This window comes from Paenibacillus sp. MZ03-122A (assembly GCF_024213325.1).
GTDB classification, from domain to species: Bacteria; Bacillota; Bacilli; order Paenibacillales; family Paenibacillaceae; genus Paenibacillus; species Paenibacillus polymyxa_B.
In genome coordinates, this window is sequence record NZ_JANAVI010000005.1 from 1 (window position 1) to 57,671 (window position 57,671).

At 46.6% G+C, this 57,671-nt stretch carries 48 protein-coding genes, 1 rRNA gene, 1 pseudogene and 3 riboswitches (1 of these 53 running past the window's edge); of the genes and pseudogenes, 28 read left to right on the top strand and 22 right to left on the bottom strand.

Features of this window, described 5'->3' with window-relative positions; genetic code table 11:
- Positions 1-112, top strand: a 5S ribosomal RNA gene (gene rrf, locus NLX74_RS12190); the annotation flags it as partial.
- A gap of 178 nt (positions 113-290) precedes the next feature.
- Here rrf and NLX74_RS12195 read toward each other — a convergent pair.
- On the bottom strand, positions 291-449 hold the full coding sequence (locus tag NLX74_RS12195; RefSeq protein WP_165147892.1) for a hypothetical protein: 159 nt from the start codon (positions 447-449) through the stop codon (positions 291-293).
- Positions 450-743: 294 nt separating this feature from the next.
- Between NLX74_RS12195 and NLX74_RS12200 the strand changes: the two genes are divergently transcribed.
- From NLX74_RS12200 to NLX74_RS12220, 5 genes are all read left to right on the top strand, one after another.
- Positions 744-2,075 carry an extracellular solute-binding protein gene (locus tag NLX74_RS12200; RefSeq protein ID WP_254328882.1) on the top strand — a complete coding sequence of 444 codons (1,332 nt, stop codon included), beginning with the start codon at positions 744-746 and terminating at the stop codon, positions 2,073-2,075.
- Between the two features lie 228 nt (positions 2,076-2,303).
- Positions 2,304-3,194, top strand: a complete 891-nt coding sequence (locus NLX74_RS12205) for a carbohydrate ABC transporter permease (RefSeq protein ID WP_061832099.1) — start codon at positions 2,304-2,306, stop codon at positions 3,192-3,194.
- Positions 3,195-3,199: 5 nt separating this feature from the next.
- The gene (locus tag NLX74_RS12210) at positions 3,200-4,033 is read left to right on the top strand and encodes a carbohydrate ABC transporter permease (RefSeq protein ID WP_434784550.1); all 834 of its coding nucleotides are present in this window, start codon (positions 3,200-3,202) and stop codon (positions 4,031-4,033) included.
- Between the two features lie 30 nt (positions 4,034-4,063).
- On the top strand, positions 4,064-5,860 hold the full coding sequence (locus NLX74_RS12215) for a sensor histidine kinase (RefSeq protein ID WP_235307011.1): 1,797 nt from the start codon (positions 4,064-4,066) through the stop codon (positions 5,858-5,860).
- Positions 5,841-7,025, top strand: coding sequence for a response regulator (locus NLX74_RS12220; RefSeq protein WP_025723834.1), 1,185 nt, complete (start codon positions 5,841-5,843; stop codon positions 7,023-7,025). Before NLX74_RS12215 ends, NLX74_RS12220 begins: the two co-directional genes overlap by 20 nt.
- Before the next feature lie 72 nt (positions 7,026-7,097).
- Here the strand turns inward: NLX74_RS12220 and NLX74_RS12225 are convergent, their stop codons facing one another.
- Positions 7,098-8,003 (bottom strand): LysR family transcriptional regulator, encoded by a 906-nt coding sequence (locus tag NLX74_RS12225; protein ID WP_254328883.1) that lies wholly within the window; start codon positions 8,001-8,003, stop codon positions 7,098-7,100.
- A 162-nt stretch (positions 8,004-8,165) separates the two neighbouring features.
- Here NLX74_RS12225 and NLX74_RS12230 point away from each other — a divergent pair, with 162 nt between their 5' ends.
- From NLX74_RS12230 to NLX74_RS12250, 5 genes are all read left to right on the top strand, one after another.
- Positions 8,166-8,756, top strand: coding sequence for a flavin prenyltransferase UbiX (locus NLX74_RS12230; RefSeq protein WP_013369033.1), 591 nt, complete (start codon positions 8,166-8,168; stop codon positions 8,754-8,756).
- Positions 8,757-8,784: 28 nt separating this feature from the next.
- Positions 8,785-10,203, top strand: coding sequence for a non-oxidative hydroxyarylic acid decarboxylases subunit C (locus tag NLX74_RS12235; RefSeq protein WP_254328884.1), 1,419 nt, complete (start codon positions 8,785-8,787; stop codon positions 10,201-10,203).
- A gap of 41 nt (positions 10,204-10,244) precedes the next feature.
- Positions 10,245-10,469, top strand: a complete 225-nt coding sequence (locus NLX74_RS12240; RefSeq protein WP_028541239.1) for a non-oxidative hydroxyarylic acid decarboxylases subunit D — start codon at positions 10,245-10,247, stop codon at positions 10,467-10,469.
- 71 nt (positions 10,470-10,540) lie between these two features.
- Positions 10,541-11,002 (top strand): pyridoxamine 5'-phosphate oxidase family protein, encoded by a 462-nt coding sequence (locus NLX74_RS12245; RefSeq protein WP_254328885.1) that lies wholly within the window; start codon positions 10,541-10,543, stop codon positions 11,000-11,002.
- 316 nt (positions 11,003-11,318) lie between these two features.
- Positions 11,319-13,655 (top strand): Ig-like domain-containing protein, encoded by a 2,337-nt coding sequence (locus NLX74_RS12250; RefSeq protein ID WP_254328886.1) that lies wholly within the window; start codon positions 11,319-11,321, stop codon positions 13,653-13,655.
- A 70-nt stretch (positions 13,656-13,725) separates the two neighbouring features.
- On the opposite strand, the gene sdaAA is transcribed toward NLX74_RS12250, so the two are convergent.
- The gene (sdaAA, locus tag NLX74_RS12255) at positions 13,726-14,625 is read right to left on the bottom strand and encodes an L-serine ammonia-lyase, iron-sulfur-dependent, subunit alpha (protein WP_254328887.1); all 900 of its coding nucleotides are present in this window, start codon (positions 14,623-14,625) and stop codon (positions 13,726-13,728) included.
- Complete coding sequence (gene sdaAB, locus NLX74_RS12260) at positions 14,615-15,304, bottom strand: L-serine ammonia-lyase, iron-sulfur-dependent subunit beta (protein WP_039270247.1); 690 nt, start codon at positions 15,302-15,304, stop codon at positions 14,615-14,617. Before sdaAB ends, sdaAA begins: the two co-directional genes overlap by 11 nt.
- A gap of 211 nt (positions 15,305-15,515) precedes the next feature.
- Positions 15,516-15,631: riboswitch (glycine riboswitch) on the bottom strand.
- Between the two features lie 215 nt (positions 15,632-15,846).
- Here sdaAB and NLX74_RS12265 point away from each other — a divergent pair.
- The 8 genes and pseudogenes from NLX74_RS12265 to NLX74_RS12300 all read left to right on the top strand — a co-directional run bounded on the left by NLX74_RS12265 (position 15,847) and on the right by NLX74_RS12300 (position 24,509).
- Positions 15,847-17,463, top strand: coding sequence for a DUF6359 domain-containing protein (locus NLX74_RS12265; protein ID WP_254328888.1), 1,617 nt, complete (start codon positions 15,847-15,849; stop codon positions 17,461-17,463).
- Positions 17,464-17,787: 324 nt separating this feature from the next.
- Entirely contained in the window at positions 17,788-18,819 is a 1,032-nt protein-coding gene (locus tag NLX74_RS12270) for an ABC transporter ATP-binding protein (RefSeq protein ID WP_254328889.1), read from the top strand.
- Positions 18,797-19,723 (top strand): ABC transporter ATP-binding protein, encoded by a 927-nt coding sequence (locus NLX74_RS12275; protein WP_061831946.1) that lies wholly within the window; start codon positions 18,797-18,799, stop codon positions 19,721-19,723. The genes NLX74_RS12270 and NLX74_RS12275 overlap by 23 nt, the downstream gene beginning before the upstream one ends.
- A 13-nt stretch (positions 19,724-19,736) precedes the next feature.
- On the top strand, positions 19,737-20,705 hold the full coding sequence (gene opp4B, locus NLX74_RS12280) for an oligopeptide ABC transporter permease (RefSeq protein ID WP_061831945.1): 969 nt from the start codon (positions 19,737-19,739) through the stop codon (positions 20,703-20,705).
- A gap of 28 nt (positions 20,706-20,733) precedes the next feature.
- Positions 20,734-21,642 (top strand): ABC transporter permease, encoded by a 909-nt coding sequence (locus tag NLX74_RS12285; protein WP_013308435.1) that lies wholly within the window; start codon positions 20,734-20,736, stop codon positions 21,640-21,642.
- A 42-nt stretch (positions 21,643-21,684) separates the two neighbouring features.
- A complete protein-coding gene (opp4A, locus tag NLX74_RS12290) occupies positions 21,685-23,505 on the top strand; it encodes an oligopeptide ABC transporter substrate-binding protein (RefSeq protein WP_254328890.1) in 1,821 nt (606 codons plus the stop codon).
- Between the two features lie 65 nt (positions 23,506-23,570).
- Positions 23,571-23,747: pseudogene (locus NLX74_RS12295) on the top strand (LysR family transcriptional regulator); the annotation flags it as partial.
- A 6-nt stretch (positions 23,748-23,753) separates the two neighbouring features.
- Positions 23,754-24,509 carry a LysR family transcriptional regulator substrate-binding protein gene (locus NLX74_RS12300; RefSeq protein WP_254329109.1) on the top strand — a complete coding sequence of 252 codons (756 nt, stop codon included), beginning with the start codon at positions 23,754-23,756 and terminating at the stop codon, positions 24,507-24,509.
- A 27-nt stretch (positions 24,510-24,536) separates the two neighbouring features.
- Here the strand turns inward: NLX74_RS12300 and NLX74_RS12305 are convergent, their stop codons facing one another.
- The 4 genes from NLX74_RS12305 to NLX74_RS12320 form a co-directional block, all read right to left on the bottom strand.
- Entirely contained in the window at positions 24,537-25,187 is a 651-nt protein-coding gene (locus tag NLX74_RS12305) for an amino acid ABC transporter permease (protein ID WP_039270255.1), read from the bottom strand.
- Between the two features lie 14 nt (positions 25,188-25,201).
- Positions 25,202-25,861 carry an amino acid ABC transporter permease gene (locus NLX74_RS12310; protein WP_023986681.1) on the bottom strand — a complete coding sequence of 220 codons (660 nt, stop codon included), beginning with the start codon at positions 25,859-25,861 and terminating at the stop codon, positions 25,202-25,204.
- 71 nt (positions 25,862-25,932) lie between these two features.
- Positions 25,933-26,763 (bottom strand): transporter substrate-binding domain-containing protein, encoded by an 831-nt coding sequence (locus tag NLX74_RS12315; protein ID WP_039270256.1) that lies wholly within the window; start codon positions 26,761-26,763, stop codon positions 25,933-25,935.
- Between the two features lie 42 nt (positions 26,764-26,805).
- Entirely contained in the window at positions 26,806-27,543 is a 738-nt protein-coding gene (locus tag NLX74_RS12320) for an amino acid ABC transporter ATP-binding protein (RefSeq protein ID WP_029514673.1), read from the bottom strand.
- Between the two features lie 327 nt (positions 27,544-27,870).
- Here NLX74_RS12320 and NLX74_RS12325 point away from each other — a divergent pair, with 327 nt between their 5' ends.
- On the top strand, positions 27,871-28,335 hold the full coding sequence (locus tag NLX74_RS12325) for a cupin domain-containing protein (protein WP_039270262.1): 465 nt from the start codon (positions 27,871-27,873) through the stop codon (positions 28,333-28,335).
- 79 nt (positions 28,336-28,414) lie between these two features.
- Here NLX74_RS12325 and NLX74_RS12330 read toward each other — a convergent pair whose 3' ends face one another.
- The 5 genes from NLX74_RS12330 to NLX74_RS12350 all read right to left on the bottom strand — a co-directional run bounded on the left by NLX74_RS12330 (position 28,415) and on the right by NLX74_RS12350 (position 35,936).
- A complete protein-coding gene (locus NLX74_RS12330; RefSeq protein WP_254328891.1) occupies positions 28,415-29,116 on the bottom strand; it encodes a GGDEF domain-containing protein in 702 nt (233 codons plus the stop codon).
- A gap of 51 nt (positions 29,117-29,167) precedes the next feature.
- Entirely contained in the window at positions 29,168-29,827 is a 660-nt protein-coding gene (locus tag NLX74_RS12335) for a class D sortase (RefSeq protein WP_235307023.1), read from the bottom strand.
- Positions 29,828-29,933: 106 nt separating this feature from the next.
- A complete protein-coding gene (locus NLX74_RS12340; protein WP_254328892.1) occupies positions 29,934-33,563 on the bottom strand; it encodes a collagen binding domain-containing protein in 3,630 nt (1,209 codons plus the stop codon).
- Between the two features lie 369 nt (positions 33,564-33,932).
- Positions 33,933-34,742, bottom strand: a complete 810-nt coding sequence (locus NLX74_RS12345) for a transglutaminase-like domain-containing protein (protein ID WP_039270266.1) — start codon at positions 34,740-34,742, stop codon at positions 33,933-33,935.
- A 12-nt stretch (positions 34,743-34,754) separates the two neighbouring features.
- A riboswitch (cyclic di-GMP riboswitch) is annotated at positions 34,755-34,836 on the bottom strand.
- Positions 34,837-34,874: 38 nt separating this feature from the next.
- A riboswitch (cyclic di-GMP riboswitch) is annotated at positions 34,875-34,953 on the bottom strand.
- A gap of 107 nt (positions 34,954-35,060) precedes the next feature.
- Positions 35,061-35,936 (bottom strand): helix-turn-helix transcriptional regulator, encoded by an 876-nt coding sequence (locus NLX74_RS12350; protein WP_039270267.1) that lies wholly within the window; start codon positions 35,934-35,936, stop codon positions 35,061-35,063.
- Between the two features lie 536 nt (positions 35,937-36,472).
- Between NLX74_RS12350 and NLX74_RS12355 the strand changes: the two genes are divergently transcribed.
- Both NLX74_RS12355 and NLX74_RS12360 read left to right on the top strand, forming a co-directional pair.
- Complete coding sequence (locus NLX74_RS12355) at positions 36,473-37,729, top strand: DUF445 domain-containing protein (RefSeq protein ID WP_254328893.1); 1,257 nt, start codon at positions 36,473-36,475, stop codon at positions 37,727-37,729.
- Between the two features lie 146 nt (positions 37,730-37,875).
- Entirely contained in the window at positions 37,876-40,941 is a 3,066-nt protein-coding gene (locus NLX74_RS12360) for a hybrid sensor histidine kinase/response regulator (RefSeq protein ID WP_254328894.1), read from the top strand.
- 100 nt (positions 40,942-41,041) lie between these two features.
- On the opposite strand, the gene NLX74_RS12365 is transcribed toward NLX74_RS12360, so the two are convergent.
- Both NLX74_RS12365 and NLX74_RS12370 read right to left on the bottom strand, forming a co-directional pair.
- The gene (locus tag NLX74_RS12365) at positions 41,042-42,190 is read right to left on the bottom strand and encodes a response regulator (RefSeq protein WP_254328895.1); all 1,149 of its coding nucleotides are present in this window, start codon (positions 42,188-42,190) and stop codon (positions 41,042-41,044) included.
- 200 nt (positions 42,191-42,390) lie between these two features.
- Complete coding sequence (locus NLX74_RS12370; protein ID WP_254328896.1) at positions 42,391-43,065, bottom strand: NAD(P)H-dependent oxidoreductase; 675 nt, start codon at positions 43,063-43,065, stop codon at positions 42,391-42,393.
- 189 nt (positions 43,066-43,254) lie between these two features.
- Between NLX74_RS12370 and NLX74_RS12375 the strand changes: the two genes are divergently transcribed.
- Positions 43,255-43,638: a winged helix-turn-helix transcriptional regulator gene (locus NLX74_RS12375; protein WP_254328897.1), complete on the top strand. Its 384-nt coding sequence runs from the start codon at positions 43,255-43,257 to the stop codon at positions 43,636-43,638.
- Between the two features lie 81 nt (positions 43,639-43,719).
- Here the strand turns inward: NLX74_RS12375 and NLX74_RS12380 are convergent, their stop codons facing one another.
- From NLX74_RS12380 to NLX74_RS12400, 5 genes are all read right to left on the bottom strand, one after another.
- Entirely contained in the window at positions 43,720-44,967 is a 1,248-nt protein-coding gene (locus tag NLX74_RS12380) for a stalk domain-containing protein (RefSeq protein ID WP_254328898.1), read from the bottom strand.
- 238 nt (positions 44,968-45,205) lie between these two features.
- Entirely contained in the window at positions 45,206-45,955 is a 750-nt protein-coding gene (locus NLX74_RS12385; RefSeq protein WP_254328899.1) for a YcnI family copper-binding membrane protein, read from the bottom strand.
- A gap of 55 nt (positions 45,956-46,010) precedes the next feature.
- Positions 46,011-47,729, bottom strand: coding sequence for a copper resistance CopC/CopD family protein (locus NLX74_RS12390; protein WP_254328900.1), 1,719 nt, complete (start codon positions 47,727-47,729; stop codon positions 46,011-46,013).
- 253 nt (positions 47,730-47,982) lie between these two features.
- Entirely contained in the window at positions 47,983-49,833 is a 1,851-nt protein-coding gene (locus NLX74_RS12395; protein WP_254328901.1) for a bifunctional diguanylate cyclase/phosphohydrolase, read from the bottom strand.
- Positions 49,834-50,115: 282 nt separating this feature from the next.
- Positions 50,116-50,709, bottom strand: coding sequence for a DUF5317 domain-containing protein (locus NLX74_RS12400; RefSeq protein ID WP_103046731.1), 594 nt, complete (start codon positions 50,707-50,709; stop codon positions 50,116-50,118).
- Positions 50,710-50,910: 201 nt separating this feature from the next.
- On the opposite strand from NLX74_RS12400, the gene NLX74_RS12405 reads away from it, so the two are divergent.
- From NLX74_RS12405 to nfsA, 5 genes are all read left to right on the top strand, one after another.
- On the top strand, positions 50,911-52,140 hold the full coding sequence (locus tag NLX74_RS12405) for a multidrug effflux MFS transporter (RefSeq protein WP_254328902.1): 1,230 nt from the start codon (positions 50,911-50,913) through the stop codon (positions 52,138-52,140).
- Between the two features lie 116 nt (positions 52,141-52,256).
- Positions 52,257-52,607 carry a metal-sensitive transcriptional regulator gene (locus tag NLX74_RS12410; RefSeq protein ID WP_103046733.1) on the top strand — a complete coding sequence of 117 codons (351 nt, stop codon included), beginning with the start codon at positions 52,257-52,259 and terminating at the stop codon, positions 52,605-52,607.
- Positions 52,608-52,661: 54 nt separating this feature from the next.
- Positions 52,662-52,862: a copper ion binding protein gene (locus NLX74_RS12415; protein ID WP_013308457.1), complete on the top strand. Its 201-nt coding sequence runs from the start codon at positions 52,662-52,664 to the stop codon at positions 52,860-52,862.
- A gap of 112 nt (positions 52,863-52,974) precedes the next feature.
- Positions 52,975-55,431: a heavy metal translocating P-type ATPase gene (locus NLX74_RS12420; RefSeq protein ID WP_254326866.1), complete on the top strand. Its 2,457-nt coding sequence runs from the start codon at positions 52,975-52,977 to the stop codon at positions 55,429-55,431.
- A 290-nt stretch (positions 55,432-55,721) separates the two neighbouring features.
- Complete coding sequence (nfsA, locus tag NLX74_RS12425; protein WP_254328903.1) at positions 55,722-56,468, top strand: oxygen-insensitive NADPH nitroreductase; 747 nt, start codon at positions 55,722-55,724, stop codon at positions 56,466-56,468.
- Between the two features lie 148 nt (positions 56,469-56,616).
- Here nfsA and NLX74_RS12430 read toward each other — a convergent pair whose 3' ends face one another.
- Together NLX74_RS12430 and NLX74_RS12435 are read right to left on the bottom strand one after the other, a co-directional pair.
- Positions 56,617-57,489, bottom strand: coding sequence for a TatD family hydrolase (locus NLX74_RS12430; protein WP_254328904.1), 873 nt, complete (start codon positions 57,487-57,489; stop codon positions 56,617-56,619).
- A protein-coding gene (locus NLX74_RS12435; protein ID WP_235307039.1) for an ABC transporter ATP-binding protein crosses the window boundary here: on the bottom strand, positions 57,482-57,671 show its 3' portion. It continues 761 nt past the right edge of the window; the window shows 190 of its 951 coding nt (coding positions 762-951); the start codon falls outside the window, past its right edge; its stop codon occupies positions 57,482-57,484. The genes NLX74_RS12430 and NLX74_RS12435 overlap by 8 nt, the downstream gene beginning before the upstream one ends.

A 57,671-nucleotide genomic window follows, 5' to 3' on the forward strand; every position in this document is an offset into this window, starting at 1 on the left:
TGGCGATAGCGGAGGGGTTCCACACGTACCCATCCCGAACACGACCGTTAAGCCCTCCAGCGCCGATGGTACTTGGATCGCAGGGTCCTGGGAGAGTAGGACGTCGCCAAGCAATATAAAAGAGCACAGCCTTAACGGGCTGTGCTCTTTTTCCTATAACCGATTCATTTATCATTCACATGAAAGATCTTTCTCATGGATTCGGTCAAAAGTTTTATGATATCCTGGTTGTCCTTTGTATAGTGGTGCTTAGTTAGCATTTTTAACAAAGGACAGTATTAACTGGGGAGTTAATCTATTTCAACCTGTTCTGTCTGAAGGACACTCAAGGCTTGAAGTTTACGGGTAATTTCTTTTTGCCACTTGGTATCTCCGACTTGTACGGCAAGATTGAGAAGGTCCAAATAATCATCAATATGCAGGGAGGTTTTACTGAAAGTTTCTTTCACTGCGGTCCTGCCTCCTTTAAAGTCTATGTGTATTTATCATTTAATAATGATAATCATTATCAAAATATGATCTTATTCATATTATGCCTGTGTTCTAGATAAATTGCAAGTTATGATATGAATGAATTTTGAAGCACGCAAATGAGGGCTTGAAAAAACAAACCCTTCTCCTTAAGTTCACGCATTGTTCACGTCTTTTCTATGGAACATAATGAAAAGAACAAGCGGGCATTGAGTGTCCACCAATAAGGAGGGCAAATTGCGCAATGCTTCAACAAGAGGAGGAAAAAGACCATGAGCAGAACAAAAATGAAAGCGTTTGCCGTAGTGGTGGCGAGCGCCTTGGCATTGACGCTGGCAGCTTGTAATAACGGACAAAGCCCAAGTCCGGGAAATTCAGGAGAACCGAGCAGAGGCACCGCAACGAAAGATGTTACGATTACCTTTCAGAACATTAATCCTGATCCGAGCACCCCTTCGTACAAAATGATTAAGCAAATTGTAGGTCAATACGAGCAGGATCATCCTCATGTCAAAATTGAATTGGATTCGCTAAATACAGATCAACAAAAGCTTAAGCTGAAGACACAGGCAGCGGCGAAGGAAGTACCTGATATCACGATTGTAAACCCGGCTGCACAGATGAAGCCATTTGTAGATGCCGGGCTGCTGGCTCCATTAAACGATGTGGCTGATAAAGAGGGGTTAAAAGATACATTTCAGAATGGACTTCTTAATTACTATAGTTTCGACGATAAGCTCTACGCTTTTCCGGATGGCAACAATATAGAAGTGGTGTTTTACAATAAGGAACTGTTCAAGCAGGCGGGAATCCAGAAGTTGCCGACCACCTTTGACGAGCTGATTACGACGGTTAAAACGCTGAAGGCGAAGGGAATTACTCCGATTGCCATTGGGGAAAAGGATTCATGGACGGGGTCCCTCCTTTTTATGAACATTTTGTTGCGTACGAATGAAGGACCGAATTTTCTCAATGATGTACTGGACGGCAAAAAGACGTTTAACGACCCGGCTTTTGTGGAAGCGGTGGATGCATTTCAGGAGTTGGTGCAGTCAGGAGCTTTCCCGGATGGAGCTACTTCTATTGACTACAATGCAGGCGGTAATATTTTTAAAACAGGAAAAGCCGCGATGTATATCATGGGTACATGGGAAACGGGGTCAATTGATGCTTCTTCGGTAGCGGGTAAGGTAGGAGCGTTTCAATTCCCTACGGTGAATGGCAAGGGTGATGTGAATGAGTATGTAATTGCGCCGGGCAGCGCATTTGCGGTATCTGCGAACAGTGAGCATTTACAGGAAACGAAGGATTTTCTGCACTATTTTATTAAGGAGATGCCCAAAATTCAGTTTGATTTGAAAAATGCGATTGGCAGCGGTCAGAAAATGAAGGGTGATCTGAAGGAAGCGGGCTACTCCGAGTTAGCGATTAGTCTTAATGAGCTGTTCAAGAATGTAAAAGGGGGCGATCTCGCTTTTGATAATACGATGAATCCGGCTATTGCGCAGGCGCATCTGAGTAGCATTCAAAACCTGTTCGTGCAAAAGGAAGACTCTGCACAAGTTGCCAAGGAACATCAGAACACTTTTGAAGCGAATAAATAAGTGAGGATTTTGCAAAAATCCAATAAGCGACTCCCAATGAACAATATATAGATCAAATTGGCCTGGTTCGTCTAGATATTACACTTTGGAGCGACTGGCATTGAATTTTGCAAAATCCTGAAGTAGCAGGCACTAGGGAGGGGGCAGAATGCTTCTTCCCTGATTGGAAATCATGTAGGTTGCGCATCCTCAGAAGATGTTCAGAATCAACACAAAGGAGATTAGAGCATGAATGTACTAAAGGTGCCAGCACGTACCATTGCCGTTTTCGTGCTACCCTGCCTGTTGTTGTATACCTGTATGGTATTTGTTCCGATTCTGGTGTCGGTGTATTGTGGATTGCTGGATTGGAACGGAATTGCCGAGGCAAAGTTCGTGGGGCTGGCTAATTTTGAGCGGATTTTTACAGCAGATTCAGTATTCTGGCCATCCGTGAAACGGACTATGATGTTTGCTGTGTTTTCCATGCTGGAGATTCCGTTCTGTCTGCTGCTGGCGATCTTGCTTAATCGTTATGTGCGTAAGGCCAATACGCTGGTTACGATGTATTTTCTGCCGGTTATTCTATCGGTGGTCATTATCGGGCAGCTGTGGAAGACGATCTATAATCCGGCCTCGATGGGTGGAATGCTGAACGGTATTTTGATGGCGATTGGGCTGGAAAGCTGGACACGCTCATGGCTGACGGAACCGCAGATAGCGATGTACGCCCTCTATTTTGTATCGTTGTGGCAGTATTTTGGCTATCATTTGCTTATCCAGTTTACCGGAGTACAAAACATACCGAATGAGTTGTACGAAGCAGCCAAAATTGATGGAGCTGAAGGATTCAAAGCAGACCGCTATATTACGCTGCCGCTCATTGTACCTATTTTCAAGATATCAATTGTATTAGCATTTATCGGCTCCCTGCAATCGTTTGATTTGATATGGGTGATGACGGGTGGAGGACCAGCCCATGCGACGGATACTGTATCCACGTATATGTACAATATGTCCTTTTTATCGATGAAATACGGATATGGCAGCGCATTGGCTTCAATTCTCGTAGTGATTTGCTTGTCATTTACAATTGTGATAAATTTTGTTTTCAAACGAATCGAAAATAAGGTAAGCTAAAGGAGATGGAGCTGTTGAATGCCTTGAAAAAAACGGGAGTCTTTTCCTTATTGGCAATCTTAATTGTCACGCAGCTGTATCCACTCTTTTGGCTGCTGACCTATTCGTTGAAGACGAATGAAGAGATATTGAGCTCAAGCTTCTTTGCACTCCCTCAAGTGCCCCAGTGGCACAACTATCAGGAAGCCTATGAATCAGGGAGCTACTTGCGTTATTTAGGAAACAGTGTGCTGGTGACCGGGGTTACGATGATTTTCGTCATTTTATTAAGCTCGATGACTGCTTATGCGATTACACGTTTTCGTTGGCGCTTCGGGGCTGTTGTGCTGACTTTGTTTCTGATCGGGATGATGATCCCGATGCAAGCTACACTGCTGCCGCTGATGGTGATGTTTAAAAACGTCCATATTCTGAATACGTATTTCTCACTGATTTTACCCTACATTGCTTTTCAGACACCGATTGCGGTCTTCATCCTATCCGGCTTTATGCGGTCCATTCCCCACGAAATTGAAGAATCCGCTTACATTGACGGAGCAAGCATTTATCGTATTTTCCGCAGTGTAATCTTACCCATCTCGGTTCCGCCTATCATGACGGTATGTATTTTAACTTTCATTAACATCTGGAATGAATACATTATGGCTGCCACCTTTATCTCGTCCGAGAAGCTCAAAACTCTCCCTTTCGGCGTATATACGTTCGTCAGCCAGTATTCTGTGAACTACGGTAATATTGGTGCTTTTCTAGTCATGGGTGCCTTACCAGTCATTATTATTTATTTTGTTCTGTCCGAAAATATCACCAAGGGCATGGTTGCGGGAGCGGTTAAAGGATAGGCGGCCGATGCGAAAGGAGCGCACGGAGGTATGATGCGCCGTTTTCAATCCATTCAATACCGCTTGTTTGTTCTGTTCCTATTGAGCATGTCCGGCATTGTGCTGGCGGTCAGTCTATTATTTTACAACCGTACTACGGTGCAGTTCCATGATAAGGTCAGCGAGTTGGCGCGTAAAAATGTATCCCAGACGGCAGGCCTGTTCGAATTGCTACTCGGCAGCTATAACAGTCTCTCCAAATCGATCAGCAACAACATGGATTTGGTTCGTCTGTTGACGACGGATAGCAGTGATTTACCTGCTGTCAATTACATCAACGAACGTACGATTACGAATATTCTGGGCGCTATCTATTATTCGCGTGAGGATCTGATTGGCATCCATGTCATCACAGACACAGGCAAGGTATATAACTATGGCAATTATATGAATGTCATTGATACTCATTACGAACATACGGAATGGTATAAGGAAATTCGAAAGTCGGCGGGCAAAATTGCATGGCTGGGCGTGTATCCTCACTCTGTCATTGATCAGGTGGAAACCAGACCCGTGTTTGCGTTTGGACGGCAGCTCTATGATCTGGATGAACACAAGCCGATTGGTATTGTCCTGTTTGAGGCTGAGCCGCGTTCTGTTTTGTCCGCTCTCCACAATTTGCGGTTAGGCACCAATAGTCAGGTATATTTGTTGGGTCATGAAAACCGAATTGTGTCGGCTACTTCCTCTGATCCGCCACCGGATTTGCAAAATCTAGAGCAGCAGGTACCGGAGGAGGATGTTATTGTAAATCGAAGTAATGAAAGAGTTGTAATCGCTTCCAAGTTACCGTTTGCCGACTGGTCTGTGATTAGTGTGACACCCAGTGAGGATCTGAACGTGGAGCTGGTGCAAAATCAAAGGTACTTATTTATCGTGGCACCTATACTTATTATTGTGTCGGCGTTAATTGCATCCATCGTCTCCAGGAGCATTTCCCTTCCACTCAAGCGAGTCATTCGGGAAATGAAGCGGGTAGAGACAGGAAATTTCCGTCATACGGTAAACACCAAATCCTATGAAGAAATTAATCAGCTAGCTACCTCTTTTAACCATATGGTAAGACGGATTGCAGAGCTGATTGAGCTGGTGCGTATATCATCGGTCAGCGAAAAAAATGCGGAGCTGCACGCGCTACAGACGCAGGTCAATCCCCATTTTCTATATAATACGCTGGATATGATCTATTGGATGCTGGACGAAAAGGGACAGGATCAGCTCGGAGAGGTGGTCCTCTCCTTATCCCATATGTTCCGTTACAGCAGCCATTGGGAAGAGGGGGCCGATGTAAGCCTTCGTGAAGAAGTGGAGCAGGTTGGCCACTATCTCACCATTATCCAAGCCCGGCTGGAGGGCAGGGTATCTGTAGACATCAATATTGAAGAACGATGGATGGATATCCGCTTGCCGAAAATGACCTTACAGCCATTGATTGAGAATGCGGTGAAGCACGGATTGGAGCCTCTTCATGCGGATACAGGTGGCAAGCTACTTGTCAGAGCGGAGGAATATGGCGGTGTATTGAGCCTGCACATCATCGACAACGGTGCAGGGATGGAGTACGAACGATGGGAGGTGGTCCAGGTCGCTTTGGCAGAACCCGGCAAACAGACGGGCAGCGGGCAGGCGGGAGGCATCGGCCTGCAAAACCTAAATTTACGGCTACGGCACATGTTCGGAGAAGAGTACGGCCTACGGATCTCTAGCGTACCTGGGGCCGGAACAACAGTCACTGTAAGTGTGCCTCTGCCACAGAAGGAGGAGAAACATGAATATTCTGATAGCTGACGATGAAAATATGATTCGGCAGGGGATTCGGCGTACCATTGGCCAAGCTCTACCAACCTGCGGCATTCATCTCGCTGCTTCCACCGAGGAGGCAGCAGGCATTCTGGCGGAGCATCCTGTAGATATTGTATTAACTGATATCCTGATGCCCGGTATGGATGGTCTGGAATTCATGCGTATTTCTAAGCGAAAGCATCCTCATCTGCAGTGGGTTGTCATTTCGGCCCATTCCGACTTCCATTATGCACAAAGAGCAGTAAAGCTGGGTGCCAAAGACTACCTGTTAAAGCCGATTGGTAAAAGAAAGCTGCTGGAATGCATTGAAATACTGGCAGCCGAAGCGCTTGTGGCCTCGCAGCAGGCGAACGAGGGTAGGCTTCTCAAATCCAATATGGTTTATTTGCGTGAAGCCGTTTTCCAACGCTATGCCCTTGGACTGGACACGGGCAAGCTGGATATACAGCCTTTTGTCGAAAATTATCCGGAATTCCATCTCTTCATGGTTCGCATGGAACCTGATCACAAGCAGACGCATCTGGAGCATTTTATGATTGAAAATGTACTGTCCGAGCTCATTGAGGCAGGAGGCAGCGGCTTTGTCGTCAGTCTAGACCGCCATAGTCTGCTGGGCATTGCAAGGCTAAGGGATGAAGCAGAGGCCGCACGGCTAGAGACGTTGCTCGAATCCCATCTGAAGCGTTATGTGAAGGTTCCCCTACAAATTACACGTTCGGGTGTTCATCACAATTTTGCCTCCATACCTGAAGAGGTGGCGCGACTAAGACGTACACCAGAGGAGATTGCAGCCGCAGCAGCGGATACAGGAGAATGTCTGCGCAAAGGCATGCATACGGTAGATGTGGCATTGCAATACATTCGGGCTCACTTTACAGAGGAGCTGTCGCTGGAGAAGGTGGCTTCAATCGTATTTTTGAATCCGGTGTATTTCAGCCAGTTATTCAAGCAAAAGACGGGACAAGGCTACAAGGATTATGTCATTTGCCTGCGTATGGAGGAGGCGAAGCGGCTGCTCAGTGATCCTCATCTGCGGCTGGCTGATATTTCGGAGCGGATCGGCTATCAGGATATGCGGCATTTTACACAGGTATTCCGGCGCAAATGTGGAATGACTCCAACCGAGTATCGGCATCAAGGAGTCAAGTAAGGCGGTATCAACGACCGAATGAAGGAAGTTCATCCAGCATCAGACTGTTTCAGGAGTAGAGCGGTAGAGCATCTACTCGGGAACAGTCTTTTTCGTGTCTCCAGCTTGTAGCAGTTCAACAAATTTGCGAGCTGCATTGGATAAATAACGATCCTTGCGCCATACGACGGCAGGCTGTGTGAAGGGGAATGGCTCCTTAATGGAGAGTGTGCGAAATCTGTCCCCGTATTCTTGTCCCAAGCCAGCGTCTGGAATAATGGTAATTCCCATGCCTGTAGAAACGAGCGAGAGAATGGTCGATATTTCTGGACAGTCCAGTACGACGCGCGGAATAAGATGGTGTTCCTGAAATTTGCGGATGACGGTTTCGTATAGTCCGTGTCCTTCTGTTCGGCGTCCCAACAAGAGGTCATAGCTGGCAGCTTCCTGTAATGTAATTTCCCCACTGGGATGGCGATCTGCCCATTCACACGGAAGAAGCGCAACAAAAGAAACGCCCTCCAGTTCAATTGTATGGTACGATTTGTCATCTACCGGAAGCAGCAGCAGGGCCAGATCAACTTTATTTTGGTGTAACAGCTCTTCCAGATGATGTGTGTCTCCGTGTCCTATTTTAACGTATACCTCTGGATAAACCTGATGAAAGCGACTGAGTTGTTCAGTAATCAGAGACATACAGGCGGATGACGTGCCTATAGCAAGTGTGCCGGTTACTTTGTTTTCAAACTCCCCAATTTCTCTACAGGTGTCCTCCATTTCAGCCAACAATCGTTTGGCGCGTGTATACAGTGTATACCCGGCCTCGGTAACTTCCCACTTCTTTCCTTCACGGTAAATCAGCTTTACACCAAGCTCGTCCTCCATATTTTTGAGTTGTTGACTCAGTGGAGGCTGGGCCATGTTGAGCGTTCTGGCGGCCTTGGTGATTTGCCCTTCCTCCACGATGACGCAAAAGTAATGCAGATGCTTCAAGTCCATTGGGGGATTCCTCCTCATTTCTAAACAACGCTTCGATTTGAATACTTTTAAAGTATGCATTACATATATTATATATATTTTTCGTGTGCAGGGAACGGGCGTATAATTTTTGAAAGTAATGCATGGGTGAACATAAAACGATGGGATGGAAGGAGGGGACATATGAAGAAAATCATTGTAGGAATATCGGGAGCGACAGGGTCGATCTTTGGTATCCGTATATTGCAACAATTACGAGAGGCTGGGGTCCAAAGCCATCTGGTGCTATCCCCGTGGGCTATTGCGAACATCCCCTATGAGACAGGCTACACGGTGAAGGAAGTGGAGGCAATGGCGGATGCAGTTTACTCGTATAAGGATCAGGCTGCGCGTATTTCCAGCGGCTCCTTTCGAGTAGACGGCATGGTCGTCGCTCCTTGTAGCATGAAGACCCTTGCCTCCATTCGTATTGGTATGGCGGATAACCTGCTTACCCGATCAGCGGATGTGATACTGAAGGAGCGAAAGAAGCTGCTGCTCATGACTAGAGAAACACCATTAAGTAGTATCCATCTGGAAAATATGCTGGAGCTGTCACGTATGGGCGTGATGATCCTGCCGCCGATGCCTGCCTTTTATAATCATCCTGCAAGTATCGAGGAATTGGTGGATCATATTGTTTTTCGTGCATTGGATCAGTTCGGTATTGTCACAACCGCAGCCAAACGCTGGGATGGAATGAAGCAGAATGACTCCAGACTGCACCAGAATTGAGAAATCGAAAGACGAAGGAGAATGAATGATGGCCTATAAAGACTTTCGCGATTTTCTACACATCTTGGAAAAGGAGGGACAATTACTCACGATCAGCGATGAGGTAAAGCCGGAGCCGGACCTCGCAGCAGCTAACAGAGCATTAAACAATCTTGGAGATAAGACGCCTGCTCTCTTTTTCAACAACATCTATGGATATACGGATGCTCGTATTGCAATGAATGTGATGGGCTCCTGGCCCAATCATGCCCTCATGATGGGAATGCCCAAAAACACGCCGCTCAAGGAGCAGTTTTTTGAATTTGCCAGACGCTATGAACAATTTCCGGTGCCCGTGAAACGGGAAGAAACCGCACCCTTTCATGAAGTCGAGATTACAGAGGATATTAATTTGTTTGATATTTTGCCGTTGTTTCGTTTGAATCAGGGGGACGGAGGGTTTTATCTGGATAAAGCCATTCTAGTTTCACGCGATCTGGATGACCCGGACACCTACGGTAAGCAAAATGTCGGCCTATACCGGATGCAGGTGAAAGGCAAGAACCGTTTGGGCATCCAGCCTGTACCACAGCATGATATTGCGATCCATATCCGTCAGGCTGAGGAGCGCGGAGAAAATCTGAAGGTGGCTATTGCCCTCGGATGTGAGCCTGTGATTACAACGGCTGCTTCTACGCCGTTGCTGTACGATCAATCCGAATATGAGATGGCGGGCGCCATTCAGGGTGAGCCTTATCGTGTGGTCAAAGCGAAGGATGCAGATCTGGATCTGCCTTGGGGAGCCGAGGTCATTTTGGAAGGCGAAGTGTTAGCAGGTGAACGTGAGTATGAAGGTCCATTCGGTGAATTCACAGGTCACTATTCCGGCGGCCGCGCGATGCCAGTCATTCAGATTAATCGTGTATATCACCGCAAACAGCCTATCTTTGAGCATCTGTACATCGGGATGCCTTGGACGGAAACGGATTATATGATCGGTGTGAATACAAGTGTACCGTTGTTTCAGCAACTTAAGGATGCTTTTCCTAATGAAATCGTGGCTGTTAATGCCATGTATACGCATGGGCTGGTCGCTATTATTTCCACGAAAACCCGATATGGCGGCTTTGCAAAGGCTGTGGGAATGCGTGCGTTAACGACTCCGCATGGATTGGGGTATTGCAAGCTCGTGATTGTGGTGGATGAGGAGGTCGATCCGTTCAATCTGCCGCAGGTCATGTGGGCTTTATCCACCAAGCTTCATCCAAAGCATGATGCTGTCATTGTTCCTGGCTTGTCTATTTTACCGCTTGACCCCGGCTCTGATCCGGCAGGTATGACGCACAAAATGATATTGGATGCGACGACACCTGTAGCACCGGATATTAGAGGACATTACTCGCAGTCGCTCGATTCCCCGTTGGGTGTAGCAGAATGGGAGAAAAAGTTGAGCCAAATGCTTCTCTGAATATTTTTGAAAATAAAGAAAGATTAAAGGAGTGCTGACAGATGCATATTTGTCCCCGTTGTGAATCTAATCGTTCGGAGGTTGTTACCCGCTCGCCAGTTAAAGGCGCCTGGGAGGTTTTGTTGTGCCCTGTATGCCTGTTCACATGGCGGACCTCAGAACCGGATAGCATTACGGATCCAGCAAAGTATAAATCGGCGTTCAAGGTAAACCCCCAAGATATTCCGAATGCTGCTCATGTTCCTCCTATTCCAGAGCGGATATAGGGTCGTTCGTAAGTAGCCGTAAATTATGGTACTTTGAAGTTATAGGCCAAAAGTAAAGGGGAATATACTTCATGCAGACACCAAGGATCGGTAAGGAACTGTTTACGCTGCTAGACGGTAAGGAGCTGAAGGACAAGCAGCATGAAGCAATGATGCTGCTGACGGTCACGGAAGATCAGTGGCCGCACATAGCGATGATTAGTGTGGGCGAGGTTGTAGCGCGGGACGAGGGGAATTTGCGTCTGGCACTATGGCCGGGTACGACCACGACAGGCAACATGATCCGTACTGGGAAGGCGACGCTTGCGGTGTTCACCGGAGGGAAGGCGCATTATGTGCGGTTGTCGCTGGAACATCTGCCTGCTTTGCCCGGAGCCAAGCATGTACGTGAGCGATTTGCAGCGCATGTTTTCTCAGCCAGAGAAGATTCGGCCCAATATGCGGATATCTTGACAGGTGTCACGGTTCGTCTCAAGGAACCGGAATCGGTGATCCATCGTTGGAAGGAAACGGTGGCTGAGCTGTTAATGTAATACCATCTGATTACTCCGTCGTTTACATGCACCAACTGGCTCCTAATATGGAAGAATACCATCATTTAAGAGTTCGCGCAGCAGCATATAGCTGTTTGTAAATGCGAGATTGTGGATCTGTTGAGAAAACTCTTCACTATGGCTCTGAAGCTACACAAATTGTAATGTCTAATTTTTATCAGAAACGATCTAGTTAATAAGGACCAAATTTCCTTCGAAGCCTAAACTATTCTTTTCCATATGACGACATAAAACGTAGGTGTAAGGATTTTGCGAAATCCTTAATTTAAGTTTTGAAATGGGAGGGAATTAGATTTTGAAGAATAGATGGTCCGGTTTTCTGGCGTTGGTCATCCTGATTTCAAGTTTTACATCATATGCAGGATTTGCATCTGCTGCGGATGCGGTGCTTTCCAAGATTGTCCTTTCCTCTAACGAGGTAACTTTGCAGCAGGGAGATACGGCTGCGTTGACGGCTACTGCTGTTTTTAGCGATGGGACAACCTCGAATGTAACCGTAAGCACGGATTGGAAAAGTGATAATACAGCTATTGCTACTGTGTATAATGGTACAGTTTCGGCCAAGGCTGAAGGGGAAGCCACCGTGGTTGCGACCTATAAAGAGAAGGTGCAATCGGTTCAGGTACATGTAACGAAAAAGGTTAAGGCGCTGACATCCAGTGTACAAAGCCTGAACTTGCGTTCAAGCGGTACAGGACAGGTTGATTTGACAGCGACATACAGTGATAATACAACAGCTCAGGTTTCGGGTGATGCTACTTGGACCTCCGATAATCAAAAGGTAGCCACAGTAGTGAACGGATTGGTTACCGCTCAGGGAGCAGGTACAGCTAATATTAAGGCCGTATATGGTCAACAGACCGTAACCATTGCTGTGCAGGTGGAGCAGGTTAAACGCCTCGATGTCAGTTCATCAGAGGTTTCTCTTTTGTTGAAGGATACTGAGAAGGTTAAGCTTTCAGCGACGTTCCCGGATGGATCGGTACAGGACGTGACAGAGTCCGCTGAGTGGAGCACCAGCAATGCAGCTGTGGCGGATGTACTGAAAGGCACCATTACCGGCTATAGCGCGGGAAAGGCGACAATTACAGGTAAATATGGCACGATGTCCGCTACGATTTCGGTGGATGTCGATCAAACGAATAAGTTGAAAGCCAGTGAATCCAATATTTTTCTCCGTCTAGATGAATCTAAAAAAGTACAAGTTTCTGCCGTTTATCCGGATGGGACGGTAACGAATATCACAGATAAAGCTACTTGGACATCAAGCGATGAAAAAATTGCGACTGTGAATAAGGGAACGATTATGGCGATTGGAGCGGGTTCGGCTACGGTGACCGCTAAGTATGGAGATAAGACCGTTTCGATCAAGACAGATGTCGAAACCTCCAGATATCTGGATTTGAGTGAGGACAAGCTGAGCCTGAATGCCAAGGAATCCAAAAAGCTCAAGCTGACCGCAACGTATGTAACAGGTACGGAAGAAGATATCACAAGTAAGGCAGAGTGGAAGTCCAGCAATGAAGATATCGCTTTTGTCAGTGCGGGAGAAGTCACGGGTTATAAAACAGGTGAGGCTACGATCACCGCTTCTTATGGTGGCAAAACAGTTACAGCTACGGTATCCGTAAATGTACCCGGTGATCTGTCTCTGTCCTCCAAAACGGCAACGATTGATATTGATGAGGACTATACTGCAACTTTGACGGCTACTTATGCGGATGGACGTAAAGAAGATGTAACACAGGATGCAGAATGGACTTCAAGCGCAGAAGATATTGCCTCTGTGTCCAAAGGAACGATTACGGGTAAATCCGCTGGTAAAGCGGTTATTACAGCGACCTATAATGGCAAAAAACTGACGATTAACGTGCAAGTAGGCCTTGTAGACCGTCTGGAAACAGACTCGCGTGTAATTGCGCTTGGTGCTCAGGAAACGAAGCAACTGAAAGTAACAGGAGTTAAGAGTGGCGGTACAAAAACAGATGTAACTAAGGACGCCACCTGGACAACTAGCAATGTAAAAGTGGTTGAGGTTAGCGAAGGTTTGATTAAAGCGAATGGTAGCGGTAAGGCAACTGTGACTGCTTCATATGGCAAGCAAAACATTACGTTTACGGTAGAAGTGGACGTAGCGCAAAAGATTGAAGCGGATGCAATCGCGCTATCGCTCAAATCTGGAGATCAAAAAACCATCGCGATTGTGGTTAAATCGAGTGATGGTAAAGAAAAGGACGTTACGGCCCAAGCTGAATGGAAAACGTCTAATTATAAGGTAGCCACTGTTAAAAAGGGTCAGGTTACTGCGGTTAGCTACGGTAAAGCTAACATTCAGGCGAAGTTTGGCGGGAAGGTAATTAGTGTACCCGTGGATGTTGATACGCTTAAATACCTGCAAACAGACGAAGTTGCTTTGAATTTGAAGGCAGGACAGCTGGCTAAGGTTACGGCTACAGCCACGTATAAGGATGAGTCGGAGAAGGATGTTTCCAAACCGGCTGTCTGGTCCTCGTCCAGAATTATTGTTGCGACCGTCAAAGACGGTAACATTAAGGCACAGGGCAAGGGTAAAGCTGTAATTACTGTGAAATATGCAGGTAAAATGACGAAGGTACAGGTAACCGTTCAGTAAAAAAGAGAGCAAGCATACGTCCAAGGACGATAGGCTTGCTCTTTTATTTTAAGGAGGCACCGCTTATAAATTATGACTTATCTTTCTTGGTCGGTGTGTTGCGTGTAAGTGATTCGGTCAAACGCTTGCCAGTCGGCGTCTGGGCCAACCCGCCTTTGGCGGTCTCGCGGTGCTTCGACGGCATCTCACTGCCGACTTCAAGCATTACGTCAATGACTTCGTCAGACGGAATAGCGCTGCGCACACCCGCCAAAGCCATGTCCGCTGCGGCAAGCGCAGTCACGGCTCCCAGCCCGTTGCGCACGATGCACGGAATCTCCACGAGTCCGGCGACGGGGTCGCAAATCAGGCCGAGCGTGTTCTTAAGGGCGAGACCCACGGCGTGAACAGCCTGTTCAGGCGTACCACCGCGCAGCTCGACCATAGCGCCAGCGGCCATCCCGATAGCTGAGCCAATCTCAGCCTGACAGCCTCCCTCCGCGCCAGAAATGAAGGAGTTGTTGGCGATCACGTAGCCAATAGCACCAGCGGCGAATAGGCCGTGCACCATATGCTCATCATCCCAGCCGAACCGCTCCTGCGCACTGATAAATACACCAGGGATAACCCCACATGAGCCTGCGGTAGGCGTGGCGACAATGCGACCCATGGATGCATTAACCTCCGACACGGAGAGGGCATAAGCCATGGCGAGCGCGGAGGCATCACCGGAGCAAGTTTCCCCTGCCCGCAGATACTCGGCTAGGCGCTTGCCGTCCCCGCCCGTCAATCCACTGCGGGATACGGTGTCTTGTGTCTGTCCGCGATGAACGGCTTCCTTCATGACTTCATAATAATCAGACATTTGGCGGAAGATTTCTTCCTCCGTTGTATTCGTCTCTTGTACCTGTTCTTGAATCATCAAGCGGCCAATTGTGGTGGATTCTTCAGCGCATAAAGCGCTGATTTCATGCAGATGGCTAAACCGCATCGGATTCAGCTCCTTTTTTCAAATTAATCATCTTAATTTCATACATATGAGGTAAAGAACGCAGTTCCGCAATCAGTTCAGCTGGAGCAGAACTGTCCGTTTCAATGGCGGTGAGTGCTTCACCATCCCGGCCCTTGCGATCTACGTGCATATAGGCAATGTTAATGTGAGCCGCGCCCAGCGCTGAAGTTATCGCGCCCAATGTACCGGGCTTATCTGAGTGGAGAAGCACCAGCGTAGGCAGCTCCCCGGTCAGATTGACCCGGAATTCGTTCAGTTGCTGGACATGGATGCTGCCGCCGCCGATGGAGGAGCCCAACAGTGTGCGCTGATCCTCGCCCTTCCACAGCTCGAAACGGACAGTGTTCGGATGAGGGGCGGGGAGTCCGCTAACGGCGAATTCCACGGCCATCCCGGCTTGTTCGGCCCATTGCTCGGCATCGGGAATCCGGTGATCGTCCGTATCGTAATTAAGCAGTCCTGCGATGAGCGCCAGATCTGTACCATGTCCTTTATACGTATCGGCAAAGGAGCCGTATAATGTCATGCGGGCACGGTCAGGCTGCGCTCCGAGCCAGTGCCGGGCAACGCGTGCGAGTCGCACCGCGCCTGCGGTGTGTGAACTGGAAGGTCCGGTCATGGCCGGGCCGATAATAGAAAATACATCTTTGAAACGCATGGTGTGGCCCCCTGTATGTTCTAATACCATACTATATGGTATTTCCGCGTCTTTGCGCGGTTATGACGGTTCCTAATGCTGACGCACAATGTGAGCACAAAAAAGGACAGGATAAGGAAGTTTCCCTTATCTCTGTCCTCGTTACCTGAGAGTTTCGTGCGGTGTTCTTACCGCCTTACCCCTTGGGTGGCTTGCGCTCTCTCCAGAGTTGCGTCAGATGACGATACATGGACCTGAGAGATTATCCGCCAGCCGGGTGCTGGCGTCTTGCTCCTTCGGTGCCGCCAGAGTGTAGGCTCCCTGGACAGACTCTCCCGTCATCTTCATTCGCGTATACCGTTCTACATGTCTTTCTTAGGGTAATGTATGCTGTGCTCGGTGTCAATCACAGGGTTCAATTTTTACATAAACAGGTGCGTTTCCAATAAAAAAGATTAAAATTTACATAATTATGGATGAAATTAGGAAGGAATTAGAAGATTGGCGGCTAATCTGATAAAGGACAAGTACATTTATGGAAAACATAGGAGGGATATTGACGTATGGTAAAAGGCTTGCGGTTCACAGGTTCACGCTTAAAAGGGATGCTGCATCTAGCAGCAATCGTATCACTGCTGATCGGGATCTTCGTTCCATTCGGTCAGGTCAAGGCAGAGGGAGCATTGACAGTAGCCGAAGCACTTCAGGGCCAAAGTAGTGGAGGTACGGTGACGGTGGAAGGCTACATCGTCGGACATGCTACCGGATCGAAAACGGCTAACTTTTCTTCTCCGTTCGCGAATGATTTTAACGTACTGATTGCCGATCAGGCAAATGAACGTAATACGTCTAATCTATTGGATGTACAGCTGACTTCAGCGTACAGAGGGCAATTTGGGCTGTCAGGCCATCCTGAGCTAATCGGCAGCAAAATTCGTGTGACGGGTACACTCGGCGCCTACAATAATTTTGGTGGAGTGAAAAGCCCAAGCGCTGTTGAACTGGTGAGCGGAAGCGAGCCGGGGGAACCAGGTGAACCTGGCGAACCTGGCGAACCTGGCGAACCTGGCAACCCGGGTCAACCCGGTACTACATTGCCGGATGGAAAAGGCAAAAAGGTGCTGTTCGATAATACGCACGCACAGACTGCTGGAGCAGCAGATTGGGTCATTGAAGGCGCCTTCTCCGACTTTGCCAATGGACTGCGTAATGTAGGCTTTACGGTAGACCAATTGAATCGTCCCATTCCTTTTACTTATGGAGAGCAGGCCATAACATATGACAAGCTGCGCCAATATGATGTGTTCATTATTGGTGAAGCGAATGTTGCCTTTAAGGCATCCGAGCAGGCTGCCCTGTTGCAATACGTGAATACCGGGGGGAGCGTCTTCTTCATCTCCGATCATTATAATGCGGACCGTAACAAAAACCGTTGGGATTCCTCCGAGGTTATGAATGGCTACCGTCGTGGAGCCTATACTAATCCGGCCAAAGGCATGACAGCAGAAGAAGCAGCATCACCGGCGATGCAAGGATTAACAAGCTCCGATTGGCTGGCGACCAACTTTGGTGTTCGTTTCCGTTATAATGCGCTTGGTGACGTGAATGCTACTGACATTGTAGCCGCAGATCAATCTTTCGGCATTACCAAGGGTGTGCGCTCGATTGCAATGCATGCAGGATCTACGCTGGCTATTATTGATCCTACCAAGGCTAAAGGCATTGCTTATATCCCTTCAGGCACGAAAAAATGGGGGAATGCTGTAGACCAGGGAGTTTATAATGGCGGGGGCCGTGCAGAAGGGCCTTATGCCGCTATCTCCAAGGTAGGTCAAGGCAAGGCAGCGTTCATCGGTGATTCTTCCCCTGTAGAAGATGCTACACCGAAATATGTGCGTGAGGAAAACGGACAGTCGAAGAAGACATATGATGGTTTCGAGGAAGTGGATGATTCCACCTTTCTGGTGCAAACGGTCCAATGGCTTGCATGGAAGCAGGACTACACGAAATTGTCTGATGTGGCAGGTTTGACTCTGGATCAACCAACGAAGCTTCTGCCATTCGAGGAGCCTGCGGCTTCCACGGAACCGCAGGCTGAGCCTTGGTCTGCTCCAGCAGCAGGTTACAAATGGTACGATCCAAGAACGTTCAAGTCTGGCTCCTATGGAGCGGCTTCGTAATTATCGTGAGGAGCTCAATGTGAGCTGGTGCTAGTTAGTCGTTTGATCCCTGAGAGGGATCAGGCGACTTTTTTTGTGATGAAAATTAACCTGTGGTTGGTTATTTCATTACATTTTGTGCCAGAAAGGCCGCGCTACTGCTGGATCATTGATTTTTTAAATGATGTTGATAGCATAATCTTAATTGATATATCCATATACTGGTGATAGGATGTATTCAAATTATTCCGACAAAAACGGTATGTAATGTTCATGAGAGGTTTTAAACATCAAACATGGTGAGAATAAGCGGGACAAGACCATGGAGAATGGAGGAAGCGCGCATTGAATATCGAACCTGTGTTGGAAATTAAAGGATTATCCGTCTCTTTTCGCATCAAGGATCAATATCACCCCGCAGTCGACCATCTGGATCTGACGGTCAACCCCAATGAAGTGCTGGCTGTAGTCGGAGAATCTGGCTGTGGCAAAAGCGCGCTGGCGCTTTCTATCCCGCAACTGCATGACATGGAACGCACACGTGTAGAGGGAGAGGTCCTTTTTAAAGGCACGGACCTGAACCGTCTTTCTTCAGGGCAAATGAATAAAATCCGCGGAGCGGGCATTGGCATGATTTTTCAGGACCCGCTGACAGCACTCAACCCGTTGATGAGCATTGGCAAGCAGATTGAGGAAAATCTTGATTATCATACGTCACTATCTACGAAGCAAAAAAGGGAACGTGTGCTGGAGCTGCTGGAAAGTGTAGATATACCGAATCCTGTGCGTGTGTATGATCAGTATCCGCATGAACTGTCAGGAGGGATGCGGCAGCGTGTGATGATCGCGATTGCCATAGCTTGCCGACCTTCTCTTATTATTGCAGATGAACCAACTACTGCGCTCGATGTAACGATCCAATCGCAAATTCTCGACTTGCTCAAACAGCTTCAACAGGAGACTGAGAGCGGAATTATCCTGATTACGCACGATCTTGGTGTTGTGGCAGAAGTAGCCGACCGCGTGGTGGTCATGTATGCCGGAGAAATCGTGGAGAGCGCTGATGTTTTTGAATTATTCAGGCATCCACAGCATCCGTATACGCGTTCTTTGCTTGCTTCTATGCCGGGATCGCATACCAAGGGGGAATCACTGCATGTCATCGGCGGCATTGTTCCCTCATTACAAGATATCCCCCGCAATAGTTGCCGCTTTGCTCCGCGTATTCCTTGGATTCAGGAGAGAGTGCATGAAGACCATCCCCAACTAAAAGAAATTTCCCCTGGACATTGGGTCCGTTGTACATGTTATCAGCATTTTCATTTTGAAGACGAGGCAAAGGGGGAGGCTGCTCATGGCACTACTAGAGTTAAATGATCTGAGGGTCCACTATCCGGTGCGCGGTGGTTTCTTCCAGCGTGTTATCGATCAGGTGAAAGCAGTGGATGGCGTGTCGATCAGCATTGAGGCAGGCCAGACATACGGGCTGGTGGGAGAATCCGGCTGTGGAAAAACGACGACAGGCAGGACGATCATCGGTCTAAATAAGCTGACGAGCGGACGGCTTCTGTTTAAAGGAAAGGATCTTGCAGCTCTGAGCCGTAACAATCGTCATCCACTGCGTAGAGATATTCAGATGATTTTTCAGGACCCATACTCTTCGCTCAACCCGCGTAAGCGCGTATTGGATGTCATTGCTGAACCGCTGCGAAATTTTGAAAGGCTGAGCAGTGAGGAAGAACGAAGGAAAGTACAGACGTTGCTGGAAAAGGTCGGCTTGAATGCCGATGCAGCCTACAAATATCCGCATGAATTTTCCGGGGGGCAGCGGCAGCGGATCGGGATCGCGCGTGCGCTTACATTAAACCCCAAGCTGATCATTGCAGATGAGCCGGTGTCGGCGCTGGACGTTTCCGTGCAGGCACAAGTGCTTAATTTTATGAAGGATGTGCAGCGGGAGTTTAATTTAACGTATTTGTTCATTAGTCATGACCTAGGTATTATCCGCCATATGTGTGACCAAATCGGTATTATGTACCGGGGACGTCTAGTGGAGCAGGGGAGCGAGCAAGACATTTATGAGCGTCCACAGCATCTGTATACCCAGCGCCTCATTGCAACCATTCCCAATATTGATCCTACAAAACGACTGGAAAATGCCCAAAAAAGGCGAATGCTTTTATCCTCCTACAAAACAGAGCTACCCAAACATCTAGACGCGAGTGGAAAGCCGTTTGCACTAAAATCAGTAAGTCCATCCCATCAAGTCGCGCTACCATAAGGGGGGTACAGAAATGTGGAAATTTACACTGCGTCGGCTGCTGGTTATGATCCCTCAACTTTTTGCACTGAGCGTGCTTATATTTTTCCTAGCTAAGGCAATGCCGGGGGATGCCCTGACAGGACTTATTACTTCGACACCCAATCTCAATCCGGCCGCACTGGAAGAACAGCGACAAAAACTGGGGCTGAATGATCCGGTGTGGGTGCAGTATGGGAACTGGCTCGTCCAGCTGGCTCACGGGGATCTGGGCAAATCTTATGTACATAAAATTAGCGTTACCGATCTGATTGGCAGCCGTCTGGGGAACACGTTCTTTCTGGGCGTAGTAATTCTGGTTCTGACGTATCTGATCGCCATTCCGCTCGGCGTACTCAGCGGTCGTTATCAGCATAGTCTGCTGGACAAAACCGTAGTGGGCTATACCTATCTCAGCTTTGCGACACCTCTATTTATACTCGCGTTGTTGCTGCTGTACGTATTCGGATTCAGGCTCGGCTGGTTTCCAACCAGCGGCAGTGTGGATGTAGGCGTGGAGCCGGGGACATGGTCATATTACGTGAACAAGTCGTATCATCTCATTTTACCGGCGGTTACAGGCGCATTGCTCAGTACAACGGCTACGATTCAGTATCTGCGCAATGAGGTCATTGACACAAGACTGAAGGATTTTGTGAAAACAGCGCGTTCCAAAGGGGTACCCGAAGGTAAAATTTATTCCCGACATATTTTCAAAAACTCTCTATTGCCGATTGCTGCCTTTTTGGGCTATGACCTGACGGGAGTAATTGCAGGCAATATTTTTCTTGAATCTATTTTCGGTTATCCAGGGTTGGGCCAATTATTCCTCCAGTCCATCACTCAACGGGATTTTTCAGTCGTGAACGCGCTGGTCATGATCTCTGGCTTCTTGGCGCTATTAGGAACTCTTTTATCTGATGTCATCCTAAGCAAAGTCGATCCCCGCATTCGAATTGAATAGCGAACAAGTCTAGAGAAAGGGAGGGATTATGGTGTCTATACAGGTGGAAGAGGTCTTCACGCCGGAAATCATTCGTAAATCACCATCCAGTTGGTCTGTACTACGTCGTGAGCTGGTGCGTGACAAAATGTCCTTGGTTTCCATTGGCTTTGTAATTCTGTTCTTGATCTTTATATATGCCTCTGTCCTGTTTGTAAATCAGGATGTAGTCACGACGGTCGATTTGGGCGCGATCCGTGAAGCTCCAGGCTCAGTGCATTGGCTAGGGACAGATCGAGCGGGTAGGGATATTTTCGGTCAGCTGGTCATTGGAGCCCGCAATTCCTTCACCATCGGCTTTACGATTACATTGTTATCCGCCGCTATTGGCTTAACGTTAGGTTTGCTGGCTGGTTTTTATGGGGGACTGGTCGATAACATCATCATGCGAATCATTGATTTTATTCTGGTGCTTCCGTTTTTGATGCTGGTCATCGTGTTTGTCAGCATTGTACCCAAAAGCGGCATAGGGTCCTTTATTTTCATTATGACTGCCTTTTTATGGATTGGGAAAGCACGTCTGATCCGAGCCAAGGTGTTGTCGGAGCGCGAACTGGATTATGTGCAGGCTTCCAAAACCCTTGGCACACCCAATTGGAAAATCATCTGGTTTGGCGTGCTGCCCAATCTTAGCTCGGTCGTGATCGTCAACCTGACCCTCAGCCTCGCGGGGAATATCGGGATTGAGACCGGGCTTTCTTATCTCGGCTTTGGCTTACCGGAGTCTACTCCAAGCTTGGGTACACTGGTGAGTTATGCTAATGACCCGGATGTTTTGCAGAATAGCTGGTGGATGTGGTTGCCAGCCTCACTGCTTATTTTGGTGCTAATGCTGGCGATTAACTTTATTGGCCAGGCGCTCAAACGCGCCACGGATGCCAGACAACGATTGGGTTAACTGAAGTTCAAGGATAAGGACAATGACAAGGAGGGATTTACAATGGTTAAACACTGGAAAAAAGGAATTTTGCCTGTTCTATCTGCAATTTTGGTATTTTCACTGGCCGCATGCAGCGGTTCGCCTTCCGCTTCAAATGGAGGGAAATCGTCTGACGGTACAGGCGGCTCAAGGTCCGACAGCAAGCAGGTGAATGCCACAGCGCTAGCGAAGGCGGTCAAGAACGATAAGACGCCGATTAAGGGTGGCATCATCAATTATGCACTCGTGTCTGATACCCCTTTTGAAGGTATTCTGAATCCTGTATTTTATGAAGGCAATCCTGATTTTGAAGTCTTCCAGTTTTTCTACCCTTCTATGTTTTCGATTGACTCCAATCTAAATATTGACGGTAAAGGGGCGGCGACGATTTCCTTTTCCCCAGACAATAAGGCTGTGACTGTCAAAATTGATCCCAAGCTGAACTGGACGGATGGTAATCCCGTAACGGCAGAGGACTATGCTTTTTCCTATGAAGTGATCGGTCATAAAGACTACGAAGGCCCGCGTTATGATAGCTTTATGACCAACATTGTGGGCATGGAGGATTATCACGCGGGTAAGGCCAAAACCATTTCTGGCATCAAGGTGCTGAATGAGAAAGAGGTTACCATTCATTTCAAGGAACCTAATCCTTCGGTGAAATCGGGACTGTGGTCTACACCACTGGAGAAAAAGGTATTTCAGAATATTCCCGTGAAAGATATGGCCGGATCTGATCCTGTTCGTAAAAATCCGATTGGCTATGGGCCGTTCAAAATTAAATCTATGGTCACAGGTGAATCTGTGGAATTCGTCAAAAATGAAGATTATTTCCACGGTGAGCCCAAGTTGGATGGCCTTCATCTGAAGGTGGTGAACCCAAATGTCATTACCGAGGCGCTGAAAAGTGGAGAAGTTGACTGGGCCAGCTATCCAACCACCCGTTACAATGAGGCCAGCAATCCGAAAAATGTACAGTTTCTCGGTCAGGAGGAATTATCTTATAGCTATGTAGGCTTTAAGATGGGCAAATTCGATCAGGCCAAGAATCTAAATATCATGGACCCGAACGCCAAGCTGGCGAACAAGTCATTGCGTCTGGCCCTTGGCTATGCGCTGAATAATGAGCAGGTCGGCAAGCAGCTCTATCATGGACTTCGGATTCCAGCAACATCCCTGATTCCGCCTGCCTTTAAGGGATATCATGATATGAATGCAAAGGGCATCACGTATGACACGGACAAGGCGAAAAAGCTGCTGGACGAGGCAGGCTATGTGGACACCAATGGAGATGGATACCGTGAGGACCCTAAGGGCAAGGAACTGGTGCTCCATTATGCGGCAATGAGCGGAGATGCGACAGCTGAATCGCTGGCGAAGTTTTATTTGCAAAACTGGAAGGATGTCGGACTTCATGTCGAGCTGGTGGACGGTCGTCTGCTTGAGTTCAATTCTTTCTATGATCGTGTGCAAAAGGATGACCCCGACATTGATATTTTTGGCGGTGCGTGGAGTACGGGTTCAGATATAGACCCTAGTGGACTGTATGGACGCGGAGCCAGCTTTAACTATTCGCGTTTTACGAGTGAAGAGAATGATAAGCTGTTGCGGGAAGGGGTGTCTGTTAAAGCCTTTGACGACAATTATCGTAAAGATATATACAATCAGTGGCAGGCGTATATGAGCGAGGAGGCACCCATCGTACCGACGTTATTCCGTTACTCGTTAGAGGCAGTGAATAATCGGGTAGCCAATTACGATATTACCCGCGGCAAGGAGTACGATGCAGACACGTTTGCGAATATTACGCTGACTGCGGAAAAAGCAGAAGTAGCCCAATAATCTCAAAAAAGCGCAATAACCTGAAGAAGAAGCGCGAACCGGATGGATCCGATCTTGCGCTTCTTATGACCTTTTCATGCAATCATTCTGGGGATTCTCGAAGGGAGAGAAGGAAGACGGAAATACGTCAGCTTCAATACTTCATTGCCGTATGCGAGGAACTACATTTTACGAAAGCTTCGGAAAAGATCGGAATCTCCCAACCCACGCTTAGCTTGCAAATCAAGGCGCTGGAGGAGGAATTGGGCATGACGCTTTTTGACCGTGCAGGTAAAAAGATTAAAATGACAGATGCTGGGAAGTTGTTGCTGCAACACAGTGCACATGCGCTCAAGGATTTACAGCAAGCAAAGGCTTCCATTGAGGAGTTGCGCACCGAGCAACGCGGGAGTTTGCGGATTGGTATTGCATTACCGGAGCTGGAGGAGTCATTGCATGAAATGCTTATCCATTTTCATCAGTCATTTCCTAGAGTCAGCCTGCACATCCATCCATCATTTGATGTAACAGAACAGCTGCTGGATAACCGAATGGATGTTGGCATTACGCTGCATTCGGGTACGGATGAAAGGCTTGTCCAGCTTCCTCTTTGTACGGAGAACTACTGTCTTGTTGTTCCGGTAGAGCATGTGTTTTCCAACCGTTCTTCCATTACGCTGGACGAATTGAGGCATGTATCCTGGGCGATGCAGCCAGAGTGTCATCCCGGCAGGAAGCTCATTGAGAAGTGCTTCCGGGATCGCGGGTATCCCTTTGCAACCGTCTTGGAGACAAATTCCATACCTTCAATCCTGCGCTGGGTGCAGGAGGGACTTGCCGTAACCCTACAGACGGAGTCCCTTGCGGCAGAATTGGATCGCTCACAATTTTGCACTGTACCTATTTTGTGCGGCGTGCTCCAGGGTCAGCTAGAGTTGATTTATCGGTCTGGCCGTTATCAGGGAGAAGCATTGAAGCGATTAATTGAAAAGATACAAGCTGTACTAACAGTGCGTTCCAACTAGTGGCAACGCTGATGAGTATCACGAGCTTTAATGTGTACGAACTTCCAGCCTGCGTGCAATCAGTGACATACTGTAATTGACAGCAAAGTACAGGAAAGCTGCGAACAGCAGGGCTGGAATGACAAAGGATTGATTTTGCCCACCGACAATCTGAATGTTATGCGTCAGCTCTGGCAAACTGATAATGACAGCCAGTGAGGTATCCTTGAATAGGGAAATGAATTGGCTGACAATCGGGGGCACCATGCGACGAAGCGCTTGGGGCAGAATGATATGCCATAAGGTTTGAGAGTAGCTTAGACCGGAGGAACGTGCGGCTTCCACCTGTCCTTTATGGACCGAATTCAGACCGCTGCGCACAATCTCGGCAATCATGGCTCCCTCGAAGATCGACAGGCCTGTAATGGCTGCCCACTTGAGGGAAATCGACAATCCGATGGATGGTAAAACCATACCGATGAAGAAAATAATGAGCAATAATGGAAGATTGCGAATGAGATCAATGATAAAGGCTGCAACCTGTGAAATGACAGGTAAGCGAGTATAGCGCAGGATGCCGAATAAGATACCGAGAACGAAGCTGAACACGATAGAGTAAATAGCAACCTCCAGCGTGAGCAGGAAGCCCTCCAGTATAAAACGCACATTAGGCCACACAAATAATCCACCGAAATCCATACGGGCTTCCCTCCTTAGGATGTTTTGGACAGACGCCGTTCCATGTATAGTACAAGAAAGCTAAGCGGAACCGTCAAGATAAGATACAACAGCGCCGTGATGGCGTAGACTGTGATGGGCAGGAAGGTATCCGAGTTAATGAGGTCCGAGTAATACATTAGGTCCAGTCCGGCCACAATAGCCAGCACGGAAGAGTTTTTGACCAGATTAATGAATTGGTTGCCGATCGCAGGCAGTACAATTTTGATGGCTTGCGGTAAAATAATGCTGATCATCGTCTGGTTGTAACTCAACCCGGAGGACCTTGCCGCTTCAAATTGACCCTTGGGCACAGATTGAATGCCGGCACGTATGGCTTCAGCAATAAAGGAGGCCGTGTATACGGTCAATCCAAGCGTTCCAGATACGAATCCGTCCAAAGGGATGCCCAAAGTGGGAAGCCCGAGATAAAAAAACAGTACGACGATCAGCAATGGGATATTGCGGATGACCTCTACATAGACGGTACCGATCCAGTTCAGCCATTTAAAAGGCGCAATTCGGAGGATGGCAATAATAGCCCCCAGAATAAAGCTTCCAATCAAGGCAATGACACTAGCTTGAACGGTATGAAGCAAGCCTTCTCTGAAACGGTCGCTATGATCAAAAAGTACGTTGATATCAAAAGTAAGCATCTGTGAATGTACCTCCTTATCCAGAACTAAGAAAGGAAGGAGCTCGCAATGGCGGCTCCTTCACAAGAATACTATTCGGGTTTAACCCCAAGCCATTGCTCGTGGAGCTTATCGTATTCACCGCTGCTTTTCAGTTCCTTGATCGTATCATTAATGGCTTGCAGCAGTTCCGGTTGTCCCTTCTTCACTGCAATGCCGTAAGGTTCCTCTGTGAAGTTCCCGCCTACAAGAGTATAATTCGGGTCTTGCTGCTGCATGCCGAGCAGAATAGAGTTATCCGTAGTCAATGCTTCTCCTTTACCTGCTTTGAGGGCGTTGAAAGCATCCTGATAGTTTTCGAATTCCAATATTGTTGCTTCAGGTGCTTTTTCGCGGATATTTTTGGCGGAGGTAGAGCCTTTCACGGCGAGCACCTTGGTTTTTGGGGTCAGAGACTCCAGCCCGGTGATGGGGCTCCCCTTTTTCACGAGCAGAGATTGCCCGGCGTTAAAATAGACGTCGCTGAAATCAACCTGTTTTTTACGTTCATCCGAAATGGTCATCGTCGCGATAATGGCGTCAATGTCCCCGTTTTGCAATAAGGTGATTCGTGTTTTGGACGTGACCTCTTTTAGTTCAAGTTTGGTTTCATCGCCAAAAATATGTTTGGCTACAGCCTTAGCGATGTCGATATCAAAGCCTTCTACTTTTCCGCTAGCCGGGTCTTTCAGTCCGAACAGCTTGGTATCGTATTTCACACCAATGACCAGTTTGCCACGCTGTTTGATCGCTTCCAGCCCGTTGGCTGTTGCCGCCTCATTCCCCGACGTTGCCGCTCCTTCTTTGCCTCCACAGCCTGCCAACACGAGCAGACAAGATAAAGCTACCAGCACCAAAGTACTCCATTGAAATCTTTTTCTCATCAGAACATTCCCCTTTCGATTTACGCTACATTGGTAGTCTGTTTAATGATGAATCAGACGGCTCAGGAACAGGCGAGCCCGTTCCTCACCCGGATTCTGAAAAAATTCGGCAGGTTGGCTGTCTTCCAAAATCTGTCCTTTATCCATAAAAATCACGCGGTCCGCCACTTCACGTGCAAAGCCCATTTCATGAGTGACAATGACCATTGTGATGCCCTGATGGGCGAGCGAGCGCATAACATCCAGTACCTCTCCGATCGTTTCGGGATCAAGTGCTGAAGTAGGCTCGTCAAACAACATGATTTTTGGATTCATCGCGAGCCCACGGGCGATCGCGACCCGCTGCTGCTGTCCACCGGACAATTGGGCGGGGTAGCTCTGTGCCTTTTCTTCGATTCCGACGCGCTTTAGATAGGTGATGGCTGTTTGAGTAGCTTCTTCTTTCGAGATGCCCAGTACCTTCATAGGTGCCAGTACAATGTTTTCAATCACCTTTTTGTGTGGATACAGATTGAAATGTTGGAACACCATCCCGATGTTGCGGCGGAAGGCATTAATATCAATCTTTTTGTCGTGTACAGGGATCTCGTTAACGATCAGTTCCCCATCCGATATCGTTTCCAGACGATTGATGCAGCGAAGCAGGGTGCTTTTACCCGAGCCGGAGGGACCGATGATTACGACGACCTCGCCCTCCTTAATTTGAAGATTGATGTCTTTGAGTACATGGAAGTGACCGTAATGCTTGTTGACATTGCGAAACTGGATCAGAGAGCTCACCCCTTTTAGGCTTGGATACATAGCTTAGTAGACGGATTGACATAATCAAGCTCTATTAGAATTTCAAAATTTCTCTCATGATACTATAAGCTTACAATAAAAAACAAGATTTTATGTCATAAAAATTTACGTGTATTATATTTGGTATGTTATTTTACTTGTTAACTGCTATTTATATGATAAAATCAAATGAATATTCACAATTTAATGTTATTTAATTTGACATAAAATAATAGCGTTCGACATGCCAAGGGAGAAACGTGACAAAAGCAACGCTATGTTTTACAGTAGGGAAGAAGGAATTTAGGGTAAAGGAAGGTTAGTACAATGACGAAAGCTATTTCACCGCTTGTAACGGCATTGGGCATGGAGCCCCATCCAGAAGGCGGTTGGTACAAAGAGATGTGGAAGGCTAATTTTCAAATTCCGAAACCTGTGCTGCCTGATGTATATTCCGGTCCGCGCTTTGCAGCTTCGTCTACGTATTTCTTGCTGCATCCGGGCGAGTTCTCCGAGTGGCATGTGGTCCATTCCGATGAGCTGTGGTTATATCATAGCGGAAGCCCTGTAGAGTTGAAATTGGGTGGAAGCGGAGAAGAGCCTGGCGAAGAAACGGTAATTATCGTCGGTGCGGATGTGGAGGCAGGACAGCATCCACAAGCACTCGTACCAGGAACAGTATGGCAAACGGCACGTCCGCTGGGGGATGAGCCTGTGTTGGTAACCTGTGTGGTTGCACCAGGATTCCACTTTGATGATTTCAAGCTGATTGCAAAGGGTAAGGTGGAGTAGGAATATTTTATCGGCGGGTATAATCTTGGATAAACAGGACTTACCCGCCTGATTTGATGTTACGGGTTCTTTGTTAGTGTTAGAAGCTTGCCATTTGTTGTATACTTTGGATCTTTGCTTTTTTTCGAAAACAAGCTGCAAACTTTATAATTCGTGCAGTGTCATATGATCTGACGTTTGGCCTCTGTTTGATCCTCTGGTATACAGCATAGCAGTTTCTCCCCATTCCTTTTGCTTGGTACATGGCGATATCGGCCTCTTTCAGTAAAGAAGGCAGAGGCTTCTTCGGAGAAGGATGCATAGTAATACCAATGCTTCCTGTAACTTGAAGGTTGATTCCCTGAATGTTATAAGGAGCGCTGATTTTTTGCAGCAGCAGTTCTGCTAGAACTGTGACCTGATCGGCATCATAATCCTTCATCATGAGTAGAAATTCATCACCACCGATTCGAAAAGCTTTCTGATTGGAGTTTGTCACCTGGAGTAAATGATTGCTTACCCGTCTGAGCAACCTATCACCGATTTGATGTCCGTATGTGTCATTAATGGCTTTGAATCCATCCAGATCAAGATACATAATAGCAAAACCCTCCTTGCCATTGCTTCGTTTCCAAAATAGCTCAAGTGCATTCCGATTGAACAGACCCGTTACAGGGTCCTGATAGGCAAGTTTCCGCAGTGAATTTCTTTCCATCATCACAGAATGTAAAAAAATCAACATATATATCCACAACACCAAAGTTAGGCCAATTAGAAGTAAGGCTGTTAAAGATATACTCAATGGGGTCACCACCAATATAGTTTATAGGTTGTTCCGCTTCTATTAGCGGCATTAGGTCAGTTGTCTTGCATGAACGATGAGTCGATGTGTCGGATTTACAAGAGGATCACAGGTAATTAGTGTGAGAAGCTTTTGTTTCTTGATGCTTTTTAAAACGGAGACATTTGAAGGAGTGACGACTGAAATGTTGTAGACCTTGTATACGTATTTTTCACCCCGAGTGTGAATTAGAATCTGATCCCCGATTTTCACCTCATTAAGCCGGTTAAATAAACGTCCAGTTGTTCGTGAGCGATGAGCGGCTATGGCAGCATTCCCCACCTGGCCGAGTGTCGCAGTTTCCGACATATGTACAGCGGCATATCTCATATGCTTTTGGGTCGCACCTTCGAGCACAGGAAGTTTCAGCCCGATACGATCAATCTGGATTGTAGCGATTGGAGCTTGCTCTGGAGCCGACGAAGGGGGAGTAGTTTGAGACAATTGTGGCCCATCCGCTGCTGCGGTATTTGTCAGCCAATTGGACAAATCTGTATAACCTTTAATCATTTCGGGAGTCAGTGTCGATGTATCGGATGTATCTGTATTTGATAATGATTCAGCTTCTTGTAATAGCTCTTTTTGCCTTTGATTTTCCAACCATTCATTAGCGGTAGGAAATAACATAATGATGATTCCTAACATGATGCTCACGTATGCCAGCTTACGCAATTGAAAAGCCTCCTAATACAGTAATTCATAGAACGGACATGTAAAATAATTCCCCTTCTCGCTAATGATGAGCTGAGAAGGGGGATTTTTGATTATAAAATGTTATTTATTTTTTATGCGTTCGTTTATAACCTAGGTAGGCACCCAGAAGAATTAAGAACATACCACTTACATAGAAGGGAGCAGGACTGTTTTCTCCTGTCTTTGGCAATGTATCCACCTTGGGTGTATGCCCCGGGTCACTTGGATCTTCTGGTCCTTCTGCCGGTAGACGAATTACACCTTTAGGTACTGGATCTTCTTCAATCTTCACGGGCGGAGAAGGCTCCTGATGAGGGTCTGCTTCTGGTGTGTCAGCTTGCACCCCTGGTTCAGCGGGTGGTTGCACTTCTGGTTCCACAGGTGGCTGTTCAATAGTCGGAACGCCCAACGGAACATCCTCATCTTCGATAATTTGCGGCTCTTCGGTTGTTACGGGCGTAACAGGCGTCACCGGAGGTTCAGTTATTTCAGGGTCCTTATCATGTTTTTTACCTGATCCCGGATTCGTAGGCGTGCCTGGATTTGTAGGCGTACCTGGATTTGTAGGCGTACCTGGATTTGTAGGCGTACCTGGATCAGTAGGTGTACCTGGACCCGGATCAACCGGAGTGTCCTTTTTGTTGGTGATCACGATTTCTTTAATGCCTGAACTTTGTTTGATGGTTGCATCTATTTTGATTTCTGTTTTTGGCGCTGTTATTTTGTAGCCTTCAGGAGCAGCAAGCTCCTCCAGAATGTAGTCATCATAACTCAATGAAGAAAATACAATTTTCCCGTCCGAATTGGTAGTTTGGACAAGAGGTGCTCTTTTCTGATCCTTGTCATAGAGTGCAAAACGTGCCCCGGATAGAACCTTATTGTGATCGTCCTCATCAACTTTGGTAATCTCCAGACTTCCCGTAACTCCTCCTCCTGATCCCGAACCAGAGGATGTACGCACGATGATCTCTTTACTTGTTTCCCTGATTTCGGTGGTCAAACGGTCGCCCTCGAAATTAACCTTATTGCTCACTTTTGCCTTGTCTTCAGCTTGAATAAAGGATTGATATTCCAAAATATAGCCCGATGATATAGCCTTCGTAAAGGCAAGCTCAAAGGATTCCTGACCTTGAGCAGTCGTTGTTATTTTTAGCTTATAATCCTGATCCTTGACTAATTCAGTGTCCTTGGTAGCTTCTCCATTGGCAGATACCTTGGTGGAATATAGATGAAAAGAATCCTCAATCAGAATTTGATTATTGCTGGGCGTATCCACGATTTTCGCGTTGGAGACATAGGATTGCCCTTCATTGATATGGATGTTCCAATCGATTTTATTTCCATTCTGAGTACCGGATTTCGTCACGTATTCTCCACCGTGAGGCACAGTCACTTTGGCTGCCCATTCCGAGTCTGGATTTTTTCCATCCATAAGTTGAGCGTTATTGTTAATCTCTTTATCCATAAGCTCTCCTTCCAGTGTCGTTTGGAAAGTGATCCAGTAAGGAGAGTTGATGGACTGGTTAAACTGGACGCTCAGTTCATTGTTGTTAGCAGCGGAAGGTAAAACAAGAGTATATTGGCTCGAAGGCACTTCGGCCCCCTTTTGTACGCCATTCCACCACCCGAGCAGGGTCATATCATACACTTTAACAGAACCTGGCACCAGTTTTTGGCCCTGTAATAATGTATCCCTTATTTCAGCATGATTTAGAGTTTTGCGGTTATAGTTGGCTTTAATGTCCCATGTAATTTGTTTGGAACTGGCATTGTAGCTACCTGACTTAGCCCCATTTTGCTGGGTCATATTGTCCGGCCATAATCGAGCTTCGGCCTCCGCGGTTTGTGTTGTTCCGTTATATAACCAAGTGATAGAGGCTTTATTCCAAAAGTCCGGTTTGGTTTTGTCGATTTTCCATTCATTGTTAAATGTGGTTGTATAGCTGATTGTATACGTGTCTTGAATTTTTTTGTGAAAACGTATAGTGAACCCTTTTTTATAATCTAGCGTAAGAGGGATCAGTTCGTAGTCTGACGGCGATGTTAGTGTTGTTTTTCCATCCGCGCTTTGGATCTTCAATGTGTTTGGCAATAATGCCAGACCGCCATTCGGAAAGACTTCGTCGATAACGACTTGGTCCATTGTATATTTATCTGCATTAATGGAAATGATCCAAGGAATTGTTTTGGTGTTATAGTTCGGTTCCTTATAGCCCTTGGTGATAATTACACTTTTCAGTTCTGTGGTTGTTTCTTTTGTTACTCCGTCCGATGTTACACTGTTCGTTATTTTACCATTTTTAAGTACACGATCTATAGCCTTGGTTTGATAACGGATGGTATATGGGGCATCAATATCTGCATTGAACAGTAGATTGAAACCGTTGGTACCGTTGTCGTCAGTAACTGGAGTGACCCTGTATTCCGATGCAGGAAGCTCCTCTTGCGTATCCCCTTTATAAACTTTAAGTGAGCTTGTGACGAATTGTTGGCTGTTATTAAAACGGTCACTCAATACCGCTTTTGCTGCAGGGATTTTTTTGTTGGCAAAATTATATTTGATTGCCCATGAAATTGTTTGTGTGACTGGATCGTATTGCTCTACTTTTTTGCTTAGAAGATCCCCGCGTTTAACGGTAACAGTAGCTGATGCAGAGAGATCCTTCACATTGTCTCCTGAAAAAGTAGCCGTGTTGGAGAAACGGTTATCCTCGCTTGTGATGTTCGTGGAGTATTGAATTCGGTATGCGCTGTTTATACTCTCCTCGTTAAAGCGGATTCTAAAGCCCGTCCCGGCCGGATCAGCTTCGACTGTATACTTATCTGCACTAACAGTGTCCCGTAGCACGGTGGTTCCGTCGACATTGATTTGCAAATGATATACCCGGATGGAATCTTTGATTAGTTCCAATCCTTGGGGAGTTGGGTCGGTTACTACGGCGTGTTTTATAGAATCCAATTGTTTATTTACGTCAACTGTCCAATCAATTCGATTTTTTCCATCGAATTTCCCTTGCTTTTCCAAAGTAGGGCCAGTTGCAGGCTTAATATTTACGATAGCCGTTTGCTCGCCGCCTTTGATTGGAATCGCAATAATGACTTGTGTGCTGCCTTTTTCTATTTGTTTGCTAAAATCGGTTTTGACCTCCAGCTTACCGCTGACATTAGAGTGGCTTTCCACGTAATCATTAAAAGTCATAATTACTTTACCTTGGCGGTCTACGGTGAAATGACCAACTTCTCCATCCGTATTCGTCAGAGGAGATGTAATGTCTGTGTAAATTTGAAATTGCTCAGGTAATTGAAAGGTAAAGGTGTCTCCAGCTTTATACGTATGGTTCGGCAGCTCCCATTCATACCCTAAATGGATGGCGGAGCCAATATCAATACGACTATCGGGATTATACACTGCATCAATAACACTTCCAGAGGAATCTGTGAGGGTTAGCTTGGTTAAAATACTTTCCTGAGTTGCCCTCACTTCAGAAGTTGAACTGGCAGTTGCCTCAACGGCTGGAGCCGGGACAGCAGGTGGGATGTTAATAGGCTCTGAGGGCTTTGGATATACATCGTTAGTCACACTCTGAACCGGATCGGTTCCTGGGGTCACTGGCAGAGCAGAGTCGGGATTTTGTGCATAGGCTTGTGTTGTACTGAATAAGCATTGCAAAAAGAGCAATAACGCAACAACTGCTGTATTCCATTTTTTTCTCATATGGTAAACAAATCTCCTATTCTTAAAATACTTTTATTTAGCGGCTAATGATTATTCCTTCGAGGTCAAGAGGGCTGTATTTATATATTCATCAATCATTCATCTGATGCTATGTTAGCCGCATTGATTTCTTGTTCATAATTTATGGAAATTTACATTCGGGGATGAATATTACCTCCTTTAGTCCCGAAATTAGGATAATGGGTTAGACCTCAATGTCTTTCTGGACTAGAATACATGCCACATCTCAACAATTTCTCAACAAGGATAGAAAAAGAGCCTTGATCATGTGATCAAGGCTCTAAAGAAATGTAGTTCTATTTCTTCATTTTTTAATTTTTTAAAATAATATTAATAAAAACATTGATATTAATATTGCTTTGTTTTAATGTATTTGGAGGGATCTTTGATCATTTCGAATTTTTGTTTACCCTTATACAGTGCTGCATCTACTGTAGTGTCTACGACCACCCATTGATTGTCGATGTAGACCTCGTTCCAAGCATGGTAAGTGTCCACGTAGGAAGATTTGCCCATAACCAGCTTGGTTGGTACATCTACACTTCGTAACATAGCAGCCATCAGTGAAGCATAACCATAGCAAATATCTTTTTGCGAGCTTAACGTACGATCAATTTGCGGTAGATAGTCAGTCGTTAAGGCGAAGGCCTGATTGGAGTCGTACTTGATATGACTAATGACGTAATCATAAATTTTTTGAAGCTTCTCACGATCCGTTGTTGCGCCTTGGGTTAATTCATGGGCTTTTTGAATCGCTTGATTAGTACCGCTCCAGTTAATATTTTGAACGGAATTGAGGTATACCGCTTTGCTATCGTTTAGCTTTAACTCGATCGTATCTTGTCCTATCACTTTATATTGATTACCATTAAGCTGTTCCAAAATACTGATGCTATAGTTCCCATTACCCATCTGGAGAGGGAATACTTCTTCGGACTTTCCGGGTGTCAGATTATAAGAGTATTTTTGCGCATCTTTTGTAACCAAAATCTTGGTTTTAATGTTAGGTTTAACGGAGTAACGCACACTGACCGTCCCATGATTTACATTGTTTTGATCCAACCATACAACACTATCAGCAGCGTAAATTGTCGAATTTAAGAGTATTGCGGATAGCATGAAAAATAGGAGAAGTGTGGAAAATATCATTTTCCCCATAAAAAACTTCCTTTCGGTGGCCAGGCTGCCATCATAAATAGAAGGCCCTATAGCTTTGCGTCCCTGCCTTTCGACAGGTTTGCCATTTCGTATAAAGTTTTCGAAAAAAAAGCACGACAAAAAGCCACTTCAACCGGTAGCTGGCTGCCATCATACAGAAGGCCCTGTAGCTTTGCGTCCTTGTCTTTCGACAAGTTTGCCATTTATCCTGAATAGCTTGTATATTTATTCTATCAGTTAGGTACTCTATTAGGCAAGTTTAAATCTCAAATTTTCGCTATTTATCGACAAAACAAGCTTGCAGATTATACATAAGACCTATTTTATACGGTTTCCCCATTTTTTGCGATAGGAATGAGGCGTTTCTCCAATGTGCTCTTTGAACAGATTGATAAAATGACTTGTGTTGGGAATGCCCACATATTGTGCGATGTCTACAATAGCTACATCACTAGTTTTAAGCCAGCCTTGAGCAGCCGTGATACGAACATTAATAAGATACTCAATAGGGGAAAAGCCAATCTGTTTTTTAAAGTTTTTAGCCAGGTTGAACTTGTTTAGAGCGAACATGTCTGCAAGTGAATCCAGCGTGATCCGTTCACAATAGGATTGATCCAGATATTGCTTTACCTTGCGCACCTCTGCGGTTCCATCTGAATTCGCGTTGGGATTGGTGTAGGGGTACTGCAAAATAATCGTTAACAAGTCAACGATTAGCCTGGATGAGAGCAGTTCAGAGGATAAGCTTCTTTCTGGCTGTACCTGTAATAAGGTGTACAGCTTGTCCAATACTGCACTTGAATCCTTTAGTGAGATTACGGGCTTATTGTGTTTATCGAATTGTTCATAGAAATGGTCAATAAGATTGCCATGTAGATTCACACTAATAAACTCCCATGTCTTCTGACAGGAAGTTTTGTACTGTACATATTCTTCACAATTAATAAAAAGCATATCATGAGGTTTCAATATATAATCCTTGTCTCGATATTGCAATTCCCCCCTTCCAGACAGGGTGAAAAGGAGCAAAAAAGAGGTGAGCTTTTGTCGTTCCATTACATAAGCATCTGTTTTGAAATAGCCTATTTCCTGTATATAGAAGAGGGATTTTTTAGCGAAAGAAGAGGGTGTACATATAATTGCAACTGGATCTTCACTCCAGACATACTGGGCATTTTTTTGGTTTGTTGTCATATCCAATTCCTTTACAAAAAAACAATTTTAGTAAGATAATTGTAGTTTGTTTTACGAATATCCTTTTAGAACCGGAGTCCCTATTTACAAAGGTTATTTTATCACATTAAAGTAATTCATGTAGCGATTAGGGACTGAACAATATATAACAAATATAACATAAAGTACCTATTTGAAAAGGATGAGGCTGGGGAAAATTAGTTTCTTCAATGAATATACCATAGTCTTGCAATTCCACTTTCTGAGTTATATATCCTTTCGGTATCGGGAAAAATGGGACCATATTTCGACAAAATGATTCAAAGGGCTCATTTTGCTAGAAAATAGTTATAGCTTTATTGTGGAGATTTTGTTCACGAAAATGTATGGATAAGTGTGGTTATGCGAACTTAATTTAAGAAAATGTGAAAATTTTGAATATCATGCAATTTGTTCGCAAGAGAGTACAGTGACCTTTGGTATCTGTACAGGCAATGATATGATGGTACTACAGAAGTAATGAAACAAATTTTACAGTCAGTTTGGAGGACTACAGGATGGGAAAAACGAAAAACACAAAAACCGCAGCAGCTTGGTCACTTGTGATGATGGGAGCAGGCTTTGCTGCTACGTTACCTTTTCAACAATTTGGCTGGGCCCGTCTTTTGGCTGGATCTTTTGAAGCCGGACTTGTTGGAGGATTGGCAGACTGGTTTGCCGTAACCGCGTTATTCCGTCATCCGCTGGGCATTCCGATTCCACATACAGCGCTTCTCCCCAAAAATCGGGGCAAGCTGACCGATGCCTTGGTTAACACGGTCGAGAACAATTTGCTTCATAAAGAAAGTATTGCATCTAAAATTGCCGAGATTAGACTGGCTGAGCTGGTACTGAAAAATGTGGAAAAAGGAATACGTACGCCCGAAGCGGTCACTTTCATAGATGTCCTTGTCAAGCAACTTGTTCGTTCGCTTCCACTGGCAGAGCTGGCCCCGGTCATCACAACCGGGATTAAGCGACAGGCGACTGAATTCGATATAGGGCCATTGCTAGAGGCACTCGCCCGGCAAGCTGGCGAGCGGAAGTATGACCAACGGGCGTTGGATTATGCGCTGGAGCAGACGGAGTCCTGGCTACTGCGGTCAGACACCGGGGTTGCTCTTGGCACTCTGGGGATGCAGGCTGTTAGTGGCTTGCAGGTCAGCGGGCTTATGCAGTTTGCCCTGAACGCCTTCCTTGGCTATTTGAATGAGGAGCGTATGGGCGAGATGATTCGTCACTTTTTGCTGGACCGCGTAGCGGAGCTTCAAGATGAAGGACATCCGCGTCGTCAGGCCGTCTTGGAAGGTATCAACACGCAGCTGATCCGCCTGGCAGCCAAAGATACGGTCAGGGAAGGGCTGAATCATTGGAAAAACACCTTTATTGATTCTTGGGAAGGTGATGCAGCTATATCCGAGAAGCTCGAAGAGCTGCGCCGCTATCTGCTGGATTATATGGAGGATGCCGATTATGTAACGACATACATTGTACCCTTACTGGATCAAATGCTGTCTGATTTATGGAGAAATACGCAGCTGCTGGACAAGATCAACTCGTGGATCGTAGCAGGTGTTACCGGAGTAGTGGAAGCAAACCATAGCCAAATTGGTAATCTAGTCCGAGAAAATGTAAATAGAATGGATGAGGCTTCACTGATTGCCTTAATGGAGGATAAACTGGGGCAGGATTTACAGTGGATTCGGATTAACGGTGCGCTTACAGGCTTTCTGATTGGAATTGTCCTTACTGCGGTTCGTATGTTGCTTGAGTAGCAAGGGCAATCTGTGCTAAAGAACGATAAATGAAATTTATGTAGACAAGGTTGTGAAACTATGAGGATTGGTCACCATCCAATGCTGCTGGTTCAGATGAGAGACCAGCAACGATACGCTGATGTTTGGTGCCGGATCACCAGTGGATGAATAAGCGGAACTTTCTTTTAATTACGCTGTCATTCCTGATCGTGATTATCGGCTTGCGTTTGTTGTGGTTTGATTATTACCACAATCAGGATTATCCCCGGGCCAAGGCGGGAATTCTGGATCTGAGGGGCTTGAATTTACAGGAGATAAAGACCCTACCATTAAATGGGGAGTGGGAGTTTTATCCTGGAACTTTATCTTCTCCTGCAGAACTGAAATCCTTACTTATGCAGAAGCAGCGTCAGTCCATTCAGGTACCAGGCTTATGGAGTGAGTCGGTATCTCCTGTGGATCATAAGGCATATGGCATTGGAACCTATCGGCTACTTATTTTGAGTGACAGATCGTTGGACACTTTATACGGACTTCGGATCGGGAAGATCAGTACGGCATCCAACATATTTGTGAACGGCCGTTTAATTAGTCATAGTGGTCAGGTCTCTAGCAAGGTCGAACAGCATATAGGATCAACTGTTCCATTCTCTGCTATGTTTGATGCGAACAGCCAGGCCATTGAGATTGTCATCCAAGTATCCAATTATGATTTTTCTGCTAGTGGAGGAATTATGAAGCCTATCATTTTTGGAAGCGCGGATGCTGTGAATAGCCGAACCAACTTCACGATCTCAATGCAAATTATGGTATGTATTATTTTGCTGCTTCACGGGTTATATATAGTCGTTATATTTTTTATGAATCCACAAAAGAAGGCGCTTCTGTATTTTGCGGGAATTGTAATCTGCACGGTATTATCCATCCTGACAGACGATGACAAGCTTTTATTGGAATGGTTCCCCATAAATCTAGGTCTTTCGTTAAAAATAACTACCCTTTCCTATATTGGAATAGGCATGTGTGTACTGAAGCTAGCGCAGTCTCTGTTGATTCGATCCCGAATCATTCAGATTGTTTTTATAGGCCACTGTGGTTTTGCGGTTCTGGTGTTACTTGCACCTACATCCAGCCTTTATGCATTTCTTATGGCTATTATCGCATTCCCAGCTATTACTCTATGTGCTACAGTTCCCTCCCTTGCTTTTCTTAGAACATTCAGAGGGCAAAAAGAGGCTGTTTTTCTGTTGCTAGCATCCATTAGCATCGCATCCAGCATGCTGTGGGGCATTTTCAAAACCAATGATCTCCCCTATTACCCTTGGGATATTGTGTTGGCTTTTGTGGCATTTGCATCCTATTGGTTCAAACGGTTTTTTAATACGAATGCTGAACTGAGAAGGCTGTCGGCCAGATTGCAGCGCGCTGATCAGGTGAAAAATGAATTTTTGGCCAACACCTCTCATGAGCTGCGAAATCCTCTGCATGGGATGATCAATATAGCACAGACCGTGCTGGAGAATCAGGGCGGCGTCCTAGATGAACCCAACAGGAGAAACATGCAATTGCTCGTTACGGTCGGCCGCCGTATGTCCTTATTATTGAATGATTTGCTGGATGTTACACGTCTGCGTGAAAAGGATATTATTCTGGAAAAAAGAAGCTTGAAGCCCAAGGCCGTAGCCTCGGGTGTGTTGGATATGCTTCAATTCATGACAGATGGGAAACCTCTAAACATGGTAGTAAACATCCCTGCTGATTTTCCAAATGTATTAGCGGATGAAAACCGAGTAATCCAAATCCTGTTCAATCTCCTTCACAATGCTGTTAAACATACTGCTGAGGGGACCATTTCCGTTCACGCACACATCCAAGGCGAAATGGCCAGTATTCAGGTGCGTGACACTGGCGTTGGGATGGATGAGGAGACGCAAAAGCGAATATTTCGTCCATATGAACAAGGAAATTCTCATTTGACGGTTATTGGGGATGGGCTTGGACTAGGGTTGAGTATTAGCAAACAATTGGTGGAGCTTCATGGAGGATCTTTGAGTGTAAGCTCTGAGCTTGGTCAAGGCTCAACCTTTTCTTTCACACTACCGCTTGATCCCTCACCTACCCCAGACGAATCACGCGATAACGAGCAGGTGTGTATGGATGAAGAAGCAGGTACTGATTTTATAGCTCTACAGAATGCAGCTGTGATGCAGGTTGCGGCAGGCTCTGCACGATCTGCTATACTCGCAGTAGATGATGATCCGGTTAATTTAAGGGTGTTAGAGGGCATTCTCGCCTCGGAGCCTTACGACCTTGTAACTGTAACCAGTGCCCAGGGTGCCTTGCATAGGCTGGATCATCGGGAATGGGATTTAATTATAGCCGATGTCATGATGCCCCAAATGTCGGGGTATGAGTTAACTCGGCGTGTGAGGGAATACTTTAGCATTTCGGAGCTGCCTGTGTTGCTGTTGACAGCACGTAGTCAGCAGGAGGACTTATATACGGGATTTCTTGCAGGGGCCAACGATTACATTATGAAGCCTGTGGATTCCATGGAATTGAAATCAAGGGTCCGTGCCTTGACTGATGTTAAAAAGTCCGCAAGGGAGAGGCTTTGGATGGAGGCTGCATGGTTACAGGCACAAATTAAACCTCATTTTTTGTTTAACACCTTGAATACCATTGCATCCTTAAGTCATGTGGATCACACCAGAATGGTGAAACTTATTGAAGAGTTCGGTAAATATTTAAGATCAAGCTTTAACCCTCAAAATCTTGATAGAGTCGTATCACTGGAATATGAGCTTGCTCTCCTAAAATCTTATCTTTATATAGAGAAGGAACGCTTTGGGAGTAGACTAGATATTGTATGGGAAGTAGACGAACAGATATCCGTGTTATTGCCACCGTTATCGATTCAGCCACTTGCAGAAAATGCAATTAGGCATGGTATCATGAATCGGATACATGGAGGCACATTGTGCATTCGTATTCAGCAGCGGGAGGATGGCACAGAAATAGCGATTATTGATGATGGTGTGGGCATGAGTCAAGAGGAGCTGAATCATGTGCTAGGTCCTCAGCAAGAACAGGATAGCGGGATTGGATTGCGAAATACGGATCGACGTTTGAAGCAAGTATACGGTAAAGGGCTGTATATTAGCAGTCTTCCCAACCAGGGTACAACGGTAGGCTTCCATGTTCCCAAGGCACAAAGACAGGAAACTTAATATCTCTGTCCCGTAGGTCCTATACAGAACGAGGCGAAGTAAGTGACGGTTCTAATGGGGACTCTACGGGTTCCGGAGAATTACTCCCAGTCGTAAAAAATTAGGCATGAGCCATTTGCCACTCTTTAAACCAATTTGTAATTTGTTCATTGGGCTTCTCATGAAGTTCTTCCCATAAGGCGGATGATAATAAATCATACCATTTGATCACTAAGTTATTTTTATTCATCTCAGCGCAGGTCTTCATTAATCCCCAGTAGGCTTCCTCTTCTTGGGGGTGACGACTACAGATGCCCTCATAAATAGAGATCGCCTCTTCAGGCTGGGAGTTCCCTCTATACCACTCTGCCATTTTTAATGATATGGATAACCACATTTTATGCAGTCTTTGGCGTTCACTTTCAACCCACCAAAAATCATATTCCTGTAAATAGTCCCCTTTATAAAGTTCCATCATTTTTACATAATAGGGAATGGATTCCTTGTTCATCAGGGGAGCGGATGCCAGAAGGGACTCCCATCTTTCTGTATCTAACAGAACGTTTTGTGTATGCAAAATATAACCGCCATTAGTATTGGAAATCTCTAAAAAGGAATGATACGGCGCTATCGCTTTTCTAATGTAATAAGCGGCTGTGTATAAAAGAGAGTAGGCCTTATCTTCCTCATATTCTGGCCATAGTAATTCAATCAAGGCTGATTTGCGAACCCATTGGTCATGATTTTGGAGCAAGTACAAAAACAACTCCTGAGTCTTTTTAGTTCTCCACTGAATAACAGTGGGTTGCTGATTCGGGTACGTGAAGACGACATATTGAAAAACCTGTAACTGAAGAACTGAAGGCTGATTCTCAGGCATGGAGGCTTGATCGTCACGCTTCAGAATGCGATTCATGGTTTTGATGAGACGTTCTGTCGTGACCGGTTTGAGCAGATAGTCCAGTGCGTTAAGCTCGAAGGCTTGAATAGCGTACTTATCGTAAGCCGTAACAAAAACGATCTGAATATGGGGTTTGTGCTCCAAAATTTGATTGGCTAATTCAATTCCGCTGATCCCTGGGAGTCTTACATCCAAAAAAGCTATATCTATATCATCAAGTAGAATATAGTCCTTAGCCACGAATGGATTCGTAAAAGCTCCTGCAATATGTATGCCTTGTAACTCGCCAAGCAGACGCTTCATATAATCCAAAGCCAACTCTTCATCATCGACAATAACAATCCTTGTCAATATCTCTGATCTTTCCACGTGTACTGTACTCCTTTTTAGGCAGATACATCTTATTATATAGGATAACTTGACTACGGCTATAAGCAAAAAGTTGTAGAATAAAAAAAATTTAAATAAACAGGCGGGCTGCAATGGGTCATCGTTAAGATGAATGATCGCAAGCCCGCCTGTTAGGCAGTGCCAAACTTAAAGATTGACTAACAGTATTGGACGAATATTTACAGAATCCAGCGTGTGACCTTTTCCAGTGCTTGTCTGGATTTTTCCCGCTTGGGTTCATGAGCACGATAACCGAAGGCAGCAATGACTGAAATATCGAGCAGCCCGTTCTCCAGCAGTCCTTCTTCCTCCAATATGGCATGCACCTGATCGTAATTAAAGCCCTCAATTGGACAGGAATCAATACCGATCTGAGCCGCTGCTGTCATCATATTGCCTAAGGCAATGTAGGTTTGCTTGGAAGCCCAGTCAAATAACGTACGTTCGTTTTCCAGCAGACGTTGACTTTCACCCTGGAAAATCTTATAGCGGCCTGGCAGTGAGGCAAAGTCTTCCTCAGACATACCTTTAACCTCTTTATACATATACTCCACGTAAGGAGAATCATAACGAACATCCTTGCGCGCCAAAATCAGGACGACGTGGCTAGCCGCAGGGATCTGCTTTTGACCGCCGCTGGAAACTGCAGCCAGCTTTTCTCTCAATGCCTGATTTTGCACAACTACAAACTGCCATGGTTCAAAACCGACGGAGCTTGGAGAAAGTCGTCCGGTTTCGAGAATGAACTGAAAATCCTCTTCCGGTATGATGCGATTGGGATCGAATTCTTTCGTGGCGTGCCTGAACAGAAAGGCGTCCAGAATTTCCTGTTTTTTAGCTGATGTATTAGACATAAAATGTACTCCTTTGGGTATGGGTTTAGTTGGTACTCTATGGGTTTTCTGCTACTATAATGAGAGCTGATATCGAATATATAGTTATCATATAGAAAGTTTTTGCAGGGAACAAGTACGCACATATTTGTTCCTTGTCATACGTCTGGGGCTATTGGTTTACACATTCTACAGAAAGAAGGGGTATACATGGCACAGGAGATGGAACATGCAGTTAGCGTTAATTTTGGATGTCCGGTAGCGAAAACCGTCGGGGTTATAGGCGGCAAATGGAAGGGAGTCATCTTGTATCATTTGACCACAGGACCGCGGCGCTATAACGAAATTCGACGGACCTTGCCTAATATTACACAGCGGATGCTAACCTTGCAGTTGCGCGAATTGGAGAGAGATTGCATTGTGCACCGTGAAATTTATAATGAGAATCCACCGCGTGTGGAATACTCGCTTACCCCGTTAGGAGATACGTTAAGGCCGTTGCTGGATTTTATGAGAGACTGGGGGATCTTCTATGGAGAACAGGGTTGCGAGCCTGTGACGACAACTTCCAAATCAGGCAAGCACTTCTGTTAAGGGGAATGAAGAAAGCCCGCCAAATGATTTCATAGAAGACGCATAAGAAATCATTAGCGGGCGGAATAAGGTCAGATACACTTATTTAAACTCGATGGCTTCGTTCATCTGTGCCCAGGCTGTTTCTCCAATGATACCCAAGCGCCAGATAGCGATTCCTTTGAGGTCATAACGTTTGGCTAAACCGATCTTGGCGTTAACGGTGCTGTCTTTTTCGCTACCCATCGAAATCCCCAAAATAAGCTTGTCCCGCGAGGTTTCCTTCAAGGCCAGTTGTATGGCTTCATCCACTTTTTCCAAAGGCTCAGGCGTAGCCTTCTGTCCGTAATCATAAGCCATAATGATCAGATCGTCCGCCAGATTGCCCAGCGTTTTGTAGTCATAGCCAGAGTAAGAGCTGTTCAGCGGATGCAGAACGACGGTGAGCTTGAGCCCGGCCTGATGCGCTTTGGTCGATAGCTTTTTAATAAAGGCGTTGTAGTCTGAACGCGCTTTGGCTTTATCGCCGCTCCACCCCAAACCTTCCAGGTCTAGCGTAATGCCTTTAAATTGTTTGTCGGTGGCGGTGCTGACGATTTGGGAAATGGTCTGTTCTTGAAGCTGCGCATTTTCCAAAATCTTGGTCAGCTCGTGATTGCCATCTCCAGAATAGACCATCAGGTAAGGGGAAGTCCCCTGGCTGTCTGCCTCCTGCACAATGGACTCCGGTGTTACGGTTCCAGCGGCTTGAGGCCATTTGTATTCCTTGCCGTTTGTCGTAAATTGTCCGTTCGTATCAATTCGACTCCAGCCGAAGGCAACTGCGTTAAAATCCGGTATTTTGGATTTCTGGTCAAAGGAAGACAGCGCATAGAAGCCTACTGTATACATAGCTTCACGAGGCGATGTAATGGAGACCGTTCGTGTTCCCTGGTTCCAGTTCACCGTGGCTCCAAACTGCTGCCCGAAAAAGCTCAGCGGAATCATGGTGCTGCCGTGCACGGTTTGCGGAGCGGCTGTTAGTTGAACCGTTTGTCCGTCCACTGTGGCATTGCGGCTACCCATCTTTAGAACCACCTGCTTGGTAGCAGAGCCTTGCGCTTTGGTAGCGGTGATGCTTTGGCTGGCTTGATCCCATTTCACTGTAATGCCAAGAGCCTCAGAAATAGCGCGAAAGGGAACCATGGTCGTGCCGTTCATCATGGCAGGTTGTACGGGGAACGGTAATGGATATCCGTCCAGCATGATGCTGATCTTACCGGTCTCGGCTTGTGCCAAAGGGCTATAGAGGCCCACTGTGGTACTCAGAAAGATAGCACTAGATAACAGAGCCTTATTTACGATTTTCATCCTATGATCTCCTATGCTCAATAGATTGCAATGCTATCATGTTAGAATCGTGAGGTTCTACCTATTTTACCAAAAAAATGATAGAAAGGTGAATGTGAAATAATAGGATGAGATGAATCTAAGTATGTATTTAAGCTGAATATTAATCGTTTTCTTTCATACCAAAAAAGCTGACCCCTTTTAAATAGGTGTCAGCTTTTCTTTTTAAAACGGTCTTAACCTTTATACGTAACCCAGATTACTTGCGGCGCTTGAGTGCAATGCCGACAGCTGCGGCACCAAGAACGACTGCAATGATCGAGAGGACGAGTGCTGTCGTTTGTGTAGCAGAGCTGGCTGGAGCAGAAGCGGCAGGTGTAGCTTCTACAGCATTGTTCGAAGCAGGTGCGGGGCTGCTGCTATCTTTAGCCGCATCTGTGCTCGTATGGCCTGCTGCCGTGCCCGCTGAATCGTGTCCGCTGTCTGCGGCAGGGGCAGGAGTTGCGGACGTGGCATCCGCCGTGATTTCAGTAATGGAATGTGGATTATTACTTCCTTCGTCACCTGTCCATTCCACGATACTTCCGTCACTGTAATATTGGAAGGCGTCCCAGGGGGCTGCGGTATTTTGGTCTGGATTTTGCGCTACAAAGCTGAAACGCTGATACTGACCCGCTTGAATGCCGTCTTTTTCAGTCGTCCAGGTCACGGTGGTTACTTTGCCAGAGCTGTCTTTTTCCGTGGCTACTTTCCAATCCGGTACAGGCTCGTATTGTTTGAAAACGACCTCTTTCGGAATTTTCAAGGCGACTTTGGTGGTTGGAATGTTTTTTTCCACGGGTACTTTCAATGTGTACGTTTCCCACGCATTAGGTTGTGAAACAGAAGGCTTGACTGTCACATGTGCACTGGCCATACCTGCAAAAAGTAAGGCACCCGCCGCAATTAGACCCATAGAGGTCGCAAGCCTGGAAAATCTGAATTTTGCTGTTTGAATCGTTGTATTCATATTTATTTCGCTCCTTTTAAGTGAGGATTTCATACAATCCTGAAGTATAAAATAATTATTTTTTACCGCCTACATGCAGGGTGAATTCAGCATCAACCGCATCGAGTGATGCCGTCAGAGCATGTACTTTTACCGCCCATGTTCCTTCGGAGGTCATCAATTCCTGACTGTGGAATGGTTGTTGCTGCTTCACGGGTAGAACAAATTCCTGTTGATCTTGGTCAGGATCTGCTGGAGTGAGCGTTAATGTAACCTGCTGGATTCCCGAAACGGCAGCACCTTTGCTATCCTGAACGGATACCTTGAATTCATTGCTGCCTACAGTATTGGGGCTGACTGACAGCGTAACGTTGTATCCGCCCGTAGTGCGAGTCTCCTCAAACGGAACAGCAGGTGCCTGGCCGGGTGACAGGTGAGTAAGCACCGCAGTCAACAGCATCACGAGCAGGCCGACGGACACCTCGGCACGCAATCCCCGGGCGGCTTGCTTGCTGGGCGCCGCTTGCCGTGCGCTGCGGAACTGGCTGGCCGCAAAGGCCAGCATGACTAGCAGCAGCGCTGCCTTGCCGAGCAGAACGAGTCCATAGGACGTGTTCAGCAACATGGAGGGAGCCGGAATGTACAGCACGGCTCCATATATACCGGTGGCAAGTAGCGCTGCCACCATAGCAATGCCCCAGCCGGCAAAGCGGCGCAGGGCGGCTTGCCGCAAAGTTGCCCGCTCGGATACGGGCAACTCTGCTCCGGCAACAGGCAGGCACACGACCATGACGGCAAGTGAGCCGATCCAAAAAGCTGCTGCTGCGAGATGGACAAAGTCCGCCGCAATGGCCGGAGCTGGATGGGTAGCCGCTGCCGGATGACCGACAAAGGCTTTGGACAGCATGAGGCATAGCGTTAGGAGAGCTGAGCTGTAGCCCCAAAGACGGCGCTGGCGATTCGAAATGCTGTAATCCAGCGCGTAAATCAGCGTTACGCTTAGGAGCAGCACGAGAATCATCTGGATAAACCAAATTTGCCCGGCTCCAGTAAATTGGAGAGCTTCTCCCAGAATCGGGAGTGAGAAGCCCTCCCTGATGGAAACCCCGGCATCCCATGAAGCCTGAAGTGGCAGGCTGATCAGAATGGCAGCAGACGTTATGCCGTAGCCGCTCCATAGCAGCTTAGTCCAGCGGGGTAATGTGTCAAAGGGCCGCTGATTTTGCTGATGCTGTTCACTTCGATTCTTGTCTTGGCTTATGCTCGGTAAGATGAACAGCCGGAAACAAATCGCTCCAAAAAGCAGCGATAGTCCTATGTAAAGAAACCAACGGACAGCGATTAAGTCGATTCGTGATGTCCCTGAGCTTTCAGATGCGATAGCTTGATGAGTAGGCGCATTGGAACCGCTACCTACTTGAAATGGAATGACTCCATTAACCGGATGTCCGTCTGCGGATAAAGCTCTCCAGTTGACGGAGTAAATTCCATTTTTCACCCCTGGAATCAATTGGATTTCCATGGTGGCTTTGTGATTCGGGTCAAGCTGTGCTTTTCCTGTGTCGACCCGCTTGCCTGTTTCATCGGTCACTTTGATCGACATAAAGGCAGATTGCAAATCTTCATTGAAGGTGATGGTCACCTGAGAAGGCGACTTGTCCAAAACCTGATTTTCGGTCGGACTGGATTCAATGACAAATGCATGAGCCCACGAAGAGTGAGGAAACAGGATTAGAAGGGGGAGACACAGCAATAAGAGACAAGCCACACGGGCTGGTCTGGACAGGTACAACATGCCTGTGAAGTCACCTTCTCTCGATTACTTGAAGCGAGGATATCCCCATTTGTAACATTTTATACGGACAAACCCATTCCTATCTTAATCATAGTGCATATAGCGTGAATAGATGGAACGAATTATGACATTTATATGAAATTTGAAATAATAAGCATTATACAAAATGTCAATCATATGAAAACCCCTAGCGTGGTTGGATTCAGGACGATTTCAACCACGCTAGGGGCAAAGAGGAAGAGCCAATGAAGGATTAGAGCCCTGTTTCCATGAAATCCGTGAAAGCAGGTTGCTTATGTTGAATATAATGGATAAAAGTAGCCGTTAGTTTGGGATCGAATTGGCTACCCGAGCAAGCACGTAGTTCTTCAATGGCCTCCTCGAACGTTTTGGTGGGTTGATAGGGGCGCTCAGTTGTCATCGCATCAAAAGAGTCGATGATCGTCAGCATCCGACATAAACGTGGAATTTGCTCGCCCTTAAAGCCAAACGGATAGCCTCCTCCGTCATAACGTTCATGATGCAGCTCCACAAAAGGAACCAAATCTATGAATCGTTCGTTGGCTTCGACAATTCGTTTCCCCCACATGACATGCGCTTGCACCATCTGCCATTCCTCACCAGACAGCTTCTCTTTTTTATTGAGGATATTCCAGGGAATCTCCAGTTTACCAATGTCATGAATGAGGGCACCTAGTATGAAACGCCGCTTATCCTCTGGTCCAAGCTGAAGCACATCGCTCATGTCTGCTGCATATCTGAATACCCGTTTGGAATGCTTGAAAGTGTTAATATCCTTGTACAAGAACAAATTAAGCTGCTGTTCAAGATCACGAATATCCTGCCCCAGATCGACCTCGCGCTCCACTTCATTTAAACTTCCATGCGTATGAACGATGTTTTTTCCCTGTTTCTTGGCGTAGTACAGGGCTTTATCCGCCAGATCGACCAGCTGTGATTTGTCGTAGATGTCAATGCGACTTTGTGCAATGCCTGCGGAGAAGGACAGACAGCCGTGTGGAAAAATTTCAACACCCTCATAACGAGAATCATTTAATCTTTTTCGAATAGCATTAACTATTTCGTATGCTTGTTCAGCGGTATGAGCGGGCATCAGCAGGGTGAATTCTTCTCCACCATAGCGGGATACGGTGATGTGGGTGCCGGAGGTCTCCTTTTTTAGAAATTCACCGAGAAATCCCAGTAGCTGATCGCCTTTGAGATGACCGAAATGATCATTGTATTTTTTGAAATCATCTATATCAATCAGAGCCAGACTGAGAGGAGTATTCTCGGATCTGGATATATTTAATTCAGCTTCAAGTGTATTTTCAAAGTAGCTGTGATTGTATAGCCCTGTTCTGCGATCCATGTTCGCTTTTTCTTCGATTTCCCGATACAGCGTGAACATTTGCTTGAATGCGTGAGACAGGAGCATGCTTAGCCCAAGGAACAGCAAAAGTCCTAAAATGCCATTGTCATAAATCAGTGTAGTCAATACCAAAGACAGAATGAGTGTACATAAGTATACGAGCAGAGATTCAGCCAAAAAAGCCTGTTTAAGCTCATTGAAGGACCCTTTGTATGCGATATAAAAGTAGATGCCCAGTGTGATGGTGTTCACCGCAAAGTAGCAAATCAACGCTAGCAGGTAGGAAACAAAATGATCTTTGTTTAAAGCTCCCTGCGTTCCGCCGCTTAGTTCAAATACTGTTGAAGACAGGGAAATGGAAAGGGCGTAAATGGAAAAATTGACGGTATGCTTCCACCAGGACAGCTCTGTGTGCCGGAACATAGCGATGATTACATTTAACAGCAAAATCAGAATGGCAATTTCGGTGCCATGCACAAAAATACAAGCCAGATACACGGAGGAATCCATGGACTGCTTGTTACTGGCTGGGGGTAACTGGAATGTAAAATGCTCCAGAATCAGAACGGCTCCCAATAGGGAATAGATCGTGACCCACTCTGTTGTCGTATAGTGCAAAAAGGACCATTGGTTCGTATACAAGAGGACGATCATGCCTACCATACATATGCAAAACACGTATATTCCCGTCGCGGTAACCCGTTCTTGCAGCTGTTTTATTATACTCATCATTTCTTCTCCTGCCTTGTCGTATCTTGATGTCAAAGCTACCAGGGGTGAATGGGATAATTTACAATCTTGTAATCGAAAATTTCACATGAAAAAACAGGCCGGAATCCAGCCTGTTTTGTTGAGCCTGTGCTTCCTTTTTTTCTTATCGGTGACTAGCCCCCGATTTTGTAACCGGAAGTCAAAGCAATGATGACAGAGGCCACGATAATAGCATTGATAATCACACGGGAGTATTTCAAGTTTTTCATAGGATTCCCTCCCTTCCTTGGAATAAGGTGCGCACTAGGCGTGGCGGGGATTGGTTTCTTGCTGCTTATCCTTAGTTCTCTTCACGACCATAATGCTTTGGATAAACAGGAACATCCCGAAGTTCATGACCACATCTCCAATACTAATCACCTGCGTGCGGGGATAGGGTTTGGAGAGAGGAATAATGTCACCAAGCAATGATAGACGCGTGCTCGCATCCATCATGTAATGTTTCGAGATGACACTTCCGGATTTAAGCATATCTGTATAATAGGGACCCAGCACCTCCGAAGCGCTCAATGAGACCGGCATCCTGCCGCCATTCACCGCCATAACGATAAAATTCATCAATACGCCGATTATAATAAGCTTGAATCCCTTATGATGTCTGTTCAACCAGAGAAATATCAATCCAACCACGTAGACTCCCATAAATAGATACCCGTTAATGGCTGCCAGCCAAGCCCACTTTTCCTGGGCATAAAAAATAATGAATTGTACCAGCAGCAGCACAGGGAACATCCAGCCGGCTATAAGGCGAATTTGACTGAAACGGATCAGACCTTGCCGCCAGCCTCCTCTGAACAGACCTACAATGAGACCCAGTAGCACTCCATCATAGACCATTATCATTCTCCAGATTCCACAAATTTTTTGTTTTGGTTATCGTATAATTCGACCTGAAATTGGTAAATTCCTGCCTGATATATAGCAGTTTTGAAAAAAAATTGCGGATTAGCGTGTAATTATTCGAAGCCAGACGAAATGAGTGATATCATGTTGTATTGAAGTAATTATTTATATTTTGTGAAAAGGATGATTATTATTATGAACCGGTTATCCAATACTGTTATGGTTGCCGCAGATATGACCAAATCGCGAATATTATGGATCGCCTTTGTCCTGGGTGCATTGAGTGCTTTCGGGCCGTTGTCCATAGATATGTATTTGCCGTCGCTGCCTACATTAGCCGACAATTTGCATACGACCACTTCGCTGGCGCAGCTTAGTTTGACCGCCTGTCTGTTGGGACTGGCCGTTGGCCAGATCGTCGCTGGTCCGCTTAGCGACGTAAGGGGTCGCAGAGGACCGCTGGTGATCTCGCTCATTCTGTACGCTGTTGCTTCGCTGCTATGCGTGTTTGCGCCGAATATCGGTATGCTCATTGCGCTTCGCTTTATTCAAGGGCTTACGGGGTCGGCCGGGATCGTGATTTCCAGAGCTGTAGCCCGTGATCTTTACTCGGGCAAAGAGTTGACACGCTTTTTCTCACTGCTCATGCTGGTGAACGGCGTGGCCCCCATTGCTGCACCAGTACTGGGCGGTGTCATATTGAACTTTGTTTCCTGGCGTGGTGTATTCATGGTGCTTTGTGTAGTCGGCGTGGCTATGCTAATTGCCGTCGTGTTGGGTTTGCCAGAAACGTTGCCAACTAACCGCCGCTCGTCCGGTGGCTTGAAGCAGACGCTGGGAACACTTGGTCATCTGTTTGCCGATCGACGCTTTATGGGTTATGCCCTCTCACAGGCGCTGATTACAGGAGCGATGTTCGCGTATATCGCTGGCTCACCATTCGTGCTTCAGGATATTTTCGGGGTTTCCCCTCAGACGTATAGCATCATTTTTGCAGTGAATGGTTTGGGGATTGTACTGTTTTCGCAGTTGACGGGTAGACTCGTGGGTCGCTTCAGCGAACGACAGTTACTCTTGTCGGGTCTGATAATTGCGGCTGTAGCCGGAATCAGCTTGCTTACTGTAGCCTTTACCGGAGGCCAATTGTTTGCTGTTTTAGTTCCTCTGTTTTTTGTCGTTTCCTGCGTAGGGATTGTAAGTACAACGACGACTTCATTGGCAATGCAGAGTCAGCAGCGCTCCGCAGGCAGTGCGTCCGCCATGCTTGGTCTGTTGCCTCTATTGCTGGGTTCCATTGCTTCACCGCTAGTAGGCTTGGGGAGTGGAACAACCCCCGTACCGATGGCGGTCGTTATAGCTATAGCCGAGATTGGCGCGCTATTAAGCTTTGTCGTACTTGCTAAGGAAGCACGCTCAAAAGTATAAAATAGGGCAGAAAAGTGACATTTTTCTGGAAGGTTGACATACCCCATGGGGGTATATTATGATAAGGATATAACAAATGCATAAATGCATATATACACCACACAGGAGGCTGATGTATGGCTGAGGAGCAACCTGTTTCCCACACTGAAATCCATGAGAATCACTGTGGAACAGACGGGGAAAAGACAGTTAGAAAAAGTCATCATTCGGCAGAGTTCAAGAACAGCCTCGTATCCCGGTTGAACCGTATTGAAGGTCAGGTTCGCGGAATTAAGGGCTTGATTGAGAAGGATACCTACTGTGACGATGTACTGAACCAGATTGCGGCTGTCCAGTCCGCGCTGAATGGTGTCGGTAAGCTGCTGTTGGAAGGGCATATGAAAAGCTGTGTCATTGAGCGCATGCAGGCAGGAGAGCAGGAAGTGATTGACGAGCTGCTGGTTACGGTCAAAAAGCTAATTCGTTAAGAGTAGTATTCATACACATTATGGGTACGGAAGTATCCCTGAGGAGGAAAAGAAATGGCACAAGTTACATTGAACGTAGAAGGCATGAGCTGCAATCATTGCGTGAAAGCAGTAGAAGGGGCTTTGGAGAAAGTTGGCGCTACCGGCAAGGTCAGCCTCGAAACGAAACAAGTGAATGTAGAATATGACGAGTCCAAGCTGAACGTTGAAGCTCTGAAAACAGCCATTGAAGACCAAGGCTATGATGTTGTTTAAGCTGAAGATATTTTATGTGTGAAAGACTTGTTTTGAAGGAGAAGCTTCCATATTAGAAGCTTTTTCTTTTTGGATATGATATACCCCACTGGGGTATAAGAGGAGGGTTACCATGGAAAACCGTGCGACCGACGGTGACAAGCAGACAACGCTTCACATTACGGGGATGTCCTGTGCCGCCTGTGCAAGCCGTATTGAGAAAGGTTTAAATCGAATAGATGGTGTGGCACAGGCTAATGTGAATTTGGCTTTGGAGCAGGCGTCGATATCCTATGATCCCAAGCAGGTGGAGATCCCTGAGTTTCGCGATAAAATTGCTTCTCTTGGTTTTGGTACTGTAAGTGAAGAAGCCAATCTGAATGTGACGGGCATGACTTGCGCGGCCTGTGCAACCCGAATTGAAAAGGGATTGAATCGGATGCCTGGTGTAACAGGTGCCACGGTAAACTTGGCGATGGAAACAGCTCATGTGGAATATGCCGCGGGGAGTATTGCGGTTGGTGATCTGGTGAGCAAGATTGAACAGCTAGGCTACGGAGCGATCCCGCAGAGCGCTGAGGACAATATCGCGGATGTGCGCAGTAAGGATATCCATCGTAAAAAATGGAAGTGGATTGTGTCCGCAGTGCTGTCGTTTCCGTTGTTGTGGGCGATGGTGGCTCATTTTTCCTTTACGTCATGGATTTATGTGCCGGAACTGTTCTTGAATCCATGGTTCCAACTAGTGCTGACAACGCCGATTCAGTTCGTCATTGGTTGGCAGTTTTATGTGGGCGCGTACAAAGCGCTTCGCAACGGGAGTTCGAATATGGATGTGTTAGTTGCACTAGGTACGTCTGCGGCTTATTTTTACAGCTTGTACCTTACGCTGCGTCCGTCTGATGTCATGGAGGGGATGGCGGGAATGCCTGTCATGACCATGCCAGAGCTGTATTACGAGACAAGTGCAGTACTAATTACGCTTATTTTAGTGGGTAAATGGTTCGAGGCGGTAGCCAAAGGGCGTTCGTCCGAGGCGATCAAGAGCCTGATGAGTCTACAGGCGACGACGGCACGTGTAGTACGTGATGGACAAGAGCTTGATATACCGATCGAACAGGTACGTGTGAAGGATATCTTTATTGTACGACCCGGCGAGAAAATTCCTGTCGATGGAGTGGTCGTGGACGGACGTTCCGCAGTGGACGAATCCATGTTAAGTGGTGAGAGTCTTCCGGTTGAAAAAGAAGCAGGTTCGGCAGTTACAGGGGCGACGCTTAATAAAAACGGGGTACTACGTATTCAGGCGGAGCGTGTGGGTGGAGATACGGCGTTGTCCCGGATTATTAAGGTCGTGGAAGATGCACAAAACTCTAAGGCCCCGATTCAGCGGATTGCGGATCAGATTTCCGGTATTTTTGTCCCCATTGTTGTTGCTATTGCTGTGTTAGCCTTTATCGTCTGGTTTTTCCTTGTGACGCCGACTGATTTTGCAGGCTCACTGGAGAAAATGATTGCAGTTCTCGTCATAGCTTGTCCTTGTGCGCTCGGCTTGGCTACTCCAACGTCCATTATGGCAGGATCGGGACGTGCCGCTGAATACGGTATTTTGTTCAAGGGTGGCGAGCATTTGGAAATGACCCGTTCAGTCAACGCAGTGGTATTGGATAAGACAGGAACAGTTACGAACGGCAAGCCAGAGCTGACAGATGTTATGGTTGGTGCAAGCGGCTTGGCTGAAAACGATTTGCTGCGGTTGCTCGGTGCAGCAGAAAAAAGCTCGGAGCATCCGCTGGCGGAAGCCATTGTAAAGGGGATTGCAGATCGAGGAATTGAGCTGGTAGGACCGACAGATTTTGAAAATATTCCGGGTTATGGTGTGAAGGCGCATGTGGAAGGTAAGCAGGTATTGGCGGGTACACGCCGATTGATGAGCAGGGAAGGCATCGCAATAGATGACTCAGCCGAGCAGTATATGAATGAGCTGGAAAACGCAGGGAAAACCGCGATGCTGGTCGCTGTGGACGGTTCCTATGCCGGACTGGTGGCTGTAGCGGACACGATTAAAGAAACGTCACGGGAGGCCGTTGCCCGTCTGCGGGCGATGAACATTGAAGTCATCATGATTACGGGTGACAATGAACGGACTGCGCGGGCTGTTGCCGCCGAGGCCGGAATTGAACGAGTGCTGGCGGAGGTGCTACCTGAAGGAAAGGCTGAGGAAGTGAAACGGCTTCAGGAACAAGGCATGATCGTAGCTATGGTTGGGGATGGTATTAACGATGCGCCTGCGCTGGCTACTGCTAATATTGGGATGGCGATGGGCACGGGAACGGATGTGGCTATGGAGGCGGCGGATATTACCCTCATGCGCGGCAACCTGAACAGCATTCCTGACGCGATCGAAATGAGCCGCCGGACTATGACAAACATACGACAAAATCTGTTTTGGGCGCTCGGTTATAACGTGATCGGTATTCCGATTGCCGCTTTGGGCTTCCTTGCTCCATGGTTGGCGGGAGCAGCCATGGCATTTAGCTCTGTTTCGGTTGTGCTGAATGCACTGCGTCTCCAACGGGTGAAGCTGTAAAATGTATGGATGCACCAGCAGGATAGCGTGCTGCCGGACATCTGTAGCGAGATAAAGTTATTATCAGAGTATAGAGCAAGTACGCACAATTGGTTTTCTGCGTGCTTGCTTTTTGTTGCGTTTGTTTTTTTAAACCATACTGTTAACCCTCATCACGTCAGGTTGCTTATCATTCGCGAAAGTTTCATAATATTTGTAGGAGTGCCATGCAAGCATGCAAGAACTTCTTCGTATACTCACAGCTAGAAGTAGATAAAGAGCTTAAATTATGGATTAGGAGTGAAGCAGTCATGAATGATACGATTTCCTTGTTGATGAATCACCGGTCTGTGCGAAAGTTCAAGTCAGACGCCGCCGTTACCGACGAGCAGCTCGCAGCTATTGTGGCAGCTGGCCAAATGGCTTCCTCGTCCAGTAATGTGCAGGCATATACCGTTATTGCCGTTACCGAGCCTTCTTTAAAAACAAAACTGGCCGAGTTGGCAGGAGGGCAGGCTTATGTTGAGCAATGCCCCGCGTTTCTGGTATGGTGCGCAGATCTGTACCGTTTGAAGCAGGTCACACTCCACCACCAGCCAGGTCAGCCTTCCTATGAAGGGTCCGTCGAAAATTATACGGTTGCGACCATTGATGCCGCGTTAGCTGCACAAAATGCAGCGGTAGCCGCTGAATCACTGGGCCTGGGCATCGTCTACATTGGCGGCATTCGTACTAAAATAGCAGAGGTCTCTGAGTTGCTAGGGTTGCCAGAGCTGGTGTATCCAGTGTTCGGTATGTGTATTGGTGTACCAGATCAGGAAACGGGCTTGCGCCCACGTCTTCCGCTGTCCGGTGTTTTGCATATGAACGGCTACGACAAAAATCAGACGATGAAAGCTGTAGAGGTATACGACCACACATCAGCCGAATATTTGAAGGAGCGTACGGGCGGTCAACGCTCTACGCCATGGTCTGAGCAAATGGCCGCGAGACTGACCGAGCCAGCACGTTTGAAGATGAAGCCATTTTTGGAACAAAAGGGTTTCTTGAAGCAATAAAAGCTGAGTAGCGACAAAAAACTCTGTAAAATACAAGAACCTCCTTTATTTACGCATGATGAAGTCCCGCGTAAATAAGGAGGTTCTTTGCTTTAGTTGCATGTTGTGGTTGTAAACCTTCCAGTGAGTAAATAGCTGGTATCCTTTATCAATCAGATAGTGAGTAAAAGCGTCTCGTATTTTCATAAAATATTTGACGGACGGCAGATTCATCTTGATGGGTCAGCTTGCTATACGCGCGAATGACGTCGGCAGTCATCCGGGGATGTGTCTCTTGTCCGGTAAAAGGCCCCTCGAACGGCCAGGGACCGTCTGTCTCTGCCATGATCTGATCAGACGGATACTGTCTTGCCAAACTGCGGATCTCTTCTTCGTACAGGAGATCCGGTGTGAAGGAAACATAATAGCCGTTCCGCGCCATACGTTCGGTTGTGGCGGCAGAGCCTTTAAACCAGTGAAAATGCGCCTGCGTGACGCTGTGACGTTCCAGAAGGTCACAGGCGATATCTGCGTCCTCATAAACGGCGTGCAGGACAATGGGCTTGTTATGCTTGCTTGCAAACTGGATAAAACGCTCCAGCAGCGCTATGTAGGGAGCGAGGTCAAAAGGTGAACCGCTCTGTGAGGCTTCCAGCCGATTGTAATAGGGCAAGCCGACTTCACCCACGGCGACCATCTGCTGTATATGTTCGTCCATCCAGTCGAATAAGAGGTCAAGCTCAGCTTGCGGTGGAAGAGCTTGTTCGGGATGAAAGCCAAAGGCTGGTCGTACCAGCTCGGGGTAACGCTTGGCTAACTGTAGATTGGCTCGGCTGGAGCCCAGATGCATCGACACGGCTATCACGGCTTGGACGCTGCTATCGGCAAGTGAAGCGAGCAATAACTCCTGTTGTTCAGGCGGGTAGCTGTCTACATGAATATGCGCGTCGATCAATGGAGCGGGCTCAATTGCGGTCAAATCCAAGCCTGGCTTTGTTTGGCTGTTCCATTTCAATGCACATCGAACTTTTACGTCACTCATGTCGATTCAATCCATCTTCCGGGATATTCTTGTGGACGCTCTGAGCATTGTCCATGTCGCCGTCCAGTTTGTACTTTTCCTCGCGCATCCAGCTGGTCATGGTCCGCTTCCATTCAATAAAGAGCGGATCGAGGGTGATTTCTTCCCTACGCGGGCGGGGAAAAGGGACATCTACGACATGC

Bases quoted from the DNA above. Each gene is read 5' to 3' on its own strand.
- NLX74_RS12200 (WP_254328882.1), top strand. From the start codon at position 744: ATGAGCAGAACAAAAATGAAAGCGTTTGCCGTAGTGGTGGCGAGCGCC.
- NLX74_RS12205 (WP_061832099.1), top strand. From the start codon at position 2,304: ATGAATGTACTAAAGGTGCCAGCACGTACCATTGCCGTTTTCGTGCTA.
- NLX74_RS12210 (WP_434784550.1), top strand. From the start codon at position 3,200: ATGGAGCTGTTGAATGCCTTGAAAAAAACGGGAGTCTTTTCCTTATTG.
- NLX74_RS12215 (WP_235307011.1), top strand. From the start codon at position 4,064: ATGATGCGCCGTTTTCAATCCATTCAATACCGCTTGTTTGTTCTGTTC.
- NLX74_RS12220 (WP_025723834.1), top strand. From the start codon at position 5,841: ATGAATATTCTGATAGCTGACGATGAAAATATGATTCGGCAGGGGATT.
- NLX74_RS12225 (WP_254328883.1), bottom strand. From the start codon at position 8,003: ATGGACTTGAAGCATCTGCATTACTTTTGCGTCATCGTGGAGGAAGGG.
- NLX74_RS12230 (WP_013369033.1), top strand. From the start codon at position 8,166: ATGAAGAAAATCATTGTAGGAATATCGGGAGCGACAGGGTCGATCTTT.
- NLX74_RS12235 (WP_254328884.1), top strand. From the start codon at position 8,785: ATGGCCTATAAAGACTTTCGCGATTTTCTACACATCTTGGAAAAGGAG.
- NLX74_RS12240 (WP_028541239.1), top strand. From the start codon at position 10,245: ATGCATATTTGTCCCCGTTGTGAATCTAATCGTTCGGAGGTTGTTACC.
- NLX74_RS12245 (WP_254328885.1), top strand. From the start codon at position 10,541: ATGCAGACACCAAGGATCGGTAAGGAACTGTTTACGCTGCTAGACGGT.
- sdaAA (WP_254328887.1), bottom strand. From the start codon at position 14,625: ATGCGGTTTAGCCATCTGCATGAAATCAGCGCTTTATGCGCTGAAGAA.
- sdaAB (WP_039270247.1), bottom strand. From the start codon at position 15,304: ATGCGTTTCAAAGATGTATTTTCTATTATCGGCCCGGCCATGACCGGA.
- NLX74_RS12265 (WP_254328888.1), top strand. From the start codon at position 15,847: ATGGTAAAAGGCTTGCGGTTCACAGGTTCACGCTTAAAAGGGATGCTG.
- NLX74_RS12275 (WP_061831946.1), top strand. From the start codon at position 18,797: ATGGCACTACTAGAGTTAAATGATCTGAGGGTCCACTATCCGGTGCGC.
- opp4B (WP_061831945.1), top strand. From the start codon at position 19,737: ATGTGGAAATTTACACTGCGTCGGCTGCTGGTTATGATCCCTCAACTT.
- NLX74_RS12285 (WP_013308435.1), top strand. From the start codon at position 20,734: ATGGTGTCTATACAGGTGGAAGAGGTCTTCACGCCGGAAATCATTCGT.
- opp4A (WP_254328890.1), top strand. From the start codon at position 21,685: ATGGTTAAACACTGGAAAAAAGGAATTTTGCCTGTTCTATCTGCAATT.
- NLX74_RS12300 (WP_254329109.1), top strand. From the start codon at position 23,754: ATGACGCTTTTTGACCGTGCAGGTAAAAAGATTAAAATGACAGATGCT.
- NLX74_RS12305 (WP_039270255.1), bottom strand. From the start codon at position 25,187: ATGGATTTCGGTGGATTATTTGTGTGGCCTAATGTGCGTTTTATACTG.
- NLX74_RS12310 (WP_023986681.1), bottom strand. From the start codon at position 25,861: ATGCTTACTTTTGATATCAACGTACTTTTTGATCATAGCGACCGTTTC.
- NLX74_RS12315 (WP_039270256.1), bottom strand. From the start codon at position 26,763: ATGAGAAAAAGATTTCAATGGAGTACTTTGGTGCTGGTAGCTTTATCT.
- NLX74_RS12325 (WP_039270262.1), top strand. From the start codon at position 27,871: ATGACGAAAGCTATTTCACCGCTTGTAACGGCATTGGGCATGGAGCCC.
- NLX74_RS12340 (WP_254328892.1), bottom strand. From the start codon at position 33,563: ATGAGAAAAAAATGGAATACAGCAGTTGTTGCGTTATTGCTCTTTTTG.
- NLX74_RS12345 (WP_039270266.1), bottom strand. From the start codon at position 34,742: ATGGGGAAAATGATATTTTCCACACTTCTCCTATTTTTCATGCTATCC.
- NLX74_RS12350 (WP_039270267.1), bottom strand. From the start codon at position 35,936: ATGACAACAAACCAAAAAAATGCCCAGTATGTCTGGAGTGAAGATCCA.
- NLX74_RS12355 (WP_254328893.1), top strand. From the start codon at position 36,473: ATGGGAAAAACGAAAAACACAAAAACCGCAGCAGCTTGGTCACTTGTG.
- NLX74_RS12360 (WP_254328894.1), top strand. From the start codon at position 37,876: ATGAATAAGCGGAACTTTCTTTTAATTACGCTGTCATTCCTGATCGTG.
- NLX74_RS12370 (WP_254328896.1), bottom strand. From the start codon at position 43,065: ATGTCTAATACATCAGCTAAAAAACAGGAAATTCTGGACGCCTTTCTG.
- NLX74_RS12375 (WP_254328897.1), top strand. From the start codon at position 43,255: ATGGCACAGGAGATGGAACATGCAGTTAGCGTTAATTTTGGATGTCCG.
- NLX74_RS12380 (WP_254328898.1), bottom strand. From the start codon at position 44,967: ATGAAAATCGTAAATAAGGCTCTGTTATCTAGTGCTATCTTTCTGAGT.
- NLX74_RS12385 (WP_254328899.1), bottom strand. From the start codon at position 45,955: ATGAATACAACGATTCAAACAGCAAAATTCAGATTTTCCAGGCTTGCG.
- NLX74_RS12390 (WP_254328900.1), bottom strand. From the start codon at position 47,729: ATGTTGTACCTGTCCAGACCAGCCCGTGTGGCTTGTCTCTTATTGCTG.
- NLX74_RS12395 (WP_254328901.1), bottom strand. From the start codon at position 49,833: ATGATGAGTATAATAAAACAGCTGCAAGAACGGGTTACCGCGACGGGA.
- NLX74_RS12400 (WP_103046731.1), bottom strand. From the start codon at position 50,709: ATGGTCTATGATGGAGTGCTACTGGGTCTCATTGTAGGTCTGTTCAGA.
- NLX74_RS12405 (WP_254328902.1), top strand. From the start codon at position 50,911: ATGAACCGGTTATCCAATACTGTTATGGTTGCCGCAGATATGACCAAA.
- NLX74_RS12410 (WP_103046733.1), top strand. From the start codon at position 52,257: ATGGCTGAGGAGCAACCTGTTTCCCACACTGAAATCCATGAGAATCAC.
- NLX74_RS12415 (WP_013308457.1), top strand. From the start codon at position 52,662: ATGGCACAAGTTACATTGAACGTAGAAGGCATGAGCTGCAATCATTGC.
- NLX74_RS12420 (WP_254326866.1), top strand. From the start codon at position 52,975: ATGGAAAACCGTGCGACCGACGGTGACAAGCAGACAACGCTTCACATT.
- nfsA (WP_254328903.1), top strand. From the start codon at position 55,722: ATGAATGATACGATTTCCTTGTTGATGAATCACCGGTCTGTGCGAAAG.
- NLX74_RS12430 (WP_254328904.1), bottom strand. From the start codon at position 57,489: ATGAGTGACGTAAAAGTTCGATGTGCATTGAAATGGAACAGCCAAACA.